We start from the raw sequence: 57,671 nt of genomic DNA, 5'->3' as shown, positions 1-57,671 counted from the left end.
GCCAACCAGACAATTCCCTTCGCGCGAACGACTTCTTCCGGCCATTCTGTCATCCAAGCCATCAGTCGTTCAGGATGAAAGGGACGCTTGCCTTCGAATACGAACGAAGAGATGCCGTATTCCTCGGTTTCCGGAACATGGACCGGATTGGACAATTCTTGCAGCCACCCCGGGGATTCGCTTGCCGCGTCGAAGTCAAACAAATTCGTATTCAGAATCTCGGCCGGCGATACATTTCCTTTGACCGAACGAATGAATTTTGCTCGCGGCTGCAGCTTCCGAAGAATCGCTTCCAGTCGGTTGAGATCTTGATCCGCAACCATATCGCATTTATTAAGAACAAGCACGTCGCAGAATTCGATCTGTGAAATCAATAAATCGACGACATCGCGCGTATCCTGCTCGTCCGTAGCTTGATTGCGCTCGAGAAGCGTCTCGCCGGACGCGAAATCATGCCAGAAGCGATAAGCATCCACAACCGTTACCATGCAATCGAGACGACAAAGTTCAGACAAGTTAATACCGGCATCCTCATCTAGATACGTAAATGTTTGCGCGACGGGCACGGGTTCCCCGATTCCGGTTGATTCGATCAGAATGTAATCGAACCGATTCTCCTTCGCCAATTTCTCGACCTCCCGCAGCAAATCCTCGCGCAGCGTACAACAGATGCAGCCGTTCGACATTTCCACGAGTTTCTCGTTGGTATGGGATAACCCATTGCCTTCCCGAATCAAGTCGGCATCTACATTGACCTCGCTCAAGTCATTCACGATAACCGCAACCCGCAGTCCCTCCCGGTTATTGAGAACATGATTCAATATCGTGGTTTTGCCTGCGCCCAGATAGCCGCTTAATACGGCGACTGGGATCTTTGCTTTTGCAATGAACTCATTCATGTACAGTCCTCCAACATCTATCGGTATGTTCGTTATTCTCTCATCATATATTGTAATTATTACGAAGTAAAGCCGAGATAGATCTTTTTTGTAATTTTTACGAAAAACGTTGACAGCTCGTTTTCCGCGGGCCTATAATATCAGCAGTGCACTAAAGTGTAATTATTACTATAAAGAATTAGGGAGAGATACTTAACATGAAGAAGTTTTCATTAACCAATCCATTCATCAAGAAAGGATCGGCTGCATTCCTGCTTGGCGGCTTAGCCTTAGTCTCGGCTGCATGCGGATCTAACAAGGATGATGCCGGCGAAACGGCTCCTGCCGCCTCCTCAACGATCAGCATCGTGGCCGCAGAAAATTTCTACGGCGAGGTTGCGGAAAAAGTCGGCGGAAGTTACGTTTCGGTAACCTCGCTTTTGACAAGTCCGGATGCCGACCCGCATGATTACGAGCCTACGCCCGATGCTTCAAAAGCCATCGATCAAGCATCCGTCGTTATTTTCAACGGCATCGGCTATGACGAATGGGCGCAAAAGTTAATCGATGCCTCGGGCAAAGCGTCCGATAAAACGGTCATTCGCGTTGCCAGCGACGTCATGGGTCATCAAGAAGGCGACAATGAGCATGTCTGGTATAATCCGCAGACAATGGGCAAATACGCCGATTACTTGGCCGATCAGCTTGGCAAGCTCGTTCCCGAGCACAAGAAGGATTTTATGGAACAAGCGCAGGATTACAAGCAATCCTTAGCGCCATTATCCGATGCCGTTGCTTCCTTGAAGCAAACATCCCCTCTTCCGGTCGCCGTTTCCGAACCCGTGTTTGACTATATGGCTCAGGCCTTGAATCTTCAAATTACGGATGAGAAATTCGAAATGGCCGCCGAAGAGGAAACGGATCCTTCGCCTCAGGACGTGGCAAAGCTGCAAGAAGATATTAAAGGAAAGAAAATCAAATTTTTCGTAAACAACATACAAGCGTCCAGTCAAACCGTGCAAAACCTCGTAAATCTTGCAAAGGAAAACGACGTCCCCGTCATAGAGGTCACCGAAACTCAGCCTGCCGGCAAAAGCTATGTCGAGTGGATGACGGAACAACTGAACCAAATCGAAGAGGTCCTCAAATAAACCGGCACGTAACCAAGCATTCCGGAAAAAACTTTGTCCGTTACCGGGCAAAGTTTTTTCCGAGTTCACCTGAAAGGATGGATCATATGAGTATCGCCCCCATTGCCGCATCGCCTTCTAACCTAGTAACCGCCACTTCGGAATCCGCCTACGCAATCGAAGTCGAACATATTCATGTACGGATATCCGGGAAACCGATTTTGGCCGATGTTTCCTTCCAAGTAAAATCGGGAGAATTTCTGGGCATATTAGGACCGAACGGAGCGGGCAAGACAACATTGTTTCGGGTATTGCTTCAATTATTGAAGCCGCAATCGGGAACGGTTCGTCTTCCGGTGACCCTCGATAAAGGCGAGACCGCCATCGGTTACGTTCCTCAATTTCGGCAAATCGACCCCGAACTCCCCATGCTCGCAGTGGATTTCGTCAGTTTGGGATTACCGCATACGATCAGACCCTGGCTGAACCGTGCAGATAAAGGCGCCATCGCGGAAGCGCTGGAACTTACAGGCGCTACGGGATTATCCCGTACATCCATTGGCCAACTCTCGGGAGGCGAACGTCAGCGAATATTTCTTGCCCAAGCGCTTGTCCGCAATCCGAAACTCCTCTTGTTGGACGAACCGACGTCGAATCTGGATCCCGGCGCCCAAGAAGAGATGGCCGCGGTCATCGACAGGGTCTGCAAGGAACGGAAAATAAGCGTCATGCTGATCAGTCATGATGTCAATCTGATCAACCGGTACGCGGATCGGATTCTTTATTTGACGCCGCAGCAGTATGCCATCGGGACCGTGGATGAAGTCATGCAAACCTCCGTTTTGCAGCGCTTATATGGCAATGCCGTGGAAGTCGTCAGAATGGACGATAAACTGTTCGTCACCACAGGCAATAAAACGAACGTGCATATTTGCGATCATTAGACCACGAATCGGAAGGGGAATCGATGTGCTTCAATACGATTTTATGCAGCATGCTTTCCTGGCAGGGACGATTGTCGCCATCATGGCCGGCGCCATTGGCGTCTTCGTCATCGCCCGCAATCTCTCGTTCATCGCACATTCCTTCTCGCACATCGGCTTCTCGGGAGCTGCATTCTCCGTATACGCGGGATGGAATCCCATAGGCGGCCTGCTGTTGTTCTCCTTGGCTAGCGCTTTCGCGATCGGCGGATTCGGAGTGAAATTATTCCGGAGGGAAGTTACGATTAGCGTTATTCTTAGTTTCTTTCTGGGGCTTGGTCTTCTATTCCTATCTCTTTCCACGAAAAAGGCTTCTGCGATGTATGCGTTGTTGTTCGGAAGCGTCGTTGGCATCAGCTGGCATAATGTCGCGGAGATCATGTACTTATCCATAGCCGTGCTTGGCGCATTCGTCCTCTTCTATAAACCGCTTAAATTCGATTCTTTCGACCCAACCGGCGCTCAAGCCGCTCGTTTGCCGGTTCGCTTGATTTCGATTGGGTTTCTCCTGCTGTTGGCGATAGCCGTGTCCGAAGCCATTCTCATTGTCGGCGCTTTGCTTGTGTTCACTTTAATGACCGCTCCGGCGGCAGCGGCACGACATATGACGCATTCGGTGTCGCGCATGATTCTATGGTCCATGTCGTTTGGCGTGCTAGGCGTCTGGGGAGGTTTGATCCTGAGCTATTATACGAATGCGCCGGTGAGCTTCTATATCACAGCCTTGGAAACCTTATTTTATTTCGGGGCTTTGTCATGGCGCTGGTATAAGGACCGGCGAATGACGACTCCGGTTCCAGGCGAGGTATAAAGATCAAAGCCGGTCATCCGTTGTTTCGAGGAGGACCGGCTTTGTTGGTTTACTGACAGTCTTCGCATATGCCATAAATTTCAAACCGATGATTTAGAATTTTGTAACTGCCCGGCAGCTGCATATCCTGCTCCATCGGGCAAAAATCAAACGACAGCGTCTTCTCGCAATTCACGCAAATTAAATGATGATGGTGATGGGATAAGCAATTGGCTCTGAATTTTAATCCGCCGTCCATGAAATAAAACTGTTCCAGCACGCCCATTTCGCTCATCATGCGCAAATTCCGATAAACGGTATCGAAACTTACGCTGGGATAAATCGGGACCAGGCGGTCGTAAACGTCTTTCGGGGATAAATAGCCTCTATGCTCCGCGATAATCGTGACCATGGATCTGCGCTGGTCCGTGATACGCCAGCCGTTTCGGGACAGCGTTTCGAGCATTTCTTTTATGTTCTCTTCCGGGTTCAAAGTATTCTCATGGTGGTGGGAATGAATAGTTTCAGAATGCCGTTCTTCGCTCACGAATCATCTCTCCTTGTGTGTAAAGCCATTCTCGTTTGTATATACTTTAACAAAAAAAATAAAGGCAGCCAAGTCGAGCGTGAGATCGGCGACAGGTTTTGCGCTCGGATGCAATATAGCAGGTCCCTTTAGTGCGTAGTGTCAAGAATTTGACCTGGAATGAGAGAATTGATCCGTTGTAATCCGTGTACCCGATCGATATAATCGTAATTATTACATCATTCTTTTGTGAAGAAAGGAGAGCGCCACATGCGAATTCCCGTCTTGATTTTAAGCGGTTTCCTTGGCAGCGGCAAAACCACCCTCTTGCTTCGTTTGCTAGCGGCAGCCGGAAAACGAGGATTAAAACCCGGGATTCTTATGAACGAGCTGGGGAGAAAAGACGTCGACGGCCTTATTCTGCAAGAGAGTCTGGACCTTTCCATTTCGCGGCTGCTAGATGGCTGCGTGTGCTGCTCCAAGAAAGAAGAAATGACAGGAAAGCTGCTCGAACTGATTGACGACCGCCCTGATTTGATCGTTATCGAGCTAACGGGAGTAGCGAACCCCGAGGAGGTAGCGCTCGCGCTTTCAGACCCGCAGCTGCTTCGCCAAGTTAAACTCCAACGCATTGTAACGGTTCTGGATGCCGAACATGTGCTTGCGTATAACAGTTGGTTCCAATCGGACCAAGCATTAGTCCGAACGCTACGCAGGCAAATTGAAACGGCTGACGTTCTGGTGCTGAATAAACTGGATCTTGTTTCGGCTTCGGTTCGATTCAAGGTAGAGAAAGCGCTTCGCAAACAGAATGCCACTTCCCCGATTTGGCCGGCGATTCAAAGCAATATCGATACGGATCTATTGCTTGAAGGAATCGAGAAAACAATGAAGGCATCAGATGCCCGCCTGACACCTCTTCCGGGGCGAGGTGTCGGTGTTTCAGGTAAACGCCGAATATTGGATGCTGTCTCTAATCGGTCTCATGAAAACCCTTCATTTACGCGCGTCGCTACGCTTTCTTTTGAATTGCCTTCTTTAGGACAACTCACCTCCAGACAAATTGAGCAATTTCTCGCATTGCATAAAGAAGTGTTGCTGCGAGCAAAAGGATATTTCAAATTTAGCCATCAGACAGAACCATTCCTCCTGCAATATTCCGGCAAAAGAGTCACTTGGGAAGCCGCTCCGCAGTATGAAGGCGTTTCTTATTTGGTTCTTATCGGCCTTGATTGGGACGAGGCAGATGTCATTCGGGAATTGGAGATGACTTTAGAACGAAACGGCATACGTAACGCCTAACTCGTAATTGCGACATTGTCGGAACGATGGATTCAACGAATGATTCCTAAGAATTTCTTTTTCGCCTTCATTACCGCCGCTTTGCTTGGCATCTTTTTTCCGATTTGCGAATGCGGAATTATTCCTGTAGTCAGAGGCTTCATCAAACGAGGACTGCCGCTTCATTTGGGAGTGGTCATCCTGATCGCCTCCCCCATCGTAAATCCTATCGTATTCACTTCGACTTATTTTGCCAAGGCCATCGCTACGATTGCCCATATTAACGACGAGTTCCTTGCGACTGGCAAGTATATCATTTTAGGCGCGATTGTGACCGGTTTGATCCAAACCTTTTTAAGTCGGGATCATTTTGTTGCTTTGAACGATAATCGATGGATATCTCCTATTACAGGCCAAGGACTCAAAACAACCCGTATTTGATCAGAAGCATCTGACAAGTACGGGTTGTTTTGTGTTACCCTGGGTCCAGCGTTGCAAAGTTCAATGCGCATCGCTCCATTAAATAGCAAAAGGAACGGTTATGTTGAATGAAAAACGATGATAAATCATAACGCTTTTCATGAGGCTCATATGTAATAAGGACCCGATGTTGAAGGCGTTCCATAGTAAAGCGCACAAACCTTGTTGCCCTTTCGGATTCGGGAATTGTTAAATAGGCATAAAGCGAGTGGTCGACCGGCTCATCGGACAGGCTTACGCCCGCACATGAATGCTCCGTATCAATCCCTGAGCGCCATAGAATCGTGATCGCCTTGAGCCATTCTGCATCCAATACGATATTTCTTAAAATGACCGTCTGTTTGGGACGTCTTCGCGGTTTCTGCCTGACCACCCATCGCTCTAGCTCCCTTTGTCTTCGCTGCCATCGTTCCCGTCCTTGATCAGTGAGAATCAGCTCTTCTAGATCATCGGAGTGCATTCTGATCACCTAGAATCTTGGCAGCGGGTCGTGGAATTTGCGCCAGTCCATATCCATCTCCTGAGGCGTCAGCAGCGCCGTGTCCAGCCTGGATGTGAGCTGCCCTCGATCCATCTTCACACCGATAAGTACGAGCTTCGTTACCCGGTCGCCATATTCCTCGTCCCAATCGGACGTTTTCTCGTATTTGCTTCCAAAATAGTCAAAGAACTCCTCATCGGATAACGATGCGACCCATAAGCCGGCAGGCGATAATTGTCTCGATACCCCGGCTTGGCTATACGAGATTGCCGTATTGTTACGCGTTGCCACCCACATAATGCCTTTTGATCGGATAACTTCCTCAGGCCATTTGCTTAACGTGGCAAGCAGTCGTTCAGGGTGAAACGGTATTTTGCGCATATAGACGAACGAATGAATCCCGTATTCTTCCGTTTCGGGTTCATGCTTATCCCTTTGCAGTTCTTGTATCCAGCCGGCAGATTGGCTTGCGGCTTCAAAATCGAATAAATGCGTATCGAGAATTTCTTTGGGATCAATCTTCCCATAGCTGCTCCGCAGCATTTTAGCCCCTGGCTGCAGGCTTCTCAGCGCAGATTCCAACTTCTCGAGCTCGTCCTCGGATACCATGTCGCATTTGTTAAGGATGAGCACATCGCAAAACTCCACTTGGCTTATCAGCAAATGCACGACATTGCGCGTATCATCCTCACCTGCTGCCTGGCCGCGATCCATCAAACTTTCGCGCGTATTGTAGTCCTTCCAGAAATGAAAAGCGTCGACAACCGTAACCATGCAATCAAGCCTCGTTAATTTGGACAAATCGATATTCAATCTATCGTCCACATAAGTAAACGTCTGCGCAACCGGAAGAGGTTCTCCGACACCCGTAGACTCGATCAACATGTAATCGAATCGTTGTTCGTGCGCCAACCGTTCTACTTCCTTCAGCAAGTCATCCCGAAGCGTGCAGCAGATGCACCCGTTCGACATTTCAACCAGTTTCTCTTCGGTTCTGCTAAGCCCTCCGCCGTCTCGAATTAAATCCGCATCAATATTGACTTCGCTCAAATCGTTGACGATAACGGCTACCCGAAGTCCTTCTCTGTTATTCAGAATGTGGTTAAGAACGGTTGTTTTACCGGCACCTAGATAACCGCTAAGCACTGTTACGGGAATCGGATGCCTCTGAATCGTTTCACTCATGTCGATCGGCTCCTTTAATTCGATTCGTTTTTTTGCCATTGGAAACTAACGTTCCGGGATCAGAACAAAGCTCGCAGTAACCAAATACGTCAAGCTTGAAATCGACAAAGGTCAACTGTTGAGGAAGGGGAATCGGTGTCTCGGAAGGATTAAACGGAATGGAAGTCGCTTTCTCGCAATCCATGCAAATGAAATGATAATGAGGCTGGTCGCGGTCAATCAATCGATAGCGAAGCTGATTGGAAATAACGAAGGATTCAATGAGCTCCAAGTCTGCCAGCAGCTTGATGTTCTGATACACCGTGCCGAAGCTCATGCGTGGAAACGATCGCTCCAGCTCTTGATAGATCTCCATGGCGCTTAACGGGCGTTCGCAGCTCGCCAGAAGGTGAATCAACTTTTTCCGTTGTTCCGTAATACGTGCGCCATGGTGGACGAGCTTGGCTATGTACGCATGGTCCGCGGAGGTTCCCATAGCTACTTCACCTGCCTAAGTTGCTTGATTGAAATTAACGTAATTATTACGATTAAACTTTACGCGGCTCATACTCGTCATGAGCTTCCATGATGTTATGAAACGATAAACACGTCCGGTTAATAATGGCTTTCCGCTTGGCCTGGCAAACTCGAAGATCCTTCGAAGATTGCTCGCCGTTTCACCGAGATGGCTGTGTATGATCGAATCCAGTCTTGCGACAATTAACGGAAGACCTAATCGCTCTGCCAGGTAGAAAGCCGTAAGCGTCTTGCCTGTGCCCGGAGGTCCGAACATGACCGCTTTATTGGGAACCTGAACATCGAATCGATCAAATTGTTCTCTCAATTCCAGGATCGTAATAAACTCTCCGATAATTTGACGATTCCTCGCGTGCATGACAATTCGTTTTGATTTATTTGCGCATTCTTTTGGCGTATATACGGCTGCCATATCGATGCCTTTCGCTCTCGGAAGCCGGCTGCTGCTATTCTTGCTCATCAAAGTTGTACTCCTCGTAATTATTTCGTAATTTTTACGGTGTAGAATCAAGCTTATATGTAATAATTACGTTTTAATCACAGTTTACCAACCTTGGTGCTCTTAGTCAAGCGCATCAAGCTCCGACATCAAGCTCAGTCTATTGCCGAAGCGCTGATTTTCACTATATAGCTTGCGGTGTTTGACAACCAAGATAAGAAACCCTATACTCTTAATTGTAATATTTACATATAAGAAGGAGTTGATCGCAATGATATCCCCCGAGGATACTCGCATCCCCGTTACCGTGCTGACCGGATTTCTAGGAGCAGGTAAAACGACCTTGCTGAACCATGTGCTTACAGCGGATCATGGCCAGAAGATTGCTGTAATCGTGAACGAATTCGGAGAAGTCGGCATCGACAACCAGCTTGTCGTAGGCGCAGACGAGGAAATTTTTGAAATGAACAATGGCTGCATTTGCTGTACGGTGCGTGGCGACCTTATTCGGATTCTGAGTGAATTAAAGGATGCAAAGTTCGGCAACAACGGCCGTCGCAAAGCTGATTTCGACCGCGTGCTGATCGAAACGACTGGCTTGGCCGATCCTGCGCCCGTAGCGCAAACGTTTTTCGTGGACGAGGAAATGGCCCAATTCTATAATCTGGACGCGATCGTCACTGTCGTGGACGCCAAGCATGCCGAACAGCATCTGGACGAAGGACATGAAGCGCAAGAGCAAGTCGCGTTCGCGGATGTCCTGCTGCTCAACAAAACCGATCTCGTCGCCGAAGACGAGCTTCGAAAGTTGGAGCAGCGTCTTCGTACGATGAATCAAGCCGCCAAGATTTATCGGACGCGTCAATCCCGAATCGAGCTTCATCAGATTCTCGGAATCCATGCGTTCGACCTTCAGAAGAAACTTGAAATCGAGCCCGGTTTCTTGGAAGAAGACGACCACGAACATGACGATCAGGTGACTTCCGTCTTCTTCCGCGAGACGCGCCCGCTCGATTTGAACAAGGTGGAACAATTTCTTCAGGAATGGTTAACCGATCATGGCGTGGATACGTTTCGCTACAAAGGTATTCTTCACATCAAAGGCGTGAAGCAACGCATCGTTTTCCAAGGGATTCATATGCTCTTCAGCTCCCATCCCGATCGGGAATGGAAATCCGATGAAGTGCCGACCAGCGAATTCGTTGTCATCGGGCGCAATCTGAACGAGGAATGGTTCCGTAACGAGTTTGCGGGCTGCGTAGCCATGTAATCTCTCATTGTCATCAAGAAAAGACCATGCAGCCGAATGAAAGCCCACTACGGCTGCATGGTCTTGTGATCTCCGAACAGGATCAGATCCGATGCCCTACGATAATCATTCGTTTTGAATGGCGTTTCTCGTAGCTGTCCCCGTCGTAGCTCCCATACACCGCATCCAGAACGAGACCCGCATTTTCAAGCAGACTGATCATCCTTTCCAGCGAATAGAGTTTAACGCGTTCCATATAGCGGCGTGACGGTCTATTCGGTTCCTTGACAATGATTTCTTTCATGACAAAATCACGATCGATCGAACGCGTCTCCGAAATGACGGTTCCCCGCTCCGTTCGTTCCGAATACGGGACCAGATTATCCGCGGTATTTATCGCGTTTAAATAGTCAATCACGAAGCGTCCCTCTGGTTTCAGCGCCCGCCGAATTTGCTTCAGCACTTTCAACTGCTCGTTATCTTCCTCGAAATAACCGAAAGAAGTGAAGAAATTAACGACCCCGTCGAATCCTTCCAGCTCGTACTCCGCGAACGGCAGGTCTCGCATATCGCTTCTAATCCATTGGACGCGGCCTCCGGAATCGGTTGCTCTCGCTTCTCGCAAGAGCACGGATGAAAGGTCGACGCCCGTGACGCGGAAGCCTAAGTCGGCCAGCACAAGCGCATGCCTGCCCGTACCGCAGCATAAATCGAGAATGCGGCTCTCGCTAGGGAGCTTCAGCCATTCCATGATTTTACGGACCTCGCTTATGGCTTCTTGTCCGTCTCGGTGTTTGTACACAAGCAAGTAATCTTCGCCGAAACTATCTTCAAACCATTGATGAACCTTTTGTCTCATCGTATCTTCCTCCATGTTCAAGATCCATGCAAATGTCCCCACTTCGATCCTTTATGTAATAATTACGATTCAAGACCGGGAAGACCCGGCTCCGAGACCTTATCCGGATTCGCTATTCTACACGCCATTCGAAGGTCAACTTTAACCTTATTATCGTTGCTGCAATCGCTGCTCCAATCTTAGCTCCAGCTCGTTTCGCGGAAATCGCTCGCCCATGAATACGGCAACATCGAGTACGTTCCCCTGTGGTTGAATGCGAAACAGGTCCAGTTGCCGATAGGCGTATTGGAACATCATGCGATCGCAGGGCGCAGTCCCTTCTCCAAGGCATCGTCCAATAATCTCGTGAGCAGCGTTGTTTTTCCGCTTCCCAAAAAACCGGAAAGCAGAATAATGGGAACCATCTTCAACTAAGCGGCTCCTTTCTATTCTTTCTCTATTCCTATTGCCGAACGGCCGGTAGGCACGAATTGCCGATCGAATGCGTAGACCGCCTTCTCCTCCAGCCGCTCTCCCTTGCTATGTTTGCGGACCAATGCTCCGCCTTCTTCAGGCGAAATATCCTTGTACCATATGCCTTCCGGATATGCGATTACAACGCATGCATCCGCGCAACGCCCATTGCAGCGCGTGCGCGTCGTATGCATCGTAGCGTCTACTCCCAGTTTTTTGATTTCGTCCCGGATGGCTTGCGTAACCTCGTCGCCCAAACGTCTCATGCAGCTCTCGCCATTGCAAATAAGCAAATGGCATTGGGTTTGCTGCAAATTCCATGTTGTCATCGATATCCTCCTTTTGTAGGCGCATGCCGAATCAACCTAATGATCACAAGCAATTAAGGCCAATTAAGGTTGTATTTGATCCGGATACAATCCTTCGGCGAGGGTTTGCAACGCGATCGGCGCACGGATGCCTTCTGCGGCCGCCGAGAGAGGCAGTACAATAAAGCGCTTGTTTTTTATCGCATCGACATCGACTAGCGATGCCTTGTTCTGAAGCAGCTCGATCTTCTTCGCCGCAGTCGTATCGCCGTAATCGACAACTACGATCACGTCCGGGTTGCGTGCGACCACCTCTTCCCAACTGACTTCTGTCCATCCTTTGTTCAAATCGTCAAATATGTTTTTCGCGCCGACTGTATTGATCAAGCTGGTCAGGTAGGTATTAGCTGCCGTGAACGCCTTGTCATCCCCGCTATCATAGACGAATACTTGAAGCGGTTTGCTCACAGTGCCGATTCGAGCCTGAATATCTTCCAGCTTCTTGCGGATGTCATTGACGACCTGCTTCGCTTTGCCGTCGACACGGAAAATTCGTCCGATGTTCAGAATGTCTTGGAATACGTCTTCCAGCGTGGGGGAAGGCTTATTGGACGATTCTTGCACGTAAGTCAGCACGCCTTGCTTGGCAAGATCCGATCTCAGTCCCAATGATTTCTCAGTGAAGGCGCTCTCCCAGCCGGCATAGGCAAAATCGGGAGAAGCCGCCAAGAAGACTTCCTTGGACGGATATTTCTCCGATAAAATCGGGATCTTGTCGTATTTCGCTTTAAATTCAGGCAAAATCCGATCATCCAGATAGGCTGTTCCCACCATCGATTCTTCCAAGCCGAGTGCCAGCATCACTTCAGTCGCATGCTGATTCAGGGTAATCGCCCGTTTTGGCGCCTCCGGGAAAACGAGCTTCTCGCCCCTATTTTCGATTACGACAGCCGCTTTTTCGGATGGGCTTGTTATCAATGGCTGTTCTTGCGTCTGCCGTGCGGACGACGTCCGCTTATGATCTCCGCAAGCCGCTAACAGTACAATGAGGGCCGTTCCCAGTATCATCATCATGGTGAGCTTACGCTTTTTCATAGCCATGTTTCTCCCCGTTTTCGAATTGGTTGTCGAACTGCAACGACTAAGTTTTCTTTTGCGCAATGAGTGTCATGGTCACCGGGGTGAATGCATGAACCGGCATCATGTCACCGAACGGATAGCCCCCATCCATCCATGCCCCATGGCGATAAGAAGCCGCGTTGTTTCCTTCCGTAATTGTATCTTCTAACGATTCCGCGGGTTTCCGATCACCCGGCTGCGTCGGGATCGCCGTTTGCCATGGCGTAGATAAACCGTAATTTTCAATGATCCGCGTTACTTGATATCCTTCCGACGCGAGCAACAATACCATTTCTTTAGGCGTCATCAGCGCATATTCGCGTTCAATGTTATAGCGGGATTCCATCATCCCCTCGACGTAAGTTTCATACGCGATGCTGCAACGGAAAAGCTGCCTGGACAGCGATGTTTCCCCTTCAATCCTCTGTGCGATCCATTTATCGGACTTCAAGCGCTTGCGCTGCAATCTCTCCCATCTGGGTTCGCCAGGCGGCAATAAGAGATCCACCGCAAGCTGGCCTCCTTCGGTTAACCAATTTCCTATGTTGCGCAATAATACGATTTGATCCCCCATGTCAGTAAAGTGCTGTAAGATACCATTCGGGCATAAAACGCGAGAATAAAGGCGATCCGCTTGGAACGACAAGATATCCGCTTCTACCAGCTGCAGGCGATCATCCGCTTTTTCTTTGAATAAGCGCCTCCGCTTCGCATCGGCTATTTTCAACATGCGCGGACTCCAATCGACGCCGCAGTAGCTTGCGGCAATCTCCGCGAGTTCAACTGCCAGGCGGCCCGTACCCACGCCAAGTTCCAGCACGTTCGTCGAATCCATTGCTGTCTCCAGCCAGTTTTTGTAGAATCCGATTCCTGCTTTCCCGGCAAATTGGTCGTAATATTCAGCTTCCTGTCCCGCATATCTCGGTCCCGGCTGCCGCTCATGCCGATTTCCCTGAATGCCGCAGCGGGAGCAAAGGGTACCGGCCAAGTCGGCAATAGGCGTTCCGGCGGGAACGCCGTTTCGCGTATCTCCATACCATTCGTCGTACATAAAATTACAGTAGCCGCATTTTGTCAGCGTCAACGGAATGCTCTCCTTTGCAATTGACATTTCATGATCGGACAACCATCTCCGGCAAGAAAGTGATGGACGGCTTCCCCGTTAATGGGTGCCTGTTGATTTCCGTCGCAACCTCGAACACGTCCTGCAATAGATCCTGTCGCAGCACTTGTTCGGGGCTACCGGACGCGATGATCCTTCCGGCCTTCAAAACGTACAAACGATCGCAATAATAAGCGGCTATATTCAAATCATGCAGTGCTGCAAGCGAAGTGATCTTCAGCGTCTTCACCAAATCCATGATTTGCAGCTGATACCGAATATCGAGATGATTGGTCGGTTCATCCAATATCAGACAGCTGGCTTGTTGAGCCACTGCGCGCGCAATCAGGACGCGTTGTTTCTCACCGCCGGACAATGTAGAGAAGCTGCTTCTCGCTCTATGGAGCAGTCCTACGCGCGACAACGCTTGATGAACGATTTCGCGGTCTTGACTCGTATCCGTATCAAACATCTTTTTATGCGGGCTGCGTCCCATGAAGACAATCTCTTGAACGGTGAAATCGAAAGCGACTGAGGTCTCCTGGCTTACCACCGCAACGTGTCTGGCGGATTCCTTGTGCGACATCCGAGATAAATCCTTGTCGTTCATGAAGACTTCGCCCTGGTCAGGCGCCAGCACGCGGTACATATTTTTGAGCAATGTCGATTTCCCGCTGCCGTTCGGGCCGATCAAACCGACCAATTCACCTTCTTGAATGTCCAAAGAAATCGATGCAATCAATGGTTTATCCTGGATGCGGTAAGACAGATCCTTAACTGTTATGTTCATTTGGCACCCCCGAACGAATAAGCGCTGCGCCGCAACAACCAGATGAAAAAAGGACCTCCGCATAACGCGGTGACGATCCCGATCGGAAGTTCTTCCGGCGCCAACAACAGCCTTGCCAACACGTCCGACCAAACGATAAATATCGCGCCCAACAATAGACTTACCGGGAGAACGCGTCTATGATCGGAGCCGACCAATAGCCTTGCGATATGAGGAATCATTAGCCCGACGAAGCCGATCGAACCGCTTACAGATACGATTGTCCCGGTCAAGAGCGCAGCAATAATGACCAAATATTTGCGAAAAGCAAGAATATCGACCCCCAATGTAACGGCAGCTTCTTCACCCATCAACAGTGCATTTAGGGCACGGTACTGAAATAGCAATAGAACGGTTCCTAGTACGACAACTAACGCTGGAATGGTTAAATAATCCCACTTTGCCGCAGTGAGTCCTCCCATCATCCAGTACATGGCAGAACGTATCCCTTCCTCCCGCGGTGCCATGGCCACGATGAAATTCGTAGCTGCCGACATGATCATGGATACGGCGATACCCGATAACAAAAGTCTGGTGGTCGACATTCTGCCTCCTACCCGTGCCAGCACAACAACCATGACCATGGCAATAAGCGATCCGAGAAAGGAAGATAACGATAATGCATATTGTCCAAAAAAGCGAAAAGCGCCAAACAAAATCACGAGCGTCGCCGCAACGGAGGCTCCTGAAGAAACGCCCAGTATGTACGGATCCGCCAATGAATTGCGTATCAGAGCTTGAATGGCCACGCCTGCAACGGCTAATCCGCCGCCTACCGCTACACCGAGCAGAACTCTCGGAAAGCGAATATCCCAAACGATGTGGCCCTGTCCTTGACTCCACGTCTCCGCCATCCCTCCGTTTACTCCCGGCAGGTGAGAGTAAGCGATTGTCCACACCGTTCCCGGTGCAATGGGAACGGGTCCGAGCATCACGGCGACCGTTATGGTGACGAGGAGGCCGATAGCCAACGACAATAGAAATGCTCTATAAAAGAATGGATGGTCGCGAATGGCAGCGAATTTATGCACGGATTGTTTACGTTCAGCGAACAAGGGGGGATTACTGGGCCGAAACAGCTTTTTCATCGGATCGACTCTCGATACGGAATTTGATCTTCTTCGAGTTCGAGCAACAGGATGCTGTCATGCGAGTTCATGTTCACTACTTTTCCTCCTTAAGTGATTGACCAAAATAATCATGATTTTATAATGTAATTATTACGATCTAGGTCTATTTTTTAATCCGGACCTCCGCCCGGATTAAAACGTAATTATTACAATGTAGATAGTATATAGAACGAATCCTTTGCTTGTCAATACTCAATTCCTTTTCATTCGGGCTTCACGTTGGCCTAAAGCATGGTCGGCAATTACCATAGCAATTAGTCGAGACTCGTCCGGTTGACACAAGAATTCAACCTCCGCTATATGTTCGACATCCATCGTTCAATGGCGATTAACGCTGCGGAATCCGTGACGTAGCAGGCGCGCGATGCAAGACGAAGCCGCTGGAACAGCGGTATTGCCAGCTCTTCCTCCGGCGACAGCGGGCTGACGGACGTATAGCCTCGTACGAATTCCCTCGTATAATCCCCTATGCTTCGGGTCGCGCCATGCAGTGTCCAACACCCGATATCATCGGCAACGCTGCCATACCGAACCCCTCCCCAATCCACCATGCCCGACACGACGCCGTCATGAACCAACAGTTCCGGTCCGTCGCCGCGGATCAGTTGCCGGCGCGGGTTCGCTTGCCGGTACCAATCCGATACGGCTTCAATGGACGAAGCAATCATCTGACGGGCCGGGGCCGATTGCGCATCCAATATCCCTCGCTTCATATGATCCAGCACGTCTTGTACCGCCCAGGCTCCCGCGGGATCCGTACTGCGCAAACTCGCGTGAATTTTCCCTAACAACTCGCCCAATGCTTCCGGCTCGAACTCATGCATGGATCGGGCGGTTCCGCTAACTTGGCGCAGAACGGCCAGCATCCAGGCATCAAGCCCGACGGTTATTTCGATACTGACATTACCAAGCCGATTAAGAATCGGAGCGCCGGCTTGAAGACCGGCTGCCTCTACCGCCTGACTGGCACGTAAACCGGCATTGAAGTGATGGATGTCATCGCGCGCCAATTTGACGATCGCGTTCGTCGTCAGCCACACCCGCGCGGTAGAGCCCGGGCCGAGCGGCTGCAGTTCCTCGTTGATTCCCCACAGCTCCATTAAAGCCAAGCGAACATGAACCTCGGTATTACCTTCATCGGATGGAATGTCCCTGCCTCCGGTCGGGTGACCGGAGGCAATTTCGGCCGAAATACTTCCTTCTACGTGGTTGGTATTCGATCCCTTATTCATGGAACGATCCGCGCTCATGCTTCTTCGCTCCCTTCCTATAGCAACGCTTCCAGCCAGCAAGACTCATCGGGAAAGAGCCCTGTATCCCGCGTTCATACAGAGCTCCGTTCCTTCCTTGCCATTCGCGTTTATTTGATTCCCGTGAACGTGATCCCGCGGATAAACGCCTTCTGCACCAAGAAATACAGAACCATGATCGGGAACGTAATCATGACGAGCGTAGCCATCATCAGCTGCCATTCGGCGCCGTGCTGGGACTTGAACGCCTGCATCCCGAGCATCAGCGTATATTGGCTCTCGGTGGACAAGTAGATCAGCGGGCCTTGATAGTCCTTCCAGCTGCCCATGAATTGGAACAGCGCAATCGTCAGCAACGCCGGCTTGCACAGCGGAAGCATGATGCGCGAATAGATCCGCAGCTCGGACGCGCCGTCGATCCTCGCGGCATCTTCAAGCTCCTTGGGCAGCCCCATGAAGAACTGGCGAAGCAAGAAGATATAGAACGGAACGCCGAATAATGCCGGAAGCCATAACGGAATGTTCGTGCCTACCCAACCGATATTCTTGAACGTGATGAAGATCGGGATCATCGTGACTTGATACGGCATCATCATCACGATCAGCGTCGCGCCGAATATCGGCTTGGAGCCTTTCCACGGAATACGCGCCAAGCTGTACGCGACAAGCGGACAGGACAGGAGTACGGCTACGGTCGCCAGACCGGCGATAATGAGCGAGTTCGATAAATATTTGAAAAACGGAATATAATTGATCGCATCCGGATAGTTGCTCCATACCCATGTGCTCGGAATCCACTTCGGCGGCCAATTGAACAATTCACTGTTCGCCTTGAGCGAGGTGGACACCATCCAGAGAAAAGGAGATAGGAAAAACAAACCGATAACGATGAGAACGAGATGAGCCAATGCCTTCTGATAGACTTTAAGTCTGCTGCTTGTTTCCATGACGGTTTACCCCCTATTCCCTTCCTTGGTAGTGGACCCAACGTTTTTGCGTTGCGAATATGATCGCCGTTAGAACGACGACGATGATGAACAGAATCCATGCCATCGCCGATGCATAGCCCATCTTCAAGTAAGCGAAGCCGTTCGTGTACAGATACATGACGTAGAACATCATGGAATTGGCCGGAGTGCCTTGCCCGTTCGTCAGCGTGTACGGCAGAACGAAGTTCTGCAGCGCGCCGATCGTTCCCATAATCATGTTGAAGAAAATAACCGGCGTGAGCAGCGGGAGCGTGATCGTCTTCATCCGCTGCCATGCGTTGGCGCCATCCACTTGCGCGGCGTCGTAATAATCCTGCGGCACATCCTGCAAGCCGGCCAAGTAGATGACGACCGCCTGCCCCGTCCCCCATAAGCTCATCAGAATCAACGATGGCTTGGACCAGGCTTCGCTTCCGATCCAGGGCGGTCCGGAAATCCCGATTTTATCAAGCCAGAAGTTAACCAGGCCGAACTGAGGGTTAAGCAGCCACAGCCAAATGATGACGGTTGCGATTTCCGGAACCAAGCTCGGGATGAACAACAGCGTTCGATAAATGCCCTGCCCTTTGATTCTCAAATTGAGCAGCATGGCTAGCGCCACGCCCTGCACGATACTCAAGGGCACGAAAATAAACGTGTAGTACAATGTATTGGATATGCTTTTCCAGAAGATATCGTCTTTGAGCAAGAGCGAATAGTTCTCGAAGCCGACGAACTTGCCGGGTTCCAGGATGCTGTACGTCGTAAAGCTGTAGTAAGCCGACGCCAGTAACGGATAGACGTTAAACGCGAGTAATCCCAGAATCCAGGGCGATGCGAAGAGCAAGCCGTACAAGGCGAGCTTTCTCTCGAATTTCGTCGCTTTCTTCTTGCTCGTCCGCATGATGGCAGCTGTATCGCTATGAGCGGTCGTTCCGATTTCGGCCAATCCCATTACCTCCTTCTATCGATCCGATTCTGTATAAAGAGAGAAGGGGCGGAATGTATCCGCCCAACCTCGATTTGCTTATTGACGCAAGTCCGGATTAACCGCCTTGCTTCGCAAGCTCAGCATCGACGTTCTTCTTCACTTCATCCAGCAACGCCTTCGGATCGCCTTTGCCATGGATCGCCAAATCCTGCACGCGCATGGTTTCGTTCCAGAGGAAGGAACCTACCGGTGTTACCGGTCTTGTAAAGGCCGTAGGCATCAAATCAAGGAACACTTTCAGGTTAGGATTGTCGGCGAGTTTAAGCTCGGTATTGACGGAAGGCATGGCCGTGATGTCGTTGCCCGCGTTAGCGCGTTTCGCATAGCCGAGCGTACCGTCGTGACCGGCTACGTATTTAATGAACTCCCATGCTTCTTTCTCATGCTTGGAGCCTTTAGGAATAACGTACGACCAGCCGCCTGCCCACGTAACCGGATTGAAGCCTTCGGCCGCTGGCATCGGCGCTACGCCCCACTCGAAGTTCGGCTTGTATTTAGCCAAGTCGTTCAGTGTCCAGTTACCGTCGAACATGAAGCCGACTTTACCGGACCAGAATGGATTCATGCCCGTTTGACCCATCGCATCGGAGAAGCTTGTCAGGTTGGCGATATCGTACTTCTTCGCGTAGTCCGCCATCCATTGAAGCGCTTTTACGTTCTGCGGATCGTTCGGAGTCAGGTTATGTTCACCGTCTTCCCACTTGCCGCCCCAGTTCCAAGCTTGCGTATAGAAGAAGCCTTGGTTCATCCATGGAATGAAGCCGATCGTGTCATATTTGCCGTTTTTGCCCTTTTTAAAGACTTTTTCGGCCATTTGATCCAGCTCTTGCAGCGTTTTCGGCGGACTTTCCGGATCGAGCCCGGCTTGTTTCATCAATGTTTTGTTATAGTACATGGCGCGGGTATCCGTTCCCCACGGCAGGCCGTATACGCCGTCTTTATAGACGACTTCGGCCCAGAGTCCAGGGTAGTAATCGTCTGCATGAAGGTCGGACGCCGTGTCGACATAATCCTTGATATTCGTCAGCGAGCCTTTCGCTGCCCAAGAACCGATCAAGAAGCGGTCGAACAAAGCAACGTCCGGCGGGTTGCCCCCCGCGATGGCAGTCAGCAATTTATCGGAGGCTTGCGTTTGTCCCGTTGTTTCCACGAAAGTCATGTTGACTTTAATATTCGGATGAGATGCTTCGAACGGGTCGACGACCGTCTTTTTAAAGTCTTTTTGGAAATCGCCGCCCCACGGGAACCAGAAATCGATTTTGACTTTCTCGCCGGAACTGCTGCCGCTGTCCGTGGTGGCCGCCGCGTTGTCTGTCTTGGTCGAATCGTCCCCGCCGGATGCCGCGTTGTCCGTCTTCGCCGCGTCGTTCCCGCTGGATGCCGCGTTGTTCGTCTTCGCCGCATCGTCCCCGCTGGATGCCGTGTTGTTCGTGTTGCTGCTGCCGCAGCCGGCAAGCGTCAAAGACAGCGCCGTAATTGCGGTTATAGACAGTGCTGCAGCCCGTTTCGCCCTCTTCGCTGTTCCTACCTTCGCATGATCCATCTGGTACCCTCCCTTTAATTTCACTCGCTCCCGAGTACAGCTTCATTGTATGCGTTTTCATTCCGCCGAAAAACGTATCTACTTTTGCAATTAGTGTGTTTTTTTTGCAGTTCCATTGCTTGGGCAGCTATCGTTATGCGTCTACCTTTATCGGGCAGGCGAGACGAAAGCGGCCTCGGTCCGATGGAACTCGGACCGAGGCCGCTGCTATTAATATGACGGACTCCGTTACCATGAACGCTATAAACGGATGATTGCTATCCCCCTGATAACGGTTTTAATTTGGCCAGCTGGGCATCCACGTTCCGCTTGGTCTGATCGAGTAATTCCTTCGGGGTACCCCTGCCGTTGATCGCGAGATCCTGCACCCGGAACGTCTCGTTCCACAAGTAGGATCCGACCGGCGTGACCGGCCTTGTGTACGCCTTGGGAATCAGATCCAGGAATACCTTAAGATTGGGGTTTCTCTCCAAGTGAAGCGCCTCGTTCACCGAAGGCATCGCAGTAATATCGCTGCCCGCCGTCTGGCGTTTCGCCCACAGCATCGCGCCTTCCTTGCTCGTGACGAATTTAATGAATTCCCATGCTTCCTTCTCGTGCTTCGCGCCTTTCGGGATGACGAAGGACCAGCCGCCGGCCCAAGTCACGGGCTCCCTGCCGCTCGGAGCCGGCATCGGAGCGACGCCCCATTGGAACCCGGGCTGATATTTGCTTAGATCGTTCAAGAGCCAATTGCCGTCGTATACGAATCCGACCTTGCCCGTCAAGAAAGCATTCATGCCGGTTTGTCCGATTTCGTTGGAGAAGCTGTCCAACGACTCCATGTTGTACGTCTTCGCATACCCTGTCATCCATTCCAGCGCCTTCACGATTTGCGGGTCGTTCGGAACCAGCTTGCCGTTCTTCTCCCATTGACCGCCCCAGTTCCAGCCTTGCGTGTACAGGAAGCCCTGGTTCATCCATGGGATAAAACCGACTTGTTCGTATTTGCCGTTTAGTCCCCGCTTGAACATTTTGGCCGCCATCGCGTCAAGCTCTTCGATCGTCGCGGGAGGTTTGTCCGGATTAAGACCCGCCGCTTTCATTAACGTTTTATTGTAAAACATTCCTCTGTTATCCGTCCCCCACGGGAGGGCGTATACTTTGTTGTCGTATAGAACCTCTTTCCAGATCGCGTCATAATAGTCGCCGGGGGAAATCCCGGAGGCATCCGCATAATCCGTCAAATCCGTTAATGCCCCCTTGACGGCCCAGGAATCGATCAGGAACCGGTCGAACAGCGCGACGTCGGGCGGATTATAGGCCCCGATTGCCGTAAGCAGTTTATCCGATGCTTGCGTATTTCCCGTTGACTCCACGAAGGTCATGTTCACTTTAATCGCAGGGAATTTCTTCTCGAATTCGTCGACGACATTCGCTTTGAATTCCTTCCTGTAGTCTCCTCCCCAAGGGAACCAGAAGTCGATCGTTACCGGGCTCGGAGGGACTCCGGTCTTGTACTCGCTTATGCCGGAACGCCCTCCTTCGGTCGTCTGCAGCAATCTGTCGGAGCATCCGGCAAGAATAGGCCAGGCTAGCAGGAATACGAAAATAAAGCGAACGCTTATCTTCACTTCCATGCTACGACCCCCCTTGTTATTATTGGTTGCGCTTCCAATGCGTTTAAGAAAATGAAGTTTTGGCATTCGGCATCCTTGAGTTCGTTTTGTTTAACCCTTCAGCGGAATGATCATGCTGACGCGCGTTCCCTTGCCCAATTCGCTCTCCAGCGTCAGTCCGTAATTGCCCCCGTACGACAGTTTGATTTGCGCGTTAATATTCCGCAATGCGAAGTTGTCGCGAATATCCGCCTGCTCCAACGTGCTTCTGATTTGTTCCAGCTGATCCTCGGGTATGCCTACTCCGTTATCCGTCACGGTAAACAATAGGTCGCCGTCCCTCTTCGTCCAAGAGATCTGAAGCTCGCCTTTGCCCGTTAAGTTCTCGATGCCGTGATAGATCGCGTTCTCGACGAGCGGTTGGAACAGGAACTTCAACACGGTGTTATGCTTGATCGCCGGATCCAAGACGACGTCTACCGCAAACTTGTCCTCGTATCTCGCCTTCTGAATCGAGAGATAGCTCTCGACCAGCTCGGCAGCCTCTTCTACCGTAACGTATTCCCTGCCGTCGCTTAAGCTTAACCGCAAATATCTCGATAAGCCGAATATCATGGTACTGATCGCATCGATCTTGTACATGCGCGAAATCCAGTGGATCGAATCCAATGTATTGTAGATAAAATGAGCGTTTATTTGCGAGGCCAGCATTTTCAATTGCGTTTCTTTCTTCAAGAGACGCTGGATGTACAATTCGTCGATCAGCTGCTTGATGCGAAACACCATCACGTTGAAGCTATCGAACAGGATGCCGAATTCGTCCTTGCGCTTGCGGGGTATCCTCGCCTCGAAATCGCCTTCCCGCGCCTTCTTCATGTAACGCATCAGCGTATAGACGGGGCTGTGAACGTATCGTCCGACGACGACGGACAGCACGACGGCAACGACGACGAAAGCAAGCGCAAGATAGAGCGTATACGTCTTGATCTGCTGCGCGCCTTTGACTAAGTTCTTCATCGGCACCATGCCAACCAACAGCCAGTCCGTACCTTCCATCTCCCGGTAAACGATCAGCTTTTCCTTTCCTTGGATGCGGGCGTTGAGCGTTCCATGCGGCGCGTTAGGCATCGACAGACTCGACAATTCCCCAGGCAGGATCGTCCCCGGATCCTGGGCGATGATTTCGCCTGACCGATTCATAATAAATGTATTGCCGGAGGTGCTGAAATCAATCTCGCTGAGGATATTCTGAATTTCCGCCGGATTGATTTCGTACAGCAGAACGCCGATGATTTCGCCTTGCCCCTGCAGGTCTTTAAGCGCCCTGCCGAAGACGTAAACGGGGGTATTCTCATAATCCGGGCTGTCGATCGGCATGAACGAGTATCCGATGCCGAATCGGACCACTTTCCCGTCAGCTTCGATAATCTGGCGGCACCAAGCCTGCTTCAATAACGACGGATCCGCTTTGGGCAATACCGTAAACCCCGAAGACGTAATGTTGGAATAACGGTAAGAAGTATCATACATCCCGATAATATTCATGGTGACGGTATCGTTCTTGGAATTGACCATGTTCGTTACGAAGTTGGCGATCGTCGATGAATTTTTGACCCGATCGTAATAATCGGAGAAATTCCCGATTATACCCTGCTGCAGATCTCGATAGCCGAGTATCACCTGCGAACGGTTATCGTATTCGTCCATGATCGTCTTCAGCCGTTTCTCGGCCTGTTCGATCGTCTGAAGCGCAATGGACCCCGCATTGGATTGAATGACGAACGTCGATTTCGTGAAGAACAGAAACCCCATCAGGGCAACGGTGAGAGACATCGAGACGAAGTAGAGCACGAACACCTTGAAGCCGATTGAATTCCAAAACTCTTTGCGCTGCAAAAACCTCATGCTCGCTCAACCCCAATTATTGTTGCGGCTAAACGCTATCCCGATATTGAGACGGCGTCAGCCCTGCGATTTCTTTGAATGTTTTGACGAAATGGCGAAAATCGTTATATCCGACCTCATCCGAGATTTCATAAATTTTCTTCGTCGTGCCTTTCAACAGCTGCTTCGCTTTGGAGATACGCAATCCCGTCACGTAGCGAATGAACGTCTCTCCTACTTCCTCATGGAACAATCGGCTGAACGACGAAGCATTGACGTAGAGGTGGTTGGAAACATCCTGCAGCGTAATTTGCTGGGTGAAGCGATTTCCGATATATTCGAGTCCCAGCTCGACGACTCTGGAGCGGCTTGCCGTTTCGCGAATCCTGGAGCTCCACTTCAATAATTCCTCCACAAGCTGATTGTTCAGGTCCTCCAGCTGGAAGCTATGCGGAAGCAGCTCCCGCAGCGTGCTTCGTTCGACCGGATCCACTTTATGGATGCAGCCCTTCAGCTTGAAATACAAATTGGCCAGCAGGATTCGAAGCCCCTTAATGATATGCAGCGGATCGTATTTCTGCATGATCCCTTCAATATGCTGCTGCAGCTCCAATGCCGTCTGAACGATCAATTGATTGTCTCCGATTTTGATCGCATGCGTGACCCGGTTTTCCCATTCCGCACTCGGACACACCGACGGAACGCCAATATCGGCGCGATGCGGCGGAAGGTGCTCGGATTCGTACAGCTTGCCTTTCCCCTTAAAAAAGGAATAACTGCACGCGTAGACGGCTTCGGTATACGCGCTTGAAAGTTTGTCCCATCCGATGTTCCGGCTTAAACCTACGCTGGCGGTTACCTGCAATAACCGGCTGCTCTCTTCCAGCACGTTGAGCAGCACGGAAGGAACAATCGTCCTCTTGTCGAGCGATGCCTCTAGTTCCGGCGAAAGCACCAGCGCAGCATCGCCGTCTTCATCGCTCAGAATGCATAGAACCGACCGGTACCCCGTACTCTTCAACAACTCTTCGGCTATGTTCCCGATGGCGTAAAGCAGAGAGCTTCTGCTATGCCGCGTATCGCCTTTAGAGCCCCAATCGTGTATGCGAACGACCGCGACTTGCATATCGTAAGGATTCAACGGCAGCTGCAGCGTACGGCATATCGTTGCCGCATCCTGGATGAGCGGAATACTGTATCCCCGCAGGAGCTGTTCGAGGTATCTCTGCCTTGCCAGCGGCATGCTTTCGCGGATTTGCCCCTTCATCTCCTCGATGATGCTGGCCCGTTTATGATCGTTGTCCAGCTCCTCCACGCATTGCTGCACGATCTCGAGGAGATCGCGTTCCTGGATCGGCTTCAGCACGTATCCGTAAGCTCCGCATCTTACCGCCTTCTGCGCATAGGAGAAATCGCTGTAGCCGCTGATGATGATCACTTTCGTATGCATCTTTTGTTTGTTGATGTGTTCCAGCAGGGTTAAGCCGTCCATGCCGGGCATCTTGATATCGGTGATCACGATGTCGGGCTGGCTTTTCGAAAGCCATGTAAACGCTTCCAATCCATTCACTGCCTCGCCCCATACTTCAATGCCGTAAGCCTCCCAATCAATGGTCTTCTTCAGCCCTTGCCGAACCCATCTCTCGTCATCGACGATTAGCATTGAGTACATGCACCGCGCCCCCTTAGATAATGAAAGGACCCCATCAATTACCCTATTGCCCAGTATAGTATTTAGCTGGAAAATACGTTGTCGAATCATGCTGCCTTGAAAATATTAAACCATACTATTACCCGTTCTTCATCCTGCATAAACCGGTTGCCCTAATATTTATTCAGCGGTCTCCATAGATATAATATCTGTTTCATCTGGGCGACTTCAAGCATAATGTAAGTGACTGATCTTACGGGGGGCGGAATCATGCACTGGTTATCGATCGCCAGCATCGGGATTGCTTCGAATTTGGATAATTTAGGAATCGGCTTATCGTTCGGGTCGCGTTCAACGAAAGTACCGTTGCTTTCAAATCTGCTTATCGCGTTGTTCTCCGTTATTTCCACCTTCCTGGCCATGACGGCCGGCAGGTACTTATCCCATTTCATCACGGCCTCATTGGGCAATTTCATCGGCGGAAGCATCATTGTGATTTTAGGCGCCTGGGGACTTCGTTCGGCTGTCGTCAGCCGCCGGAGTTCGGCTAGCTCGTCCGGCGCAGCGGATAAGACGCTTGCGATGGCGGCGAAAACCGACAGAGACAGCAACCAGATTATTTCATGGGGCGAATCGCTATCGCTCGGGTTCGCGCTGTCGCTGAACTGCATCGCAACCGGCTTGGGTGCAGGGGCCAGCGGCGTTTCTCCCGCGTTTACGGCGATATCGGTTGGTCTATTCTCGCTGCTATCCGTGGATGCCGGCATTCGGTTCGGCAATCGAATGGCGAAATCATGGCTTGGCAGCTATGCGGATTTGCTAGGGTGCATCCTCTTGATTGCCATCGGCTGCTATGAAGTGATCCTTTAACCGGGCCGGGCGTACGACAAAACAACGGGACCCGATGGAGGGTCCCGCCGCATTCTCCTGCCTCGTAATCCGGGCATTTTCCTATTGAAGCGTGCTTGTTGAAAAAATCAATTCATCGATTTCATCATGAAGGGAGCAAGCAAATACGAGGTTACGACGTCTTTGCTGATATATACGATTCCGTGCATCAGCATTGGACTCTGTTTCAGCATCTTCTTATCCGTACCGACCATGATGACATTGGAATCCGCCATCAATGTGATCGTATACATCGCATTCATCGACATTTCAGGCTGGCTGGACATTTGCATAGCTGCGTCCGCAACGGACATATTCATCCCCGTATTCATGTACGTTAACGTGATGGAGCGATCGTCCTTATTCCACATGATGCTATAGCCAAGCGTTTCTGCAAACATCCTTAACGGAACGAATCCTTTCATATCCATCATCGCGCTTGGTTCCATCATCGCGCTTGGTTCCATCATTGCGTCCGGCTTGGCTTCCATCGCTCCCATGTCCCGGGCCTGGGCGATGCCCGGAATGAGAAGTGCCGCGGAGAGTACCGATACAGCCATAGTTTTTTTCATGTTTAACATTGCGATCATCCTCCCACATAATACGGAAAAGGTGGATGGAACGTCGAGAACCGATAGTCCGGTCACGCATACCGCCGAAGTGGAGATAAACATCGCGTCGACGAGTCCCATGCTCCTCCCCGAGGCGGACGAAGCCGGTAACGCAAGCAGAATCATCCCTGTCAGCACTAGCAAGGCGAATCCGAGAATAATCAACCGCGGTGTCGATATACGGGGTTTCAACAATTTTGTCATGGTTGGCCTTTCCTACATTAAATATCGAAGATAGATATATCCGGCCGCCATGAAGACGGACAACAGCATAAGCGGCAGCGCGATTTTCATGTAAGCCATGAAGCGGATCGGATGGCCTTCTTTGGCGGAAAGCCCTGCCGTAATGAGATTGGCGCTCGAACCGATCAAGGTGCCGTTTCCCCCCAAGCATGCGCCAAGCGCCAAACTCCACCATAGCGGTTCCAAATCGCGGATCCCCATGCTGCCCATTTCTTGAATCATCGGAATCATCGTCGCCACGAACGGGATATTATCCAGGAATGCGGACGCTATGGCGCTGAGCCAAAGAATCAACATGGAACTCGCCGCGACATTGCCTCCCGTAAGCTCGATGGCTTGCGCCGCGAGCTCTGAGATAACGCCGGTTTCGACAAGTCCGGATACAAGCGAGAACAGTCCGACGAAGAAGAAAATCGTCATCCACTCCACTCTGCTGAATGCCTCTTCCATATGATGCTCTCCCGTCAACAACAGCAGGATAAACGCGCCGCCAAGCGCAACGGCCGCGGATTCGACGTGCAGAAGCTGGTGCAGGAAGAACGCTGCGATCGTAAGTCCAAGTACGGTTAAGCACTTGATCAGCAATCTGGCATCGGTAATGGTACCGGATTGTTCGAGCGCCATGATGTCTCTTATCCGTTCAGGCGAGGCTTGAATTTGTCTGCGAAACAACAATACGAATAACGGCATGTAAGACGCCATGATAATAAGGACGATGGGGCCCAAATTACCGATGAATGCCATGAACGTAAGCTCCTTCACCGCGCTTCCGATCATGATATTCGGCGGATCGCCGATCAAAGTCGCGGTACCGCCGACGTTGGATGCCATAATCTGCGTCATGAGGAACGGAATCGGCGTGACCCGAAGCTGCCTGGTGATGCTGAACGTGACGGGTACCATCAAGAGTACCGTCGTCACGTTATCCAGGAAGGCAGAGCCGACGGCCGTAATCAGAGCAAGAACGATCATAATGCGGACGGGCTGCCCTTTCGCTTTCTTGGCGGACCAGATGGCAATATATTTGAACAATCCGGTATCCGCTGTAATCGAGACGATGATCATCATGCCGATCAGCAGGCCTAACGTATTGAAGTCGACATGATGCAGCGCCGTGTCCTGATCGACGATGCCGAATACGACGACGATCAGTCCGCCCAGCATCGCGACGATTGTCCGATGGATCTTCTCCGAGATAATGAGCGCGTACGAAGCCAAAAAGATGATAACGGCCCAAATTGCTTGTTGTTCCATTGTTTCCTCCTAGAAATGAATTTGCATGATAGGCTCGAAAAACGACAAAAAGAGCCCGTCAATGACAGGCTCCTCCGGTGAAACGATATGAAATTGGCTCCTTATAGCCTACACGATAGAAGATGTCCTTGTAAAGCCTATAGACGTTGAATACGAATCTACTGCCGGCATACCCGGCGCGATGACGGCGAGCTTAATCGGCCGTCGCGCGCGGCGATGTATTCGGGTCTCGGCTTCTGGCCGGAGAACGGCTGAACCAGTCGATTCTCAACGCTGTTATAGACGATGAAGACGTTGCTGCGCGGGTACGGCGAGATATTGCTGCCCGATCCGTGCATGAGATTGCAGTCGAACACGAGCAGCGAACCCGCTTTGCCCACCGGCATGTCGATGCCGCCTTCACGGGCAAGCGAAGTGAGGCTGTCTTGGTCCGGAACGCCGTACTCCTGTCTCCGAAGCGATTGCTTGAAGTGGTTCTCGGGCGTCCTGCCGACGCAGGAGACGAATTTCTTGTGCGAGCCCGGCATGACCATGAGCGGTCCGTTATAAGGATGATTGTCTTCCAGCGCGATCGAGACGCTCAGTGCCCGCATGGCCGGCATCCCGTCCTCCACATGCCAGGTCTCGAAATCGGAGTGCCAGTAAAATTCCTTGCCGGAAAAGCCGGGCTTGAAGTTGATGCGGGATTGATGGACGTAGGCGTTCGACCCCAGCAGGAATCGCACGATGCCGGTTAGCCGCTTATGTTCGGCAAGTCCTTGAAAGACGGAATTGTTGTCGTGAACGGCGAATACGGAGCGCACCTCGTCGCTGCCGGGTTCCAGGATAACGTGATCGGCGCCGCGTTCGCCGTACAACCGCTGCAGTCTTGCCAGCTCCGCCTTCCAGGCGGCTAATTCGTCCGGCGCGAAGAAGTCCTCGAAGAATAGGTACCCGTTCCGCTCATAGTCATCGGCCTGCGCTTCGGTAATCGGGCTATCCGGCATCCATTTGCCGTATAATACGGGGTCCGCGCGTTCCATGAGCTCCGGTTCTTCCCGTTCGCGGGACGGATACCGGTCGAACTTCAACCGATCATTCATGCGATCTGTTTTCATGACAGGAGCCTCCTTGGATTAATTGTCGGCCGCTAACGGGTATACGCCTTCTTCGTCATGCACTTCGGCGCCGGTTAACGGCGGATTGAATACGCATACCATTCGCAGCTGGCTGTCTGCGCGCAGCAGGTGCTTCTCGTGGCCGTCCAGCGCGTACAGCGTGCCCGGCCGAATCGGGTATGTGCGTCCGCCGACAACCTCGATTTCGCCTTCGCCTTCGATGCAATATACCGCCTCGACATGGTGACGGTACCAAATCAACGTCTCCGTCCCGGCTTTGATCAACGTGTCATGGAGCGAGAAGCCCATCCCGTCCTTCTTGAGCAGCATACGACGCGCGTTCCATGTTTTCGTATCGACATCGTCCTTGGTTCCGATCATGTCATTCAAATGTTTTACGATCACGGGTTCCATCTCCTCATGTTTAATCGAATTCGTTACAACCTTGCTTCCGCCGTGCCGGCAAGTTTGACCGGATCGAACAGCTCCCGAAGCGCCGACTCGATTTTCGCCAATCCCAGTTTGAGCACGTTCTCTTCGATCGTAAGCGGCGGCATGAACTTGGCAACTTCGTCTTTGGGCCCCGAGGTCTCAAGAATAACGCCTTGCTTGAAAGCAGCCTTGCTGAGCCGCGCGGCATTGGCCGGCTCCCGAAAGACAAGACCCTGAATCATCCCTTTCCCGCGTACCTCTTCGATCGCTTGCGGATACGCGGACGCCATGCGGTGCAAAAATCCGAACATGAGCCGTGCATTCGAAGCGATCGCCAGCTCCAGCTCCGGCGTCCGCCAATAATCGAGCGCTTCGTTCGCAGCCACGAAACCTAGATTGTTGCCTCTGAACGTACCGTTATGCTCACCTGGCTGCCAGACGTCGAACGCCGGCTTGATGAGCGTCAGCGCCATTGGCAGTCCGTAACCGCCAATCGACTTGGACAGACACACGACATCCGGATTAATGCCGGCCTCCTCGAAGCTGAAGAAGGTTCCGGTTCGTCCGCATCCCATCTGCACGTCGTCGACGATGAGGAGAATGCCTCGATCGCGGCAGATGCACTCCACGCGGCGAAGCCATTCGGTACTCGCTTCGTTCAGCCCTCCTTCGCCTTGGAGCGTCTCGAGCAGAACGGCCGCCGGCAGGTCGATGCCGCTGCCCGGATCGTCGAGCATTTTTTCCATCATCGCCGCCGTATCGATCTGCGGGCCGAAATAGCGATCGTACGGCATGAACGTCGTTCCGCCGAGCATCACGCCGGCCCCCTTGCGCTTGAACGCATTGCCGGTTGCCGCGAGCGACCCGAGCGACATGCCGTGAAAGGCGTTCGTGAAGCAGATCACGTTCGTCCGGCCCGTTGCTTTACGGGCGATTTTCAAAGCGCTCTCTACCGAGTTGGTGCCGGTCGGGCCGGGAAACATGACCTTGTAGTCGAGCTTGCGCGGCTCAAGAATGAACGACTTGAAGCGAGTCAGAAACGTCTCTTTCGCTTCCGTGGCCATGTCCAGGCTGTGCGTCACGCCATCCGCCTGCAAGTATTCAATCAGCTTGGCGCGAATGCGCCGATTGTTATGCCCGTAGTTCAACGCCCCCGCGCCGGCGAAGAAATCGATATACTCTTTGCCTGATTTATCCCAGATCCTGGCGTTGTTTGCTATGGTAAAGACGGTTTGAAAACTTCGGCAATAACTGCGCACCTCGGATTCAAGTCTGTTGAATACATCCATATCGGCCTGTCTGTTCTCGATCGGATTCAATTGACGACCTCCTTGTCGGATGGATTGCGTGGTGCCGGGCGTGCGGCTGCCAATGGCCCGACGCGAAATAACAGCTCCGTCTCATGTTCCGTCTCTACGGGAAACAAGGCTTCTCGATAATGCTCGGCAATGCGGCATTGCGTGCCGCGGCCTTCGGCAAATCGAAGGAACAACCTGCGCGACGAATCATTGCCCGGGCCGACCGTCCCTTCGAGATATCGGATGCCGGACAGCTCCTTCCGTTCCAGAAGATGCCGGATCAACCGCGTGCCGATACCGGCTCCTTGAAGGTCCGGGCGCACGCCGACCTGCCAGACGAACAGCGTGTCAGGCTGGCCGGGCTTGCGAAACGCCGTGGCGAAGCCGATCACACGCTCGTCATGACTCGCGATCGCGCACGTCTCGGCGAACATGTCGCACATCATCAGATAGGCATAAACGGAATTCGTATCCAGCTTTTTCGTCTCTGCCGCGAGCCGCCAGATGGCCGTGCCATCCGTAACATGCGGCCTGCGGAACGTTACCATCGACGGATTCATTCGGTTCAATCGCCTCCCACGTCCTTTCATTCGGTTATCTTGCGAAAGTTCCAAAACGCTTAAGGAACATCTGAAGCCGTTCGCTCCGCGGATTCTCGAATATCGCCGCAGGCGGTCCTTCCTCAACGATGCGCCCTCCGTCTCCGAAGGCGACCCGATCCGCGACGTCGCGCGCGAAATCCATCTCGTGCGTGATCAGCATCATGGCCATCTCACCGTCAGCCGCGATTTCCTTGATGACCTCAAGCACTTCGCCGACGAGTTCGGGATCAAGCGCGGACGTCACTTCGTCGAATACCATGATTTTCGGCTGCATGACGAGCGCCCTTGCGATCGCGACGCGCTGTTTCTGTCCGCCGGACAATCTTGCCGGATAAGCATCCAGCTTATTGGCCAGACCGACTTTGCGAAGCATCGATACCGCGCGTTCGCGCGAGGCATCTTTCTTCATGCCCATCACAGCGCGAGGCGCGAGCATGACGTTATCAAGCGCCGTCAAATGGGGAAACAGATTGAAATGCTGGAAAACCATCCCGATGCTGCCTCGCATCCGCTGTAGGTGTTTGACATTCGCCCGCACGTTGCGGCCTTTTTTATCCGTCATATCCCACAGCGATTCGCCTTCCAGCCAAATCCGGCCGCTCGTCGGCTCCTCCAGCGTCATCAACATTCGGCCGAGCGTCGTTTTGCCCGAGCCGCTCGGCCCGATGAGCGCGAGCTTCTCGCCCGGCTGCAGCGTAAGGTCGATCCCTTTGATGACTTCCAAATCGCCGTAGCGCTTCGTCACGCGTTCGAAGCGAACAAGCGGCTCGGCCGCGGATTGATCCGTCTCCCGGCTTGCTGCCTCCATCACGGGCATGTTGTGTCCGATCATGTTCTCCCCCTTAGCCGGCATAGCGCCTTTTCATACTCTTTTCGATTCTTGCGACGATGAAGGCTAGCGCCAAGCTCATTGCCATGAACAGGGCGCCGGCGATCGTATACGGCTCGAATACCCGGTATGTAACCGATGCGGTATTTTTGGCGGCCAGCAGCACCTCGACAAGCGTTATCGCCGACAGCGTCGGCGTTTCTTTCAAAATGACGATCAAATAATTGCCCATGACCGGAATAATCGGCGGCACGACCTGAGGAAGAACGACCGACGTCCATGTCCGCATTCGCGAGAGGTTAAGCGCCTGAGCCGCTTCCCATTGTCCTCGGGGCAATGCTTCGATTCCGGAACGGTACACTTCGGACAAGTAAGCGCCATAGTGAAGACCAAGCCCGATTACGCCCGTCGCAAATGCGGACAGCGAGATCGGCGTCAGCATCGGCAGGCTGTAATACAGCACGAACAATTGAACCAGCAGCGGCGTGCTCCGGATGAATTCGATGATGAAGCGAATCGCTAACCGCAGCGGCGCGAAGCGCGAACGGCCGATAAGCGCGAAGCACAGGCCGATGATCGCCGCCGCCGTAAAACCGGCCAGCGTGGCGGCGATCGTAACCAGGAAGGCGCGAAGGAGCCCGGGCAATAGGGAAAGCACGTACGACCAGTCCCACATGTCGCGTTCACCTCCATTCCGTAAATTTGCGTTCAAGCAGCCGTACCGTAACGGTGATGCATGCCGATAAGATGAAATAGATCGCGAGCAGCAAGGCAAAGATGGCCGGTGTCCACGAATAGTAGTTATTCCGAAGCACCATCGCCTGGTACGTTAAGTCCGTCAGCGTGATGAAATAAATGAGCGACGTCGATTTCAAAAGCTCGATCATCAGATTGCCCATAGGCGGAAGCATGCGCGCCAACGCCTGGGGCAGCACGACTAGCCTCAGACGCTGCCAAGACGACAAATTCAAAGCCGTCGATGCTTCAAGCTGTCCCTTCGGAACGGCTTCGACGGCGCTTCTTACGACTTCGGCCCCGTACGCGCCGATATTCAATCCGATCGCAAGCACCGCCGACATCAATTTGGACAGTTCGATTCCGGCGAAGGGAAGCGCGAAATAGAGCCAAAACAGCAATATAAGCAATGATACCGCCCGAAATACTTGGATATACGTGCGGAACAGAACGCGCACGGCAGCGAATCGCGATATACTGCCGAGGCCGGCTACGCCGGACAGGAACAACGCAAGCGCGGCCGATAGCAGCGCAACCTTCACCGTAATGGTCATGCCGCTTGCGATCAACGGCAGCCAGCTCATCCCCTGCATCGCCTAATTACCCGGCGCAGAGCTCGGTTGTCTTGACGTCCCCCGGCAGCTCCTGCTCCGTGAAACCGAATTTTTTCAAAATCGTCAGAAGTTCTCCGGAATCATTCATCTTGTCCAGTTCTGCATTGTACGCGTCGCGGAACGACGTATCCGATGTCTTGAAAGCCGTAGCGCCGTATCCGCGGACGCTCTTCCCGTCAACGAGCGGCTGCTCGAAGTCCATGACGCGCTCCAGCTTGTCGTCTCCGGCTGCAGTCAGCCTGGATTGGAGCGCCGGTCCCGTCATCGTGATGGCATCGGCTCTTCCGGACTGCAGCGCGCCGAGGGCCGCGTCTTGATCCGGCACGATGACCATCTGCTTCTCGGCGACGCCGGATGCTTTCAAGTAGCCGATTTCGATAGCGCCGGCCATGACGGCGACTTTCGCCTTGGCGTTGTCCGCGATCGCCTTGTAGCTCGTCAGTTTCTGCGGATTTCCGGCCTTTACGGCTAATCCTTCCCCTATGCTGTATTCCGGATTCGCGAAGGCGACCGCCTGGCATCGCTCGGGATTAACGAACATTCCCGCCGTGATGAGATCGAACCGGTTCGCCTGCAGCCCGGCAATCAGCGAAGAGAACTCCGTCAATTCACCGCGGATTTCATTGATGCCCAGCCGCTTCAGTACCGCTCTGGCGATTTCGACCGCTTCCCCCGTAAGCTTGCCGTCCGCCGTTTTGTACGCGTACGGATTCTCGTTCGCGAAGCCGACGGTCGCGTATCCCTGCGCCTTCAGCTTTTCCAAGAGGCTTGCGGACTCTTTCCCTCCGCTGCCCGATTCTGAATTTCCCGCCACGGCCGCCGTCGTCTCGTCGTTCGATTTCGAACCGCATGCACCCAGCAACAACAGCGGAAGAACCATAAGAATCATCCACTTTTGTCTCACGCATTCTCACTTCCCTTCATAAGCGTTTTTGTAACACTTACAAGGCTACCATCAATTGGCATCCGGGGTCATTTCCTGAATTGTTAGATAATTCGGCGTATTGAAAGCTAACTTGTTGTAGGTGTCAGTCAACGGTCTCTAACGCCAAATCCCTCCGGAATACGCTTGGATGATCGGACTAAAAGCGATTTACATTTGTGCACAAATATGATAATAAGTATTTCTTATATTAAAAATACGTATAATGTTAATGACATAATATAAGTGAACATTATAGTTTGTCAGCAATATACGAACACGCCTGCTTTTGGAATAGCCGGCTGGGCTTTCGGGACAGCGCACGGACACAGGATCCGTTCCTGTCTCCGAATGACATCGAAAACAGGCCAGTCGGGTGATGTAACGGATCGCCTGTCCGCGAACACATGGTGAAACGTGATTAAGCAGCGATTAACGGATCGTCTGTCCGCTTCCTCGCATGGATGGACTTACCGCTTGGCAGCGCCGAACATACGAAAGAAACCCGACGTTTATGAAAACGTGGGTTTCTCTGCAATCTGCGAGCTTGTTCGACAGGCTCCCGAGGTGGAAATTTTGTGGTTATTTGACATTATTTTAAGTAATAGTACGTAATTCGATAATGACCGGTTTCCGATAAAAGAATATTCTCGTGATGCTGGTCCCCATGCAGCAATTTCCTGTCTTTATACTTCGAAGAAATCGACTGAAAGAGTGCCGCTGCGTTTTCAACAACGCTGTATAACGCCTTACAATCTTCTCTTGTTCGCATGTATCGTAATTTACTATGTACCATTTCTTGTATGGTTAAAAACATGCTCGACTGCTAAGGTTCTATATGCAACTCTTCGAAAACCGATTTTCAATACAGCATCACCGTATATCTCAGAATGACAAGTAAATATACAATTTTGCGAATAGCACGGAATCAACCGCTTCGACTTCTCCAATTCTCGCGAATACGCGCGAACAACCGTTCAAGCTCCCTTGAACTTGATCGCGAACACGGTGCCTTGGTCGCTGCTCTGAAGCTCGATATCGGCTTGATGCCGCGCGGCGATGCTGTAACAGACGGCCAAGCCCAGACCCGTGCCCTTCTCCTTGGTCGTGAAGAACGGCGTGCCCAGCTTCTCCAGATACTCGGCTTTAATGCCGCTCCCCTGGTCCTCCAGTTTCAACACGACCGCGGCGCCTTCCATATAGGTGCTGATCGTGAACGCGCCGCCAGGCTGCATCGCTTCCAGACCGTTGATCGCCATGTTCAGCAGGAGCTGCCGGATCTCTTTGTCGTCGACGGCCAACTCCGCGATCGAGCCGTAGTTCACGTGGAGATGCATGCCGGAGAGCATCGCTTCCGCCTGGATAAGCGGTTCCATCGAAGCGATGATGTCGTTGAGGCTCATCGTTTGAAAATTCGTGGCCTTGTTCTTGGCGAGCGACAGAAACTCGGTAATAATGCCGTTCGCCCGGTTCAGCTCCTCCAGCATAATGTCGATGTACTCGTCGGCCATGGTCTTGTTCTTCTTCGCCATCTGCAGAAAGCCGCGAATCGTGGTCATCGGATTGCGGATTTCGTGCGCGATGCCCGCCGCCATCTCGCCGACCAGATTCAAGCGGTCCAGCTTCGCCATTTCTTTCTCCCACGCAACCCGTTCTTCGCTCGCGATGATCAGCTCCTGCGTGCGTTCGCGCACCAGGCTTTCCAAATAATCGTATTGGTCCCGGTGAAAACGATGCATCTGGACGAACGCTTCCACCTTCAGCTTGAGCAGGTCGGGGTGAAACGGCTTGAACAAATAGTCGATCGAGCCCGCCTCGTAGCCTTGAAGCACGTGGTCGACCGATTTGTTAATGGCCGTGATGAAGATAATCGGAATGTCCTTCGTCCGCTCCCGCTTCTTGATCAGCTTGGCCGTTTCGAAGCCGTTCATGCCCGGCATTTGCACGTCGAGCAGGATGACGGCGACGTTCTGCATATCCTCCCGCATCAGATAGCGAAGCACGTCCTCGCCCGATTTCAGGCTGATGAGCCGGTAATCGGGCGAAGACAGCACCGCTTCCAGCGCGAGCAGATTTTCGGCATGGTCGTCCACCAATACAATATCGACTGGCGTATTCATCGTCATGGTTCCCCCCTCATTCTTCCAAGATTCGCGGCGCTCAATGATAGGCCGGTTCGCCGGTTTTGCGGTATATTTTCTCCTTCGCGTCCAGCTCCTCGAAGTTGACCGCGTGCGAGCGCAGCAGCCCTTCCTTGCTCCCGAGTCCCAGGCAGCCGGATGGAACGAGGCTTTCGCTGAAGAGCTTCATCACCCGCCGCTGCAGCGCGTCATTGAAATAGATCAGCACGTTACGGCAGATGATCACGTGAAATTCGTTGAAGGAATGATCGACCGCCAAATTATGCTGGGAGAAGATCATATTTTCGGCCAGGAACGGTTTGAAGGCGACGCCTTCCGCGTTGACCGAATAATATTGGGAGAAGGCCTCGACGCCTCCCGCGCATAAATAATTCCGCGTATACAGCTGCATCTTGTCGAGCGGGAAGATCCGCTGCGCCGCCCGCTCCAGCACTTTGTCATTCATGTCCGTCGCATACAGCATCGATTTGCGATAGAGGCCTTCTTCATGCAGCAATATCGCCATCGAGTAAACCTCCTCGCCTGTCGAGCATCCGGCGTGCCAGATGCGAATCTTCGGCGCGGCGCGCAGCAGCGGTACGATTTTGCGGCGGAACGCGAGGAAAAAGCCGGGATCCCGGAACATTTCCGTGACGTTGATCGAGAAGTCGGCGAATAACCGGTCCATCGCCTTCCGGTCATGCAGCACTTTATCCAGCAGGCCCAGAATCGAGGATGAACGCTCGCCCTGCATGCGATTCAGGATTCTTCTGCGGATCGATGGATACGAATAATTGCGGAAGTCATAGCCGTAATAGCGGTAGATTCCTTCCAACATGAGCGTAATTTCCAGCCTCTCCAAGTCTTCCCCGGTCGCGAGCGACGATTTCATGTCCGCCATATGCCAGCCCTACCTATACAGCCATACGCGAATGAGCGACAACAGCTGATTCAATTGGATCGGCTTGCTGATGTAGTCGTTCGCGCCGGCTTCGATGCATTTCTCCCTGTCGTACTTCATGGCCTTCGCCGTCAGCGCGATAATCGGCAAATTGGTGTACCGCGCGTTTTTGCGAATTTCGCGAATCGCCTCGTAACCGTCCATCTTCGGCATCATGATGTCCATCAGCACGAGATCCACGTCGCTGTTCTCTTGGAGCAGGTGGATGCCTTCCTGTCCGTTCTCGGCGAAAATGACGTCGATCCGCTGCGTCTCCAATGCGGTCATGAGCGCGTATATATTGCGTAAATCGTCGTCGACGAGCAGCACCTTCTTGCCTTCGAGCGTGCTGTCTACCAACGCTTGCGCATCCGCGGCGCTGTCCGCGGCCTCCATGTCGAGCGCAGCCGCCGCTTCCTGGTAGGGCGGGAGCAGCTCGCCGCGCACTCTGTTCACCGGCAGATAGAGCGTAAACTTGCTGCCCGCGCCTTCCTCGCTGTCGACGCGGATATAGCCGTCGAGGAGCTGGGCGATTTTCTGGCAGATGGATAAGCCCAGGCCGGTCCCGCCGAATTTGCGGCTCGTCGTCCCGTCCGCTTGACGGAACGCTTCGAAGATGACGCCCTGCTTATCCGCCGGAATGCCGATTCCCGTATCGGAAACGGCGATCGAGAGCACGATGTCGCCCTTGAAATTGAAGGGGATCTCACGCATATGCTCGACCGGCAACAGCTGCATCTCGATGGCGACGGTCCCCTGCTCCGTGAATTTGAACGCGTTGGACAGCAGGTTCTGCAGCACCTGCTGCAGACGCTGTTCGTCCGTATAGATCATCAGATCAGCGATGGCCTCGCCCAGCTTGACCTCGAAGCACAGCCCTTTGTCGGCGGCGACGGGTTCGAATTGGCGGGTGACGAACTCGGCGAAGCCGTTCAGCCGCACCCAATCGAACGTCACTTCGAGCTTGCCCGCTTCGATCTTCGACAAGTCCAGCACTTCGTTGATTAAGCCGAGCAAATCCCGGCCGGACGAGTAGATCGTTTGCGAATATTCGACCTGCTTCGGCGTTAAATTGCCTTCCTTGTTGTCGGCCAGCATCTGCGACAAGATGAGCAGACTGTTAAGCGGCGTCCGCAGCTCATGCGACATGTTCGTCAGAAACTCGGTCTTATAGCTGGAGGCCAGCATGACATGCTCGTTCTTGTCTTCCAGCTCGACTTTGATCTTCTCCAGCTCCGCGCTCTTCCGCTCCGATGCTTCGATTTGCTCTCGTAACTGATCGTTCAGCGCCTTAAGCTCTTCCTGCTGCAGCTGCAGCTCCTCGGACTGCGTCTGCAGCTCCTCGGAGAACAATTGGGATTCGCTGAGCAGCTGCTGGACCTGCATATGCCCGGACACGCTGTGGATCGTAATGCCCAGCACTTCCGTCAAATCGTCCAGGAGCTGCAATTGGTCGGGGTTGAACGCATGGAAGGAAGCGAACTCGATGACGGCGACGACGCTGCCTTCGAAGGACACGGGGACAATCGCGATCTGATGAGGGGTGGCGTATCCGAGACCGGATCCGATACGGATGTAATTAGTCGGCGGCTCGGTCAGCAGCAGCATTCTGTTCTCGACCGCGCATTGGCCGACAAGCCCTTCGCCGAACGAGAAGCCTTCCGCTCCGACGGCTTCCGGGGCGGAAGCGTAGACGCCGGCCTTCGCGAGCCGGGGAGCGCCCTCTTCCGTATCCTGGCGCAGGTAGAATACCCCGTAGCTGGCCCCGATGGCGGGCGTAACGAAGGTGATGAAGACGTCGGCCAGGCCGGTCAGCGTCTGGATGCCTTGATAGAGGGCCGTAATTTCAGCGACCTTCGACTTGTTCCAGTTCTGCTCCTGCAGCTGACGGTTGGTCTCTCCTTGTTCCTGCGCATGCCGTTCGAGGGAACCCGCCATAACGTTGTAGGCATGTCCGATGCTGGCGATTTCGTCCTCGGTCTTCAGCTCGATGCGGGGCAGCCGATCGTTGTGCTCAGCGAACGATGCTTGATTCATGACGGCAATGATGCGGCTCAAGCTCCGGACGACGCTTCTGAATACCCACACCGCGACGAACGCGCCTCCGAGAAACGTGGCGACGACAAGCAGGGAAACGGCGCGGATCGTAAGCATATAGCGGTCGGACGACTTCTTCAAGGCCTGGTCCATTTCCTGCTCCTGCAGGCTGTTGAATTGATTGAGGTTGCTGAACAGCGTGGAGCGGAGCGGCTCCGTGTGCTGGTTATACCACTGCCTAGCAGAGCTCTTGTTATCGTCTTGAAGGAACTGCAAGACCGTATTCGCGCTGTTGATAAAGGAGGTATGCAGAATCTGCACGGTCTGGACAAGCTTGCGCGCGTCCGGTTTATCCTCGAACATTTGGGAAAGCTCGTTCAGATTCGTATTTAATTCGACTTCCGCTTGATCGATTTTGTCGCGGCTGGCGCCGGCATGCGGGGTTTCTTCGGTATTCAGGAGCAGCGCGCTCATCTCCGAATAAATGCCGTTAATATTCGCACGGACATTGTTCGCGAGCTTCACCCGGGCGTAATTATCGTTCACGATCCCGTGCATCGCCTGATTCATGCTGAAAAACATGTTGAGCACGATAATCGCAAACAGTACGAGCAGCATCAAAATGGAAGCAAAACCGACAATTAGCTTCGTGCGTAATTTCATTTGCCGCGCACCCTTCTCGTTTCGATAATGAAGCCTTTACCTTTAGTTATAGCGGAATTGCCGGTCATGTACCAGAAAAAAATCGTTGTCGGGAAGAAATGAAAAAGGCGATTTTGTTAACGCCTTCATTTGCCCCCTTATATCCTCGCGATACGACAAGATCAGACAGAATGCCCGGTTGTCCGTTCAAGCCAAAAACGGTCCCTTCCATTAAGAAGAGACCGTTCTTCGCCTAGTCATGCTTTAAATGCTGCAGCGTTTGAATGAACATCTGCTCGACATGGCTGTCGTCAAGCGAGTAAAACACGGTTTTCCCCACTTTGCGGCGCTTGACAATCCGCAGGTTACGGAGGAAGCGAAGCTGATGGGAAATCGCCGATTGGCCCATTCCGAGCACTTGGGTCAAATCATGCACGCACAGCTCGCTCAAGGTGAGCGCGTGAATGATTTTGACGCGGGTCGGATCCCCCAGCGTCTTAAACATATCCGCCATCTCGCTGGCCGCGGAATCATCCACCATATTGGCTCTCACTTGAGACAGATCCGCTACCGTTCCGTCGCACGTATCGTCGCATGCGTCTTGTATCCATTTCTCGACCACGTTTGGCCTCCCGGCTTGCATGAATTAGTAAGCTTTATTATAACACAAACGGCAGATGGCGATCAGGGCAATCGCGCGATGAAACCATTCGGCAGTCTCCCGCATATCGTGGATTACATGAACCATAACCTATGAATAGATGCTCATTGATAGGATCATATTCGTCAGTGCGATGCGCTTTCGTCGCTCCGCCATGCCAATAACTTGTAAAGACGGGTTTGACAGCGATCGGATAAAGACATATCATATGAACAAGTGCTCATATATTGAGGAAAGAAGGAAAGCTATGTGAACGAATTTCGCGTGAAAGGACTCTCTTGCGGCAATTGCGCGTTGGAACTCGAGAACCGAATCAAAAAGCTGCCGCATGGCGGCACGGCTTCCCTCAGCTTTCGTTCAGGCAAATTAATACTTGATCCGCGCGTCGATATGATCGCTGTCGACAAGATTCTGAGATCCGATCATGCCTATATCGATTCATCCCGTTCAGCCCATGCTGACGCCGCCGCCCTTGCTGCTGCCGATGTTCATGGAGCGCATTCCCATGAAGCACAAGTCCATGAAGCACAAGTCCATGATAATCATGCGGATGACCGCAACGGACAGCTTCACGATCACAAGCATGACCATGACCACCATCATGAACATGGGCACAGCCACCATCATGAACATGACCAGGGGCACAGCCATGGACATGGACACGGACACGACCATGACCATGCACATGAGCAGGGCAGCACCCAAACGATGATGAAGCTGCTCGTTAGCTCGGCCGTCATCTATGCGGCGGCCTTCTTGTCGGGCGGCCTCCTGCCGGAAGCGGTTCAAATCGGCCTGTTTGCCGCGGCGATCCTGTTAAGCGGCTATTCGACGTTCCTCCGGGGACTGAAGAACCTGGCCGCGCTCAGATTCAATATCGATACGTTAATGACGATTGCGCTTGTAGGCGCAGTAGCCATAGGCGAATGGAAGGAAGCGACTTTGGTCGCGATCCTGTTCGGTTTGAACGAGCTGCTCGAAGGCTTGGGCATGGAGAAGGCCCGCCGTTCGATGGAAGCGCTCCTGCAGGCCGCGCCTAAGGAAGCCGTCAGAATCGATAACGGACAAGAGACAGTCGTGCCTATCTCTTCGCTCGCGGCCGGCGACCTGGTTAGGGTGAAGCCGGGCGAGAAGATTCCTTCCGACGGCAAGATCGAAGACGGCAAGAGCTCCGTTAACGAAGCCGCGCTTACGGGCGAATCGCTCCCCGTCGAGAAATCGGCCGGCGAGTCCGTCTTCGGCGGAAGCATCAATAACGAAGGCGTGCTGCGCATTCGCATCGAGAAAGCGTACAACGATTCCTCGCTGGCGAAAATCCTGCATCTCGTTGAAGAGGCGCAGGAAACCAAGACGCCCACCGAGTTGTTCATTAATCGGTTCGCCCGTTATTATACGCCGGTCATCATGATCATTGCGGCCCTGGTCATCCTCATTCCTCCCGTCCTGGCAGGAGGAGACTGGAGCAAGTGGATTTATCAAGGACTTGCCGTGTTGATTGTCGGCTGCCCCTGCGCGTTGATTCTCTCTTCGCCGATCGCGATCGTATCGGGGATCACCCGCAACGCGAGGAACGGTATCCTGATCAAGGGAGGCATCTTCCTCGAGCAGCTTGGCAAAATCGATACGCTGGCATTCGATAAAACGGGGACATTGACGAAAGGCCAGCCGCATGTCGAACAAGTCGTTGTATATGACCAAGAACGGTTCTATCCCGTTGCGGGAGCGATGGAGAAGTCTTCGTCTCACCCGCTGGCCCAAGCCATTGTCCAATGGATCGCCGAGCGCGGCATCGCGATTCCCGAACCGGACGAGATACGGGCCGTCTCCGGTCAAGGCATCGAGGCAAGCGTCCACGGCGTCCGATACTGGCTCGGCAATGAGAAGAGCATGGCGCATCTCGCGATTACGGCCGATGTCCGCCAGCAAATCCAAGCGTTAAAGGAATCGGGGCTAACGCTTGTGCTGGCGGCGGACTCGGAACGCATCCTCGGCATGTTCGGCATTGCCGACCGGATCCGCGAGGAAAGCAGATCGGTGATTGCCGAGCTGTGTAAAGCCGGTATTCGCAAGACCGTCATGTTAACGGGCGATCATGCCAAAACCGCCGAGAAGGTAGCCGGCATCGTGGGCGTCACCGCCTATTACAGCAATCTGCTTCCCGAAGATAAAGTCCAGATCATCAAGGAGCTTGCGAAGTCCGGAAAAGTCGCCATGATCGGCGACGGGATCAACGATGCGCCCGCTCTCGCGTCGGCGGGGCTCGGAATCGCCATGGGCAAAGGAACGGACAGCGCGATCGAAACGGCGGACATCGTGCTCATGCAGGATCATCTGGGCAAGCTCCCCGAAGCGGTGAACGTCGCGAAACGGGTCAACGGCATTATCCGTTTCAACATCATCGTAGCGCTTGGCCTGAAGCTTGCCGCGCTCTTGCTCACGATTCCCGGCTTACTGACCTTGTGGTTCGCCATCCTGTCCGATATGGGAGCAACGATCTTCGTCACGCTGGTCAGCTTGACCATACTGATCAACAGGGAGCAATAAACCGCCTATTCTCTCCGGGCCATAGCCTGATCGATAAGCCTGACGAGCTGCTGCTCGTCAGGCTTTGCTATGCGTCGGCCCATGGGCAGCCGGCCAATAAGGCATAAAATATGGCCGGCTGGTCAAACTATACCCGACAATCGCCTATCCATAATTTGTTATTAGCGTATCTTTCTGGAGGACAAATGAAGGAAACGAAGCCATCCGAACAATTCGATATCCATTCGCTCGATCAGCTGTTTTCGATGATCGGCAAGTCGAGCGATTTTTCGCGGATTCAGTTGGAGACCGGGCATAACGGCCTGACGCTCAGCTTCTATCCTTCATGTCGGACAGCCGCGAGATTCACGATCATTTGCTCCCAAGCCAGCACCGTCGAGAATTTGTCGATCAATCTGCACCTGATGCGACGGCAGAGCGCGATCCCGCAGCTGGTTTTCGAGGAGCTTACGATCGGATCGTTGTCCAAAACAACCATTGCCATCGCGTATATCGAAGGTCTGACCAATCCGGATATCGTGCAAACCATGAAAGATCGGCTGAAAGGCACCGTTCTCGATATCGTGTATGACAGCTCGTTCCCAGAGCGGGTCATAGGAGACGATGCCAATACGCCTTTCCCGCTCTTCCTGACCACGGAGCGCATCGACCGGATATCTTATGTCATCACCTCCGGCCAGATCGCGTTGTTTACGAGCGGCTCGCCATATGTACTGGCGGGTCCTCCAACCTGCATTTGTTCCTGCACGATTATTACGCGGAGGGGAAAGACCCTTCCATGCCGAGCTTAACGTCGAACGAGCAGCTTGCCTTGAGCGTACATGGAACAGCCAAGGTTTGGAAAGGATAAAACTGCTAAACCCGCTATATTTCATGGCTTCCGAGGAGGCGCATCACCATGCCCGATATGCTGGCTTCCATCTATCTTCTGAACGAGTCGGACGCCGCGCCCTTGTTCGATCTGCTTGGCGCAACCTTCGCGGATTCCGCCGATTACACGGCCGCGCTGATCGGGGCGGTGGATCATGACGAGCTGTACTTATGCTTCTTATCGTCGCTATGCTCATCGCAGAAACTGGACTTTCTGCTCGCCGGTCACGACGGAGAGCTGTCCGCGCGGCTGAACCGCTACATTGGAACCGAGCTGGAGACGGGCGAACGGGAACGCTGCGAACAAGCGATCTGCAGAGGCTTCGCCGTACTCTGCAAACGCGGCTCTTCCGACGGCCTCATCCTGAACCTGGCGGAAACCCAGCAGAGAAGCGTCGGTTCGCCCGTGACCGAAAGCGTCCTGCAGGGTCCGATGAACGCCTTTACCGAGAATCTCGACGTCAATATCGCCCTGCTCAGGCAGCAAATCCGGTCGCCGAAGCTTAGCCTGTGGGAAACCGAGATCGGCTCGGTCAGCTGGACCCGGGTCGTCGTGTTCTACTTGAAGGGCGCGGCCGATCCCGATCTGCTGACCCGGCTTCAGGACAAGCTGAAGCATATCGAGACGGCCGGCATACAGGACACCGGCCAGCTGCTGCGGCTGCTCATGTCCCGGAAGCGGATGCAGCTGTTCCCGATGGCGATCTCCAGCGAGCGTCCCGACCGGATCGCGGCCGATTTGCTGGCAGGCAAGGTCGTCATGATGCTCGACGGCTCTCCGTTCGCCATGAGCGTGCCCGCCGTATATACGGATTTCTGGCATTCGCCGGAAGATCAATACGTCAATCCGTACGTCACCTATTTCCTGCTTGTCCTGCGGTTTCTGGCGATGTTCATCAATATGTTCCTTCCCGCCCTGTACGTGGCGCTCACGTCCGTCAACGTGGACGTGAACCGGCTGGAGATCGGCCTCGCGGCGGCGGCAAGCCGCGAAGGCGTTCCTTACCCCGTCTTCGTGGAAACGATCTTGATGCTGTTCGTGATCGACTTCATTACCGAGGCGGGCCTCCGGCTGCCGAAGACGATCAGCTCGACCGTCACGATGGTCGGCGGCGTCGTGCTGGGACAAGCGATCATCCAGGCCAATATCGTGAGCAACCTGCTCGTCATCATCGTGGCGGCTACGGCCATTACCAATTTTATCGTCATCGATTATCAGATGGGCCTGGTTCAGCGCATTCTGAAATATTTCATCGTGATCGGCGCGACTACTGCCGGCCTGCTCGGCATCGTGTTCTGTTTCGCCTGTCTGGTCTTCTATCTCAGCTGCCTGGAGTCGTTCGGGGCCCCGTATCTCACTTCGCTATGGAGCAGGAAAGGCAGCGCATCCCTCTCCTTTCAAGGGAAGGAGTCCTCGCCATGAAACGCCCTTCCGCCATTAGCGGTTACGAAATGGTTGCCATCCAAATGGTCTACTTCGGCGCTTCGGCCGGCTTCATCTATCCCAGCCTCTTGATCCGCAGCACCGGCGATGCCTATTGGGTGCCGGTTGCCGTCTGGGCCGCCGCCGCCCTGCTCAGCTCCTGGCTGTACAGCAGGATGCTTGCCCGGCTGGAAGGCGGCAAGCTGATAGCCGGCTTGTGCTCGTCGATCGGCAAGGTCTGGTCGTTCCTCCTCATCCTGCCCATCCTGCTCTTCCTGGGGGGAGCGATGATCGTCTTGTTACGGGCTTTCTCGGAGGTCATCACGATGACGATGCTGCCGACCACGCCCATTTCCTTCCTGAACGGCATGCTGCTGGCACCCGCCGCCCTCGCCTTGGCCGGCATGATGCCGATCGTGCGAAGCGCGCGGGTGTTCTTCCTGGTGACGATCCTGTGCTCCTCGGCGCTCCTGCTGATCGGGCTTAGCAACATCAACTGGACGCTCGGCTCGCCTTGGCTCCGGACAAGCGGGGACTTCCTGGGGAACAAGCGCTTTTACGCCGGGTCCTTCTTATGGATGGGGTTCGTCCTTACAGCGTTCATCGGCCCTTATACGGCCAAGTCGGCCAAGCGTTCCTGGAAGAGCTATGCCCTCGCTCTCTGCTGCGCGCTCCCGTTCATTGCGTGTTACATCTATTTGCCGGTTCTGACGTTCGGCAAGGATTTGAGCCGTCACCTTACCTTCCCGTTCGTGTCCAAGATGGATGCCATCTACCATTATTGGATCGTATTCGAGAATATGACCGCGATGTTCGTATCGGTGACGATGCTTTATGTCCTGCTGATCTTGGCGCTGAAGATGCATGCGCTTGGCGAGAGCTTCCAACTCATGATGCCCCGCGTGAACGCCGCGCTGATCTATGGCGTTCTCCTCGTTGCCGTCTATTGGGGCGCGACGGCGATTTCGTCATGGCGGGTCGTGGAAGACCTGATGATCGTGACGGTCGGGCTGCGGCTCTACGTCCTGTTCGTCTTTCCCTTGCTCGGCATGGCGGTCTTGATCCTGGCGGGAAAGAGACGCGAAAAGGAGCGTGCCTTATGAGAAAGCGCCGCGAATGGCGGATTGCTGCAGCCGTCTGCTGCCTGGCGCTGCTAATGAGCGGATGCTGGGATTCCAGAGACATCGACAACCGTCTGCTGGTCGGCGCGATGGGCTTGGAGATGAAATCCGCTGCCGCGATTCAAGTATGGCTCCGGTTCCCCCTGCCCAAGACTTCCCAGGATCTTGCGCGGAAAGACTTCTTCACGGTCAGCCAGTCAGGCTCTACCGTGCTGGACGCGCTTAACAAGGCCAAGTACAAGCTGCCCAAGGCTTTGGACATTTCTTCGACGCGCGCCGTTCTGCTGCATGAATCGATGGGCAAGTCGGGGCTCGAAGCCGCCCTGGAATTCGCGATTCGCGAACGCTCCGTTCCGCTGGACGCCGTCGTGGCCGTGTTCCGGGGAGACATGAACGAGATTTTCATGAGTCCCAACCCGATCGGCGAACTGTCCGGCATCTACACCAAGCTGTTCTTCGAGCCTTACGCCGGCGGCATTCCCCGGAAGAATAAAACGCTGCTGTGGGAAGTGTACGCGAAGCTGTATAATCCGTTTCACGCCAACCTCATTCCCGTGCTGGCCCAGGACGAGCACGATAAGTTCGCGCTTCATGGCAACGCGATATTTGTCGGCGACAAGATCGTAGGGGAATTGAACCGCGACGAATCACTGATGTACGAGATCATCACGCAGCGGTTTCACGATTCGGAAGTCGAGCTGATGAACAGGTCCGATATCCGGATCGTTCATAATCGATCCCGGGTTACGACTTCGCTCGTCGACGGAAGACCGGTCATCAACGTCGATGCCTCGCTCGTTACGACGTTGATCGACACGGCCCGGACGAGAAAACAGAATGCCGCGCAAATCGTTGCCGACCTGGAAAAAAACCTGAATGCCCATACGAAATCGATGTTCGCGAAAACCCAGCGGGCGGGCGCGGACATCTTCGGCTTCGGCAACCGGTTTCGGAGCCGGCTGAAGCCGTCGCAATACGATAACTGGTCCGACATGTTCCGAACCGCGAAGATCACGTATCGGTACCACGTCGAGCTGAGAAACACAGGCCTGGAATTTCTGGACTGAGCGCCGGCTCTACAATCTAACATACTGCGCCTCGTTGTCGGGGAACGTGGTTCGTTAGATCCGTAACGGTAGAGACTTGTCCTTCGTTCCTGGAATTCGTACAGGCATGTCAGCCGTAGATCAAGCGTATCCAGCCGTACACGAGCACAACGGAGGCGATGACGGTCGGCGGAATAACCAAGACAAGCCATGCGTCGCAGCCGACCACCGCATCGATCGGACGTCGGCGGTTCATGGCTAACGATCTTAAAGGGCGGCGGTTTGCTTTCATGCGCACAAAAAGCTGACATCATTCGATGTCAGCCAGAGTGGTATGAACGATACGCGGCTTCGGGCAGGCTCGCGGCAAACTGCGCCCAGGCGCACGAACAGATCCTGTTGCCGCTTCGCCGGCGTGGCACGGACTGCTTGGTACCGTTTCGAACCAGCCCCGCTTCATGACGGCAGGCGCGCGGTGCGTCCGTCGAAGTATGGAGGCGGACTGGAGATCCGTTATTCGCGTCTTTATCACGTTTTCCGTGTGCTCGCGGACACGAGATCCGTTATAGCGGCTGATTCGCCTGTATTCGATGTCATCCGGACGCCTTAACGGATCCTGTGTCCGTGCGCTGCCCCAAAAGTCCGATTTATCCAAAATAACGGAACCTCAATCCGCGAGCCTTAGTTAGTCTTAAGAAGGGGGACCCTTCCTTCCCATACATGCGGCATAGGAGGCGTCGAGCTTTCTCGACAGCCCGGCTGACATCATTCGCCTTCAGCCTTCCGATCCGTCGCGCATCTAAAACCGATATTCCCCGCAGAACTGTCAGGCGTGTTCCGGCTCCGGGCCGCCACGCGGTAACGGTTGCAGTACGATTGGTGACACAGGTACGATCCGCCGCGAAGGACGCGTGCTTGTCCCGCAGGAGGACCTTGCGGGTTCTCGCGCGGCCCGTTCAGATGGAAGCCGGCGCTGAACCAGTCCGAGCACCATTCCCATACGTTGCCGGACATGTTGTACAGCCCGTATCCATTCGGGGCGAACGAACGGACGGGAGCCGTTCCGGCATAGCCGTCGCTTGCATTGTTCTTGTCCGGGAATTTCCCCTGCCAGATGTTGCAGCGATGCTCGCCGTCCGGCTTCAGCAGATCGCCCCACGGATAGCGCTTCCGCACGAGACCGCCTCGCGCGGCATACTCCCATTCCGCTTCCGTCGGCAGCCGCTTCCCGCTCCACCGGCAGTAAGCCATGGCGTCGTTCCATGAAACATGCGTGACCGGATGGTCCATCCGTTCATCGATGCCGGTTCCCGGACCTTCGGGAGCTCTCCAGCACGCGCCTTCTACATGCCACCACCAAGGCGTTTGCTGCACCGCCTGGGTCACTTTCTCAGCGACTGCCTGCGGAACGAACGGGTGAAACACGAAGGACGAACCGAACCTCTCCGCCTCCGTCACATACCCCGTCGCATCCGCGAAGGCTTGGAATTCAGCATTGCTGACCGCGCACGGAGCGATATAGAACGGGTCGACGGTCACCTTCCTGACAGGCCCTTCGCCGTCGCCTGGGAAGCCTTCCCGATCATCCGTCCCCATCAAGAACTCGCCGCCCGGTAGGAATAGCATGCCTTCTGTCGGATCCGCTTCCGCTCTTCGCCCCGTAATCGCAGGGTCCAACCCGTTTCGTGCGGCTGACGGATCCCGGACTCCCGAGCAGCAGCAGCTTCGCATTTCTTTTTCCATGGGATCGCCTCGGGTCCGTTACCGGAATTCCGCCGGATGCCGGCGCTTCAGCTCAGGAATCGCGTATTCCCTTCCCGTCTCTTCAAGCCGGCCGACATAGCGCTGCAGATGGCCTTTGGCGTGGTAAGGTCCGCCTTCCTTCATGACCGTCCACAGCGGATCCGTATCGAACGGCATGGTGTCCATCATGCGATCATGCCACTCGTTCAAGTTATACACGGCTTCTTGGCACAGTCCGCGTTCCGCCTGCGCCAAATTGCGCTGCTCATGCGGATCTTCCTTCAGGTTAAACAGCATTTCCTTGTCGAACAAATGGTAGCCGTCGTGATACGTCCGGATGTACAAATAATCGCCGAAACGGACGCTTCGCTGGCACACATGCGCGCATTGCGAAACAACCAAATAGTCGCGGCCGCAAGCTTCGCCTGTCTTCAAGGATGCCGCGTAGCTGCTGCCGTCCCACGATGGCGCGTTCGGCTTGCCCAGCAGCTCGGCCATCGTCGGCAGCAAATCAAGATGATAATGCAGCTCTTCATCGACGCGCTTCTTCGTCATGCCCGGCCAGCGGATAATCATCGGAATCCGGCAGGTTCCCTGGTCGGCGGTTCCGTGTTCCGCATAGATGCCCAGCTCGCCCATATTCTCGCCGTGATCGGCCGTAATGATGACGACAAGGTCGTCCATCACGCCCTGCTCCTCCAAATCGCGGAAGATCATGCCGATATGCTCGTCCATATAACGAATGCCGCAATCGTACCCGTCGATGACCCTGCGCAGTCCTTCGCGGTCCGTGAATTCGCCCGGATGACGCGGATAGCTCGGATTCGTTCGATTATCGTACATGTTGATTTCGCGGGCGCCGTGCGGTCCGACCTTGCGGGTCGTATGCTCCGTCAGCACCTCGTCCGTGAACCATTCCGGCAAAGGCTCGTTCGCGAACGGATTCCCGAACGACTCCGGAGCACGGTACGGCGTATGCGGATCCCAGTAATTCACGTAGAGGAACCAGTCGTCCTTCTGCGCGTTCTGGCGAATCCATTCCTGTACGACGGGCGTGACTTCCTCCGCCGACTCCCCGCCGCTCTTGCCGGTATTATGAATTTCGTTGAAGCCGGCGTAGAAGGTCCACGCCGAATGCCGTTCGCCGAACGGGCTGATGAGCGCGGTCTTCATCCCTGCCGAACGGAACAAGCCCGGGAAGCTCTCTCTTGCCACCCGGCTTTGGAAATCGCGGTCCACGCCTTCGTGGCGAACGTCGGCGGCCGTCCCGCCATGACCGACGACGCCGTTATGAATACCGAAGCGTCCCGTCATTAACGCCGTCCGCGAAGGAAAGCAAGGCGCGTCCGAAGTGTAGTAATTCGTAAACGTAACGCCTTCTTCCGCTATTCTGTCAATGTTCGGCGAAGTGTTCCGTTTATAACCGTAACAGCCCAAATGGTCCGGCCGGGTAGCGTCTAAATCAAGCAGCAGCACTCTCATCGCAAATCGCTCCTTTGGATTACATGATATGCCTAAATTGTACGCAATGCCGAAGCGATTCGTCTATGCACATTCCAACGATGAGGTGTACGATTCTCCTCTCACTCATGAGAAAGCTATATATTTACTCAAGAAGAATTGAATTCTCCTATGTACACTGCTACAGTCTTGTTATACTCCCGAAAGGACCGCTGCCGCCTATGCTGAACATTATTTCCGTCCACTTCGACAACCGCATCCCCAATTGGCGAAGGGCTCCCGACGTGTTGGATCATAACGTCATCGCCTTGATGATCGAAGGCAAAGTCAGCTACACGCTCAACAATCAAACGGTGATCGCGGAGAAGGGAGACCTGTTGTTTATCCCGGCCGGTACGATGCGGGCCAGCGAGAACGCCGATGGCGAGCATCAGAAATTCACGATCCTGTTCCGGCATACCGATGACGAATCGCTGGCCCTTCATCTGCTCGGCAATGCGCAATTCGACAAATGCAAGATCCGTAACTTCGAGTATATGAAGCAGCGCTTCGAGAGGCTTCATCTCGAAGCAATGGGCAAGGGCAAATTCAATTCCTATGTCATGACCGGCATATTGTCGGAAATAATCGGCCTGGTAGCCCGTGAATTCGAGCAAGTCGAAGTAACCCCTATCAAGCTGAAGCTGGTCAATGCGCTTCAGAATTATATGGTCGCGCACTATCGCGAGCCCGTTCATATCGACCAGCTCGCTTCCCTGATACATCGTTCGGCCAACTATACGATATCGATCTTTCGCGAAGTAACGGGAATTTCTCCGATTCAGTACGTTCACGCCATGCGCATCAAGGAAGCCTGCAAGCTGTTGAAGAACTCCGATTTGTCGGTAACGGAGATTTCCAACTACCTGGGCTATTACGATCATTCGTATTTCTTTCGCATGTTCAAGAAGCTCACCTCTCGCTCTCCGACGGATTACAAGCATTCGGGAGCGCTATTCGAATAGGAAAGGAAAAAGGTTGTCAGAAGCAGGGCTGCCGCGCCCTGGTCTGCCAACCTTTTACGTGTAAATCACGATGCCGGCTACCCCCGCCGCGGCAATCACCGCAATCGGATGCAGCTTGTAGCGTACGAGCAGCACCAGGCATCCCCCGCAGATGGCCAGCGTCGATACGGTCATCCACGTGAATGCTTCTTGACCGCTCAAAAAGCCGAAATGCAGCGCCGCGTACGCGATCATCCCCGCGATAATCGGCCGTAATCCGTACAGCGAGGACTTCATCCACTTGCTCCCCTGGAAGCGGAAGAAGACCGCCGAGAGCAGCACGATGACGGCAAGCGAAGGCAGTACCATGCCGAGCGTCGCGGCAATGCCGCCGAGCATGCCGGCCGAGTCGTAGCCGACGAGCGTTGCGGCATTCGTCGAGATCGGGCCGGGCGACATGCCCGCCATCGCGACGACTTGCCGAAACCGCTCGGCTTCGAGCCAGCCGTGCGCCTCGACTTCGTATTGGATCATCGGAATGACCGCATAGCCGCCGCCGAACGCGACGAATCCGATTTTCAGGAAGGTCACGAATAATTGCCATACCATAGTTGTCGCACCACTCTCGCCTAAATATAGTATTCCGGAGCGAAGAGCTCCTGCGGACTGGGCCGCGACGGCATTTTATCCATGTTCGTTCGCCGGCCGAGCAGCTCCTTCCCTTTGACGATCGCCATGCCGGCGAATAACCCGGCTGCGATAATGTAGATCGGATTGATCTTCAGGATCACCTGCAAGAGCACGGTCGCAATCGCGACGCCGGCCGTCGTCTTATCGATGACAGCGGCTTTGGCCATCCTGTAAGCGGCCAATACGATGAGCGCGATGACTGCGCCGTGAATGCCTTTCATGGCCGCATCCAGCTTCGGATTCGAGCCGTACAGCATATACGCCGCGCTAAGCGCGATGACGAAGACGAGCGCCGGGAGCGTAATGCCGGCGACCGAAGCGATCGCCCCGGCGATCCCGGCTTTGCGGTAGCCGACGAACGCTGCCGAGTTGACCGCCACGCCTCCGGGCGCACTGCCGGCAAGCGACATCATAGTAGCCATTTCCGCTTCGTCCAGCCATTGTCGCTTGCCGACGATCTCCCGTTCAATGACGGGCATCATCGCATAGCCGCCGCCGAACGTCGACGGCCCGATCTTCGTGAACACCGCGAGCAGCTCGCCGCACGCCTTCATTTTGGTTTTCCATTCTCCTCGCATGGCCGATCACTCCTTATACGTTTATAATACCACCTTTATTTCATTTTGGAATTAAGTTTTCGAAAATTCGGGTATCAAATGAACTTATGCCCTGTATTCATCCGTTTAATAAATAGTATTCCGATGAATAAAATCTATTTTGGTTTTAAGCGGCATGCGTTATAATGAACGAATAGCGCATCATTCGAAGCTGAACGATAGGCAGGGATAGCCCGTGAACCTTATGCACAATCGCGTTGCCAACCTGAAAGAACGCATCTATTCCAGGATCGCCGTGAGCGACGGGACGATCTCCAAGGCCGAGCTTCTGGCGGCCGAACAGCTGACGAACAGCACCTTGACGCGGCTGCTCGACGATCTCGTCAGCGAAGGGCTGATCATTGAAACCGGGTTCGGCCCTTCGAGCGGCGGGCGCAAGCCGATCCTGTATCGCATCGATCCGGATTACCGGTATATATTCGGACTCGAAATCTCCCGTTTCTCTTCGACATTAGGCTTGTTCGATATGACCCTTCAACCGAAGTCGCTCGTCCGCTGGTGGATGGATGAAAGCATGCGGCCGGAAGCGCTGGTCGCCCATGCCACGGACTTGATGAAGCGGCTCATGCGGGATCACGGCATCGCCGCCGAGCGGATTCTGGGAATCGGAATCGGCGCCGTCGGCCCGCTGGACCGGGATCGCGGCATCATTCTCCGCCCTCGGTACTTCGCCGCGGCAGGCTGGCAGGACGTTCCGATATGCCGGATGTTCGAGCAGGCGACAGGACACCGGGCCTTGTTGGAGAATGGGGCGAATACCGCGCTGATGGGCGAGATCGGCGCGTCGCCCGAACCCCGCGCCGAGCATGCGCTCTACGTGCACGCCGGCGTCAGCCTGCGTGCCGCCATGATGACGAACGGCCGAATCGTCCATGGTAAATACGACACCGAAGGCTCGGTCGGGCAAATGATCGTTCACGCCGACGGCCCGAGGCTGCACGAGAACAGCAACTTCGGCGCGCTCGAAGCGTTCTGTTCCGTGCCGGCCCTGGAGCGCGAAGCGCGCTCGAACGCGAAGCGGGGCGTCTCGTCGCTGAGCGAGCGTTACGGGGTCGCGCCGGAGCACATTAATTACGACGTGCTAGTGAAGGCCTTGCACGACGATGAACCGTCGGTGAAGCAGTCTTTTCATCAAGCGGCGGCTTATCTCGGCATCGGACTCGCGAATCTCATCAACCTGCACCATCCGGAGCTTGTCCTGCTCGGGGGCGCTCTGATGAATGCAAGCCCGGATTTTTACCGCATCGCCGCCGAGACCGCGCTCAACAATACGTATTATGCGCCCGACTACGCGCCGCGCTTCTCCAAGGGAAGTCTTGCCGAAGACGCCGTCGTGACGGGAGCGGCATTGCATGTCAGGAACCGGCTGGAGATCGGATAACGTCATTCATGCACGAACTTTCATTCATAATAGAAAAAAGCCGCGATTCTCGATTCTCGCGGCTTTTTCATCTGCTCCCGGCTTGCCCTAAGCTGCCCTTCAGCCCATGCTAGAACGTATTATAGACATTCTCGCACTCTTGCCCTGTCGGTTCATAGAAGCAATGCTTCTTCCATCGTCCTGCTAACGGCTGATCGTACCAGGTCGGCGGACAAGGTCCGGGATTCTCGAACGACCCCGGGCGGAAATACCATAAGGAGAATTTCGCCGGCCAGTTCCGTTCCCCGTTCACGGACCGCCGCGCCAGACGGCGTTCCCGGTCTCTTGCGCCTTGGTAATACAAGCCATGCTGCAGCGCTTCGAACGCATGCGGCTGGTTGATCATTTGGGGAATGGTCCGGATGCCCTTGAAATCCGAGCAATTCGCCCGAATGCGGTTAACGCCCACATTGCCAACCAGGAGCATGCCCATTTCGCCTTCGGTTTCGGCTTCGGCTCGAAGCAGCCTTGCCAGCATATCAATATCCTGTTGTCTGGCTTTCACTACTGCCATTGGCTCACCTCTTTAGCTTTCCTGCACTCATCATATTGTAGGTGAAACGGAAATGTGACACCGGCAGGATGCAGACTCGTCGACTTCACGAGGGATTGCACCAAGGGCTCCTCCCCGGAATATACAGTGACATAGGCATTTATCCCATGAACGCTTATTCGCGCTTCGAATAGGCTCAAAGGAGTGTTTAAGGTTGATCGAGCTGTCATCGCACTACTTTGCACGCGGCAACACTGCCCATGGCGCCCATTTTCTGTACGATTCCGCTTTTCAAGGGTTAAGCAAGCTTTATGTTCTGAACGGTCCTCCCGGAACGGGAAAGTCGACGATCCTTCGGGATCTGGCAGACCGCCTGATGGAAGACAACCGGCATGTACAGCACTTTCACTCCCCGCTTCGTCCCGATGAGCTGGACGGCATCATCGCGACCGAATTGAACATCGGCGTCGTCGACGGGCGAGTCTGCGAGGGAATTCCGGTCAATGCGTGCGAGACGGCGTACGTGCAATTAGCGGATGCCGTTGACAACGGCCGCCTGTCTTCCGAGCAGCTCGAAACGATCGAGGCGCTGTCAGGCAAGCTTGCGGATGCGTACAGCTCGGCTTATGCAGCCTTCTTGACCGCGTTGCGGATTCATGACGAATGGGAGAAGCTTTACATTGAAAGCATGGATTTCGCGAAAGCCGATCAAATCGCGCAATCGTTGATTCAATCGCTTCTCGAGGGCAACAGCGGCAGCCGGCCCACTGCCCCTCGTCATTTGTTCTTCGGCGCGGCAACTCCGAGAGGCGCCTACGACTTTATTCAGCGTCTGACCGCCCAGCTGGAACGCCGGATCTTCATCAAGGGCAGACCGGGCTCGGGGAAATCCACGCTGCTCAAGAAGCTTGCCGCGGCAGCCGAGAAGAGCGGCGTCGAGGTCCAAGTCTATCATTGCGGCTTTGACCCGAACAGCCTTGACATGCTGATCTTCCCGCAGCTTAGCACGGCGATATTCGACAGCACCGCCCCGCACGAATATTTCCCTTCTCGCGGCGGCGACGAAGCGCTCGATATGTATGCGCTCGCCATGGCGCCCGGCACGGATGAGACCTATGCTGTCGAGATAGCCGCCATTAAGGAACGTTACTCCGATAAGATGAAAGAGGCCACCGCCCATCTGGCAGCGGCCGAAGCCATCGATACGGCGATCAAACGGATCTATACGGAAGCAACGGATTTTGCGATCGTCAATCAGCTGGGGCTGCAATTGCAGGCGGAGCTGTTGAACTACCGCAGTCAACTGTGATGGAAAGCGGCATAGGAAAGAGGCGATGGAAAAGCGGCGATGGCTCATTCCATCGCCGCTTCCGGCTGTCGAGAACATGCTCGGTTCTTTGACTTAGTCCATGCCGGCTGGATCGTCTTCATGGGCAACGGACACAGAATCCGTTATTGGGTTGAAATCGGTAGGTTTGGGCTGGCGACCAAGCTGGAGAATGGGGAGGCGGCCGTCAGAAGCCCGGGGTCTGCCGTCAAGTATTACGAGCCAATCCGTGACGTCAAACATGGATTTCTCTACATGCTGAAGCGGCGATGGATCCATTCCATCGCCGCTTGCTGTTTTCGTATGGGCATTCAGCGTATATCAAAAGCAACTTATTTTCAATAATCCGTACCTCGCCTTATTCATGCATGCGCATCGGTTGCCA

The 57,671-nt window shown here is 53.6% G+C and carries 57 protein-coding genes and 1 pseudogene (2 of these 58 only partly in view); 16 read left to right on the top strand and 42 right to left on the bottom strand.

Translation table 11 applies throughout. The features are described 5' to 3' along the window. Positions 1-899, bottom strand: the 5' portion of a protein-coding gene (locus GXP70_RS14780) for a GTP-binding protein (RefSeq protein ID WP_162357528.1). 325 nt of this gene lie to the left of the window's left edge; the window shows 899 of its 1,224 coding nt (coding positions 1-899); it begins with the start codon at positions 897-899; its stop codon lies beyond the left edge, outside the window. Positions 900-1,096: 197 nt separating this feature from the next. On the opposite strand from GXP70_RS14780, the gene GXP70_RS14775 reads away from it, so the two are divergent. The 3 genes from GXP70_RS14775 to GXP70_RS14765 all read left to right on the top strand — a co-directional run bounded on the left by GXP70_RS14775 (position 1,097) and on the right by GXP70_RS14765 (position 3,802). Beyond that, positions 1,097-2,029 (top strand): metal ABC transporter solute-binding protein, Zn/Mn family, encoded by a 933-nt coding sequence (locus GXP70_RS14775; protein WP_162357527.1) that lies wholly within the window; start codon positions 1,097-1,099, stop codon positions 2,027-2,029. A gap of 86 nt (positions 2,030-2,115) precedes the next feature. Then, on the top strand, positions 2,116-2,952 hold the full coding sequence (locus tag GXP70_RS14770; RefSeq protein ID WP_162357526.1) for a metal ABC transporter ATP-binding protein: 837 nt from the start codon (positions 2,116-2,118) through the stop codon (positions 2,950-2,952). 25 nt (positions 2,953-2,977) lie between these two features. Further along, positions 2,978-3,802 (top strand): metal ABC transporter permease, encoded by an 825-nt coding sequence (locus tag GXP70_RS14765; protein WP_162357525.1) that lies wholly within the window; start codon positions 2,978-2,980, stop codon positions 3,800-3,802. A 49-nt stretch (positions 3,803-3,851) separates the two neighbouring features. On the opposite strand, the gene GXP70_RS14760 is transcribed toward GXP70_RS14765, so the two are convergent. After that, complete coding sequence (locus GXP70_RS14760) at positions 3,852-4,247, bottom strand: Fur family transcriptional regulator (RefSeq protein ID WP_162360487.1); 396 nt, start codon at positions 4,245-4,247, stop codon at positions 3,852-3,854. A 330-nt stretch (positions 4,248-4,577) separates the two neighbouring features. Between GXP70_RS14760 and GXP70_RS14755 the strand changes: the two genes are divergently transcribed. Together GXP70_RS14755 and GXP70_RS14750 are read left to right on the top strand one after the other, a co-directional pair. Next, on the top strand, positions 4,578-5,609 hold the full coding sequence (locus tag GXP70_RS14755) for a CobW family GTP-binding protein (protein ID WP_162357524.1): 1,032 nt from the start codon (positions 4,578-4,580) through the stop codon (positions 5,607-5,609). A gap of 15 nt (positions 5,610-5,624) precedes the next feature. Continuing rightward, positions 5,625-6,029 carry a permease gene (locus GXP70_RS14750; protein WP_225442809.1) on the top strand — a complete coding sequence of 135 codons (405 nt, stop codon included), beginning with the start codon at positions 5,625-5,627 and terminating at the stop codon, positions 6,027-6,029. A 34-nt stretch (positions 6,030-6,063) separates the two neighbouring features. Here the strand turns inward: GXP70_RS14750 and GXP70_RS14745 are convergent, their stop codons facing one another. From GXP70_RS14745 to GXP70_RS14730, 4 genes are all read right to left on the bottom strand, one after another. Beyond that, positions 6,064-6,441, bottom strand: a complete 378-nt coding sequence (locus tag GXP70_RS14745) for a hypothetical protein (RefSeq protein ID WP_225442808.1) — start codon at positions 6,439-6,441, stop codon at positions 6,064-6,066. 96 nt (positions 6,442-6,537) lie between these two features. Continuing rightward, the gene (locus GXP70_RS14740; RefSeq protein ID WP_162357521.1) at positions 6,538-7,734 is read right to left on the bottom strand and encodes a GTP-binding protein; all 1,197 of its coding nucleotides are present in this window, start codon (positions 7,732-7,734) and stop codon (positions 6,538-6,540) included. After that, positions 7,727-8,209 carry a Fur family transcriptional regulator gene (locus GXP70_RS14735; RefSeq protein WP_162357520.1) on the bottom strand — a complete coding sequence of 161 codons (483 nt, stop codon included), beginning with the start codon at positions 8,207-8,209 and terminating at the stop codon, positions 7,727-7,729. Before GXP70_RS14735 ends, GXP70_RS14740 begins: the two co-directional genes overlap by 8 nt. A gap of 15 nt (positions 8,210-8,224) precedes the next feature. Beyond that, positions 8,225-8,710 (bottom strand): ATP-binding protein, encoded by a 486-nt coding sequence (locus tag GXP70_RS14730; protein WP_162357519.1) that lies wholly within the window; start codon positions 8,708-8,710, stop codon positions 8,225-8,227. Between the two features lie 250 nt (positions 8,711-8,960). On the opposite strand from GXP70_RS14730, the gene GXP70_RS14725 reads away from it, so the two are divergent. Continuing rightward, complete coding sequence (locus GXP70_RS14725) at positions 8,961-9,959, top strand: CobW family GTP-binding protein (RefSeq protein ID WP_162357518.1); 999 nt, start codon at positions 8,961-8,963, stop codon at positions 9,957-9,959. Between the two features lie 82 nt (positions 9,960-10,041). On the opposite strand, the gene GXP70_RS14720 is transcribed toward GXP70_RS14725, so the two are convergent. From GXP70_RS14720 to GXP70_RS14655, 14 genes and pseudogenes are all read right to left on the bottom strand, one after another. Beyond that, on the bottom strand, positions 10,042-10,797 hold the full coding sequence (locus GXP70_RS14720) for a class I SAM-dependent methyltransferase (protein ID WP_162357517.1): 756 nt from the start codon (positions 10,795-10,797) through the stop codon (positions 10,042-10,044). A 299-nt stretch (positions 10,798-11,096) separates the two neighbouring features. Then, positions 11,097-11,201, bottom strand: a pseudogene (locus tag GXP70_RS14715) (GTP-binding protein); the annotation flags it as partial. A 21-nt stretch (positions 11,202-11,222) separates the two neighbouring features. After that, positions 11,223-11,579 (bottom strand): (2Fe-2S) ferredoxin domain-containing protein, encoded by a 357-nt coding sequence (locus tag GXP70_RS14710; protein WP_162357515.1) that lies wholly within the window; start codon positions 11,577-11,579, stop codon positions 11,223-11,225. 63 nt (positions 11,580-11,642) lie between these two features. Next, a complete protein-coding gene (locus GXP70_RS14705; RefSeq protein WP_162357514.1) occupies positions 11,643-12,653 on the bottom strand; it encodes an ABC transporter substrate-binding protein in 1,011 nt (336 codons plus the stop codon). A gap of 46 nt (positions 12,654-12,699) precedes the next feature. Next, complete coding sequence (locus tag GXP70_RS14700; RefSeq protein ID WP_162357513.1) at positions 12,700-13,761, bottom strand: methyltransferase domain-containing protein; 1,062 nt, start codon at positions 13,759-13,761, stop codon at positions 12,700-12,702. 28 nt (positions 13,762-13,789) lie between these two features. Continuing rightward, positions 13,790-14,569, bottom strand: coding sequence for a heme ABC transporter ATP-binding protein (locus GXP70_RS14695; protein ID WP_162357512.1), 780 nt, complete (start codon positions 14,567-14,569; stop codon positions 13,790-13,792). After that, positions 14,566-15,540: a FecCD family ABC transporter permease gene (locus GXP70_RS14690; RefSeq protein ID WP_263864135.1), complete on the bottom strand. Its 975-nt coding sequence runs from the start codon at positions 15,538-15,540 to the stop codon at positions 14,566-14,568. The genes GXP70_RS14695 and GXP70_RS14690 overlap by 4 nt, the downstream gene beginning before the upstream one ends. 494 nt (positions 15,541-16,034) lie before the next feature. Then, positions 16,035-16,847, bottom strand: a complete 813-nt coding sequence (locus GXP70_RS14685; RefSeq protein ID WP_162357510.1) for a phosphotransferase enzyme family protein — start codon at positions 16,845-16,847, stop codon at positions 16,035-16,037. 251 nt (positions 16,848-17,098) lie between these two features. Next, on the bottom strand, positions 17,099-17,935 hold the full coding sequence (locus GXP70_RS14680) for a carbohydrate ABC transporter permease (protein ID WP_162357509.1): 837 nt from the start codon (positions 17,933-17,935) through the stop codon (positions 17,099-17,101). 13 nt (positions 17,936-17,948) lie between these two features. Further along, entirely contained in the window at positions 17,949-18,905 is a 957-nt protein-coding gene (locus tag GXP70_RS14675) for a carbohydrate ABC transporter permease (RefSeq protein ID WP_225442807.1), read from the bottom strand. A 97-nt stretch (positions 18,906-19,002) separates the two neighbouring features. Further along, positions 19,003-20,490 carry an ABC transporter substrate-binding protein gene (locus GXP70_RS14670; RefSeq protein WP_162357508.1) on the bottom strand — a complete coding sequence of 496 codons (1,488 nt, stop codon included), beginning with the start codon at positions 20,488-20,490 and terminating at the stop codon, positions 19,003-19,005. Positions 20,491-20,747: 257 nt separating this feature from the next. Continuing rightward, entirely contained in the window at positions 20,748-22,109 is a 1,362-nt protein-coding gene (locus GXP70_RS14665) for an ABC transporter substrate-binding protein (protein WP_162357507.1), read from the bottom strand. Between the two features lie 90 nt (positions 22,110-22,199). Continuing rightward, positions 22,200-23,993, bottom strand: coding sequence for a cache domain-containing sensor histidine kinase (locus tag GXP70_RS14660; protein ID WP_162357506.1), 1,794 nt, complete (start codon positions 23,991-23,993; stop codon positions 22,200-22,202). A gap of 28 nt (positions 23,994-24,021) precedes the next feature. After that, on the bottom strand, positions 24,022-25,644 hold the full coding sequence (locus GXP70_RS14655; RefSeq protein WP_162357505.1) for a response regulator: 1,623 nt from the start codon (positions 25,642-25,644) through the stop codon (positions 24,022-24,024). A gap of 249 nt (positions 25,645-25,893) precedes the next feature. On the opposite strand from GXP70_RS14655, the gene GXP70_RS14650 reads away from it, so the two are divergent. Then, positions 25,894-26,493, top strand: a complete 600-nt coding sequence (locus tag GXP70_RS14650; RefSeq protein WP_162357504.1) for a manganese efflux pump — start codon at positions 25,894-25,896, stop codon at positions 26,491-26,493. Between the two features lie 107 nt (positions 26,494-26,600). Here GXP70_RS14650 and GXP70_RS14645 read toward each other — a convergent pair whose 3' ends face one another. From GXP70_RS14645 to GXP70_RS29845, 15 genes are all read right to left on the bottom strand, one after another. Continuing rightward, positions 26,601-27,326 (bottom strand): stalk domain-containing protein, encoded by a 726-nt coding sequence (locus GXP70_RS14645; RefSeq protein WP_162357503.1) that lies wholly within the window; start codon positions 27,324-27,326, stop codon positions 26,601-26,603. Between the two features lie 12 nt (positions 27,327-27,338). Next, the gene (locus tag GXP70_RS14640; RefSeq protein ID WP_162357502.1) at positions 27,339-28,619 is read right to left on the bottom strand and encodes an ArsB/NhaD family transporter; all 1,281 of its coding nucleotides are present in this window, start codon (positions 28,617-28,619) and stop codon (positions 27,339-27,341) included. A 158-nt stretch (positions 28,620-28,777) separates the two neighbouring features. Then, complete coding sequence (thpD, locus tag GXP70_RS14635; RefSeq protein ID WP_162357501.1) at positions 28,778-29,716, bottom strand: ectoine hydroxylase; 939 nt, start codon at positions 29,714-29,716, stop codon at positions 28,778-28,780. 18 nt (positions 29,717-29,734) lie between these two features. Beyond that, positions 29,735-30,121, bottom strand: a complete 387-nt coding sequence (locus GXP70_RS14630) for an ectoine synthase (RefSeq protein WP_162357500.1) — start codon at positions 30,119-30,121, stop codon at positions 29,735-29,737. A 32-nt stretch (positions 30,122-30,153) separates the two neighbouring features. After that, on the bottom strand, positions 30,154-31,437 hold the full coding sequence (gene ectB, locus GXP70_RS14625) for a diaminobutyrate--2-oxoglutarate transaminase (RefSeq protein WP_192043492.1): 1,284 nt from the start codon (positions 31,435-31,437) through the stop codon (positions 30,154-30,156). 26 nt (positions 31,438-31,463) lie between these two features. Further along, complete coding sequence (gene ectA / locus GXP70_RS14620) at positions 31,464-32,006, bottom strand: diaminobutyrate acetyltransferase (protein ID WP_162357499.1); 543 nt, start codon at positions 32,004-32,006, stop codon at positions 31,464-31,466. 34 nt (positions 32,007-32,040) lie between these two features. Further along, on the bottom strand, positions 32,041-32,865 hold the full coding sequence (gene ehuA / locus GXP70_RS14615; protein WP_404822359.1) for an ectoine/hydroxyectoine ABC transporter ATP-binding protein EhuA: 825 nt from the start codon (positions 32,863-32,865) through the stop codon (positions 32,041-32,043). Positions 32,866-32,890: 25 nt separating this feature from the next. Continuing rightward, positions 32,891-33,553 carry an ectoine/hydroxyectoine ABC transporter permease subunit EhuD gene (gene ehuD / locus GXP70_RS14610; protein WP_162357497.1) on the bottom strand — a complete coding sequence of 221 codons (663 nt, stop codon included), beginning with the start codon at positions 33,551-33,553 and terminating at the stop codon, positions 32,891-32,893. Between the two features lie 7 nt (positions 33,554-33,560). After that, positions 33,561-34,196 (bottom strand): ectoine/hydroxyectoine ABC transporter permease subunit EhuC, encoded by a 636-nt coding sequence (ehuC, locus tag GXP70_RS14605; RefSeq protein WP_225442806.1) that lies wholly within the window; start codon positions 34,194-34,196, stop codon positions 33,561-33,563. 16 nt (positions 34,197-34,212) lie between these two features. Further along, positions 34,213-34,989, bottom strand: a complete 777-nt coding sequence (ehuB, locus tag GXP70_RS14600; RefSeq protein ID WP_404822344.1) for an ectoine/hydroxyectoine ABC transporter substrate-binding protein EhuB — start codon at positions 34,987-34,989, stop codon at positions 34,213-34,215. 1,136 nt (positions 34,990-36,125) lie between these two features. Continuing rightward, entirely contained in the window at positions 36,126-37,268 is a 1,143-nt protein-coding gene (locus GXP70_RS14590) for a response regulator (RefSeq protein WP_318652430.1), read from the bottom strand. Between the two features lie 40 nt (positions 37,269-37,308). After that, on the bottom strand, positions 37,309-38,169 hold the full coding sequence (locus GXP70_RS14585) for a CheR family methyltransferase (RefSeq protein ID WP_162357493.1): 861 nt from the start codon (positions 38,167-38,169) through the stop codon (positions 37,309-37,311). 9 nt (positions 38,170-38,178) lie between these two features. After that, a complete protein-coding gene (locus GXP70_RS14580) occupies positions 38,179-40,908 on the bottom strand; it encodes a response regulator (RefSeq protein WP_162357492.1) in 2,730 nt (909 codons plus the stop codon). A 232-nt stretch (positions 40,909-41,140) separates the two neighbouring features. Continuing rightward, positions 41,141-41,530 carry an ArsR/SmtB family transcription factor gene (locus GXP70_RS14575; RefSeq protein ID WP_162357491.1) on the bottom strand — a complete coding sequence of 130 codons (390 nt, stop codon included), beginning with the start codon at positions 41,528-41,530 and terminating at the stop codon, positions 41,141-41,143. A 465-nt stretch (positions 41,531-41,995) separates the two neighbouring features. Next, positions 41,996-42,235 carry a hypothetical protein gene (locus GXP70_RS29845; protein ID WP_225442805.1) on the bottom strand — a complete coding sequence of 80 codons (240 nt, stop codon included), beginning with the start codon at positions 42,233-42,235 and terminating at the stop codon, positions 41,996-41,998. Positions 42,236-42,256: 21 nt separating this feature from the next. Here GXP70_RS29845 and GXP70_RS14570 point away from each other — a divergent pair, with 21 nt between their 5' ends. From GXP70_RS14570 to GXP70_RS14550, 5 genes are all read left to right on the top strand, one after another. Further along, on the top strand, positions 42,257-44,092 hold the full coding sequence (locus GXP70_RS14570; protein WP_225442804.1) for a heavy metal translocating P-type ATPase: 1,836 nt from the start codon (positions 42,257-42,259) through the stop codon (positions 44,090-44,092). Positions 44,093-44,277: 185 nt separating this feature from the next. Further along, entirely contained in the window at positions 44,278-44,883 is a 606-nt protein-coding gene (locus GXP70_RS14565) for a spore germination protein (RefSeq protein ID WP_162357489.1), read from the top strand. Positions 44,884-44,990: 107 nt separating this feature from the next. Next, entirely contained in the window at positions 44,991-46,385 is a 1,395-nt protein-coding gene (locus GXP70_RS14560) for a spore germination protein (protein WP_162357488.1), read from the top strand. Beyond that, positions 46,382-47,488 carry a GerAB/ArcD/ProY family transporter gene (locus GXP70_RS14555; protein WP_162357487.1) on the top strand — a complete coding sequence of 369 codons (1,107 nt, stop codon included), beginning with the start codon at positions 46,382-46,384 and terminating at the stop codon, positions 47,486-47,488. The genes GXP70_RS14560 and GXP70_RS14555 overlap by 4 nt, the downstream gene beginning before the upstream one ends. Beyond that, positions 47,485-48,573: a Ger(x)C family spore germination protein gene (locus GXP70_RS14550; protein WP_162357486.1), complete on the top strand. Its 1,089-nt coding sequence runs from the start codon at positions 47,485-47,487 to the stop codon at positions 48,571-48,573. Before GXP70_RS14555 ends, GXP70_RS14550 begins: the two co-directional genes overlap by 4 nt. Before the next feature lie 109 nt (positions 48,574-48,682). Here the strand turns inward: GXP70_RS14550 and GXP70_RS30060 are convergent, their stop codons facing one another. The 3 genes from GXP70_RS30060 to GXP70_RS14540 form a co-directional block, all read right to left on the bottom strand. Continuing rightward, positions 48,683-48,808 carry a hypothetical protein gene (locus GXP70_RS30060; protein WP_263864115.1) on the bottom strand — a complete coding sequence of 42 codons (126 nt, stop codon included), beginning with the start codon at positions 48,806-48,808 and terminating at the stop codon, positions 48,683-48,685. 509 nt (positions 48,809-49,317) lie between these two features. Further along, positions 49,318-50,295, bottom strand: coding sequence for a formylglycine-generating enzyme family protein (locus tag GXP70_RS14545; protein ID WP_404822343.1), 978 nt, complete (start codon positions 50,293-50,295; stop codon positions 49,318-49,320). Positions 50,296-50,313: 18 nt separating this feature from the next. Next, positions 50,314-51,777, bottom strand: coding sequence for a sulfatase family protein (locus GXP70_RS14540; protein WP_162357485.1), 1,464 nt, complete (start codon positions 51,775-51,777; stop codon positions 50,314-50,316). A 200-nt stretch (positions 51,778-51,977) separates the two neighbouring features. Between GXP70_RS14540 and GXP70_RS14535 the strand changes: the two genes are divergently transcribed. After that, complete coding sequence (locus tag GXP70_RS14535) at positions 51,978-52,760, top strand: AraC family transcriptional regulator (RefSeq protein WP_162357484.1); 783 nt, start codon at positions 51,978-51,980, stop codon at positions 52,758-52,760. Positions 52,761-52,814: 54 nt separating this feature from the next. On the opposite strand, the gene GXP70_RS14530 is transcribed toward GXP70_RS14535, so the two are convergent. Together GXP70_RS14530 and GXP70_RS14525 are read right to left on the bottom strand one after the other, a co-directional pair. Continuing rightward, positions 52,815-53,348: a chromate transporter gene (locus GXP70_RS14530; RefSeq protein WP_162357483.1), complete on the bottom strand. Its 534-nt coding sequence runs from the start codon at positions 53,346-53,348 to the stop codon at positions 52,815-52,817. A 20-nt stretch (positions 53,349-53,368) separates the two neighbouring features. Beyond that, a complete protein-coding gene (locus tag GXP70_RS14525) occupies positions 53,369-54,007 on the bottom strand; it encodes a chromate transporter (RefSeq protein WP_162357482.1) in 639 nt (212 codons plus the stop codon). A gap of 223 nt (positions 54,008-54,230) precedes the next feature. On the opposite strand from GXP70_RS14525, the gene GXP70_RS14520 reads away from it, so the two are divergent. Then, entirely contained in the window at positions 54,231-55,427 is a 1,197-nt protein-coding gene (locus GXP70_RS14520) for an ROK family protein (protein WP_162360482.1), read from the top strand. A 109-nt stretch (positions 55,428-55,536) separates the two neighbouring features. Here the strand turns inward: GXP70_RS14520 and GXP70_RS14515 are convergent, their stop codons facing one another. Continuing rightward, positions 55,537-55,980, bottom strand: coding sequence for a cell wall hydrolase (locus GXP70_RS14515; RefSeq protein WP_162357481.1), 444 nt, complete (start codon positions 55,978-55,980; stop codon positions 55,537-55,539). Between the two features lie 193 nt (positions 55,981-56,173). On the opposite strand from GXP70_RS14515, the gene GXP70_RS14510 reads away from it, so the two are divergent. Continuing rightward, on the top strand, positions 56,174-57,268 hold the full coding sequence (locus tag GXP70_RS14510) for an AAA family ATPase (protein ID WP_162357480.1): 1,095 nt from the start codon (positions 56,174-56,176) through the stop codon (positions 57,266-57,268). A 39-nt stretch (positions 57,269-57,307) separates the two neighbouring features. Continuing rightward, positions 57,308-57,631 (top strand): hypothetical protein, encoded by a 324-nt coding sequence (locus GXP70_RS14505; RefSeq protein WP_162357479.1) that lies wholly within the window; start codon positions 57,308-57,310, stop codon positions 57,629-57,631. A 17-nt stretch (positions 57,632-57,648) separates the two neighbouring features. On the opposite strand, the gene GXP70_RS14500 is transcribed toward GXP70_RS14505, so the two are convergent. Continuing rightward, positions 57,649-57,671, bottom strand: partial view of an arylsulfatase gene (locus tag GXP70_RS14500; RefSeq protein WP_162357478.1) — the 3' end only. 1,450 nt of this gene lie beyond the right edge of the window; the window shows 23 of its 1,473 coding nt (coding positions 1,451-1,473); the start codon falls outside the window, past its right edge; the stop codon is at positions 57,649-57,651.

The organism is Paenibacillus lycopersici (assembly GCF_010119935.1).
GTDB lineage: Bacteria > Bacillota > Bacilli > Paenibacillales > Paenibacillaceae > Paenibacillus_Z > Paenibacillus_Z lycopersici.
This window is presented reverse-complemented; position numbering and strand designations above follow the sequence as displayed.

Coding starts and splice junctions, on each gene's coding strand:
- GXP70_RS14775 (WP_162357527.1), top strand. CDS start 1,097: ATGAAGAAGTTTTCATTAACCAATCCATTCATCAAGAAAGGATCGGCT.
- GXP70_RS14770 (WP_162357526.1), top strand. CDS start 2,116: ATGAGTATCGCCCCCATTGCCGCATCGCCTTCTAACCTAGTAACCGCC.
- GXP70_RS14760 (WP_162360487.1), bottom strand. CDS start 4,247: ATGCTCGAAACGCTGTCCCGAAACGGCTGGCGTATCACGGACCAGCGC.
- GXP70_RS14755 (WP_162357524.1), top strand. CDS start 4,578: ATGCGAATTCCCGTCTTGATTTTAAGCGGTTTCCTTGGCAGCGGCAAA.
- GXP70_RS14740 (WP_162357521.1), bottom strand. CDS start 7,734: ATGAGTGAAACGATTCAGAGGCATCCGATTCCCGTAACAGTGCTTAGC.
- GXP70_RS14735 (WP_162357520.1), bottom strand. CDS start 8,209: ATGGGAACCTCCGCGGACCATGCGTACATAGCCAAGCTCGTCCACCAT.
- GXP70_RS14730 (WP_162357519.1), bottom strand. CDS start 8,710: ATGAGCAAGAATAGCAGCAGCCGGCTTCCGAGAGCGAAAGGCATCGAT.
- GXP70_RS14725 (WP_162357518.1), top strand. CDS start 8,961: ATGATATCCCCCGAGGATACTCGCATCCCCGTTACCGTGCTGACCGGA.
- GXP70_RS14720 (WP_162357517.1), bottom strand. CDS start 10,797: ATGAGACAAAAGGTTCATCAATGGTTTGAAGATAGTTTCGGCGAAGAT.
- GXP70_RS14710 (WP_162357515.1), bottom strand. CDS start 11,579: ATGACAACATGGAATTTGCAGCAAACCCAATGCCATTTGCTTATTTGC.
- GXP70_RS14705 (WP_162357514.1), bottom strand. CDS start 12,653: ATGAAAAAGCGTAAGCTCACCATGATGATGATACTGGGAACGGCCCTC.
- GXP70_RS14695 (WP_162357512.1), bottom strand. CDS start 14,569: ATGAACATAACAGTTAAGGATCTGTCTTACCGCATCCAGGATAAACCA.
- GXP70_RS14690 (WP_263864135.1), bottom strand. CDS start 15,540: ATGCTCGGACCCGTTCCCATTGCACCGGGAACGGTGTGGACAATCGCT.
- GXP70_RS14680 (WP_162357509.1), bottom strand. CDS start 17,935: ATGGAAACAAGCAGCAGACTTAAAGTCTATCAGAAGGCATTGGCTCAT.
- GXP70_RS14670 (WP_162357508.1), bottom strand. CDS start 20,490: ATGGATCATGCGAAGGTAGGAACAGCGAAGAGGGCGAAACGGGCTGCA.
- GXP70_RS14665 (WP_162357507.1), bottom strand. CDS start 22,109: ATGGAAGTGAAGATAAGCGTTCGCTTTATTTTCGTATTCCTGCTAGCC.
- GXP70_RS14660 (WP_162357506.1), bottom strand. CDS start 23,993: ATGAGGTTTTTGCAGCGCAAAGAGTTTTGGAATTCAATCGGCTTCAAG.
- GXP70_RS14655 (WP_162357505.1), bottom strand. CDS start 25,644: ATGTACTCAATGCTAATCGTCGATGACGAGAGATGGGTTCGGCAAGGG.
- GXP70_RS14650 (WP_162357504.1), top strand. CDS start 25,894: ATGCACTGGTTATCGATCGCCAGCATCGGGATTGCTTCGAATTTGGAT.
- GXP70_RS14645 (WP_162357503.1), bottom strand. CDS start 27,326: ATGACAAAATTGTTGAAACCCCGTATATCGACACCGCGGTTGATTATT.
- GXP70_RS14640 (WP_162357502.1), bottom strand. CDS start 28,619: ATGGAACAACAAGCAATTTGGGCCGTTATCATCTTTTTGGCTTCGTAC.
- thpD (WP_162357501.1), bottom strand. CDS start 29,716: ATGAAAACAGATCGCATGAATGATCGGTTGAAGTTCGACCGGTATCCG.
- ectB (WP_192043492.1), bottom strand. CDS start 31,437: ATGGATGTATTCAACAGACTTGAATCCGAGGTGCGCAGTTATTGCCGA.
- ectA (WP_162357499.1), bottom strand. CDS start 32,006: ATGAATCCGTCGATGGTAACGTTCCGCAGGCCGCATGTTACGGATGGC.
- ehuA (WP_404822359.1), bottom strand. CDS start 32,865: ATGCCCGTGATGGAGGCAGCAAGCCGGGAGACGGATCAATCCGCGGCC.
- ehuD (WP_162357497.1), bottom strand. CDS start 33,553: ATGTGGGACTGGTCGTACGTGCTTTCCCTATTGCCCGGGCTCCTTCGC.
- ehuC (WP_225442806.1), bottom strand. CDS start 34,196: ATGAGCTGGCTGCCGTTGATCGCAAGCGGCATGACCATTACGGTGAAG.
- GXP70_RS14590 (WP_318652430.1), bottom strand. CDS start 37,268: ATGAATACGCCAGTCGATATTGTATTGGTGGACGACCATGCCGAAAAT.
- GXP70_RS14585 (WP_162357493.1), bottom strand. CDS start 38,169: ATGGCGGACATGAAATCGTCGCTCGCGACCGGGGAAGACTTGGAGAGG.
- GXP70_RS14580 (WP_162357492.1), bottom strand. CDS start 40,908: ATGAAATTACGCACGAAGCTAATTGTCGGTTTTGCTTCCATTTTGATG.
- GXP70_RS14575 (WP_162357491.1), bottom strand. CDS start 41,530: ATGCAAGCCGGGAGGCCAAACGTGGTCGAGAAATGGATACAAGACGCA.
- GXP70_RS29845 (WP_225442805.1), bottom strand. CDS start 42,235: ATGTGCATGGTCATGGTCGTGTCCGTGTCCATGTCCATGGCTGTGCCC.
- GXP70_RS14570 (WP_225442804.1), top strand. CDS start 42,257: ATGATGAAGCTGCTCGTTAGCTCGGCCGTCATCTATGCGGCGGCCTTC.
- GXP70_RS14565 (WP_162357489.1), top strand. CDS start 44,278: ATGAAGGAAACGAAGCCATCCGAACAATTCGATATCCATTCGCTCGAT.
- GXP70_RS14560 (WP_162357488.1), top strand. CDS start 44,991: ATGCCCGATATGCTGGCTTCCATCTATCTTCTGAACGAGTCGGACGCC.
- GXP70_RS14555 (WP_162357487.1), top strand. CDS start 46,382: ATGAAACGCCCTTCCGCCATTAGCGGTTACGAAATGGTTGCCATCCAA.
- GXP70_RS14550 (WP_162357486.1), top strand. CDS start 47,485: ATGAGAAAGCGCCGCGAATGGCGGATTGCTGCAGCCGTCTGCTGCCTG.
- GXP70_RS30060 (WP_263864115.1), bottom strand. CDS start 48,808: ATGAACCGCCGACGTCCGATCGATGCGGTGGTCGGCTGCGACGCATGG.
- GXP70_RS14545 (WP_404822343.1), bottom strand. CDS start 50,295: ATGGAAAAAGAAATGCGAAGCTGCTGCTGCTCGGGAGTCCGGGATCCG.
- GXP70_RS14540 (WP_162357485.1), bottom strand. CDS start 51,777: ATGAGAGTGCTGCTGCTTGATTTAGACGCTACCCGGCCGGACCATTTG.
- GXP70_RS14535 (WP_162357484.1), top strand. CDS start 51,978: ATGCTGAACATTATTTCCGTCCACTTCGACAACCGCATCCCCAATTGG.
- GXP70_RS14530 (WP_162357483.1), bottom strand. CDS start 53,348: ATGGTATGGCAATTATTCGTGACCTTCCTGAAAATCGGATTCGTCGCG.
- GXP70_RS14525 (WP_162357482.1), bottom strand. CDS start 54,007: ATGCGAGGAGAATGGAAAACCAAAATGAAGGCGTGCGGCGAGCTGCTC.
- GXP70_RS14520 (WP_162360482.1), top strand. CDS start 54,231: ATGCACAATCGCGTTGCCAACCTGAAAGAACGCATCTATTCCAGGATC.
- GXP70_RS14515 (WP_162357481.1), bottom strand. CDS start 55,980: ATGGCAGTAGTGAAAGCCAGACAACAGGATATTGATATGCTGGCAAGG.
- GXP70_RS14505 (WP_162357479.1), top strand. CDS start 57,308: ATGGCTCATTCCATCGCCGCTTCCGGCTGTCGAGAACATGCTCGGTTC.